Here is a 42,397-nt window from a genome sequence, read left to right as displayed (position 1 = left end):
CGGCGGCAGCCTCGCCGGCCGCCCCCGCCTGGCCGGTCTGGCTCGCCGAGCCCTCCGCCGCCGTACGCGTCCGCCGTGCCGGACGTTCGCCGGCCGCGGCGCGCTCCCCGGCCGCGCGCACCGGCCGCTCCCCCGCCGCGCGGGCCGGTCGGGCCGGGCGGGCCGGGGCAGGGGGCAGCTGGCCCTTCAGCGGGCCCCATTCGTTCGGGTCCGGGACGCCCGGCGGGAGCATCTGGCGGCGCTTGGGGCCACCGTGCGCAGCACCCGCCGCAGGCTCCCCCGGCTCCTTGGCGCCGGGCCAGGCCTTGGCCACGCGGGCGGCGAGGACGAAGTCCTTGCGCAGGGGGTGGCCTTCGAAGGTCTCCGGGAGGAGGAGGTGCTCCAGGCCCGGGTGGCCCTCGAAGTCGACCCCGAACATCTCGTGGGTCTCGCGCTCGTGCCAGGCCGCGCCCGCGTAGACGCCGACGGCCGAGGGCAGCTTCGGCGCCTCGTGCGGGACCGTCGTCCGCAGGAGCAGGCGGCGGACCGGCGCGAGGGCGACGACGTGGGCGGAGACACGGAAGCCCGTGCCCGGTTCGTCGACGGCGCTCAGCCAGTCGAAGTAGGTGCAGGACAGGGTCGTACGAGCCGTCTCCAGGGCGGTGAGCCAGGAGGACGGCGGGACGTCCACCGTCAGGAGCTCGTACGACTCCTCGGCGGTGGCCTCCGGACCGAAGAGTTCCTCGGCGGGGGCGGGCAGCCAGCCGACCGTGCTCATCGCGCGCCCCCCTCAGCCTCAACCTCAACCGAAGCGGAAGCGGAAGCCGAAGCAGGCGCCGGGGGCTTCACCAGGCCGCTCTGCAGGGCGGCGGCGGACGGCCGGTGGGAGGCGTACCGCTCCTCCAGCGACTCGCGGGCGATCTTCTCCTGGAGCTTGAGGATGCCCTGGAGCAGCGCCTCGGGCCGCGGCGGGCAGCCGGGGACGTACACGTCGACCGGGATGATCTGGTCGACGCCCTTGGTGACGGAGTAGGAGTCCCAGTACGGGCCGCCGCAGTTGGAGCAGGCGCCGAAGGAGATGACGTACTTGGGTTCCGGCATCTGCTCGTACAGGCGCTTCACGGCCGGGGCCATCTTGTCCGTGACCGTGCCGGAGACGACCATCAGGTCGGCCTGGCGGGGGCCCGGCGCGAAGGGGATGACGCCGAGGCGGATGAAGTCGTGGCGGGCCATCGACGCGGCGATGAACTCGATCGCGCAGCAGGCGAGGCCGAAGTTGAACACCCACAGCGAGTAGCGACGGCCCCAGTTCAGGACCACCTTCATCGGCTCGGGCGCAAGCCGGGCGAGGGCGCCCAGCCGTTTCGGCTCGGGAAGCAGGAGAGGCTCCGCGCCGGACGGGTTCACGTCACCGGACGGGTTCACGCCCATGTCAGGACCCCCTTCTTGTAGGCGTACAGCAGGCCCACGGCGAGGAAGCCGAGGAAGATGAACATCTCCACCAGGGTCGTCGCGCCGTAGCCGGGGGCGGCGAAGACCGTCGCCCACGGGAACAGGAAGACCGAGTCGACCGCGAAGATCACGTAGAGGAAGGCGTAGACGTAGTAGCGGACCTGGGTGTGGGCCCAGCCCTCGCCGACCGGGTCGACGCCGCACTCGTAGGTCAGGAGTTTCTCGGGGGTGGGCACGACCGGGCGCAGCAGCCGGCCGGCGCCGAACGCGACCGCGACGAAGAGCACGCCGATGAGGGCGAGCAGTCCCACGACCGAGTACGACCGGAAGTAGCCGGCCGCGACGTCCGCCGCGGCGATCGTCGAGTGCCCCAACGTCTCCCGCACCGTCCGCCCTCGCTCCCTGACCTCGTGACTTGGTGAATCCTGTGATGCAACCTGATTCGAGGATCTGTACGCACGGGAGTCTAGGCCCTGATAAAGACGTGGTAAGCAGCCCGTCACACCGTGAGACGTGGGGACCGTGCTGAGGGTGGGGTTTTCCCCCGGGAACAGGGGCGGTGGACCGCATGGCGCAAGGGGTGCCGGGCACGGCAGGCTGGCCGGTATGACCGCTCCCGCCTCCGCCGCCGACCGGACCGACGGCCCCGACCGGCTGCCTCCGGCCCGGTTCGCCCTCGACGCGCACACCTGGAAGGAGACCGCGTATCTCCTGCTGAACCTGCCGGTGGCGCTGCTCGGCTTCACCTACGTGTTCACCGTGGTGCTCGTCAGCGCAATCCTCACCCTCACGGTGATCGGGCTCCCGCTGCTGGCCGTCTGTCTGCTGGGCGCACGGCAGCTGGGCAAGCTGGAGCGGATCCGGTCCCGGGCGCTGCTCGGGGTGCGGGTCGAGGAGCCGACGCCGCTGCCGATCGCCAGGGGCGGGGGGCCGGTGCAGCGGTTGTGGCTGGCGTTGAAGGACCCGGTGGGCTGGCGGACGCTGCTGTACGACTTCATCCGGCTGCCCTGGGGGATCCTCACCTTCACCCTCGTGCTGACCTCGCTGTTCGTGCTGTGGCCGGTGCTGCCGTTCATCACGCGGGGACTGGCCAACGTGGACCGGGCGATGGTGCGCGGGCTGCTGTCGCCCTCGGACGAGCTGGAACGCCGTATCGCCGAGCTGGAGTCGGACCGCGGGATCGTGGTCGACACGGCGGCCGCCGATCTGCGCCGCATCGAGCGGGACCTGCACGACGGGGCGCAGGCCCGGCTGGTGAACCTGGCCATGGGCCTCGGCCTGGCGAAGGAGAAGCTGCGGGAGGGCCAGGCCGACGAGCACGTCGCCGCGATGGTGGCGGAGGCGCACGGCGAGGTGAAGCTCGCGCTGCAGGAGCTGCGGGATCTCGCCCGGGGCATCCATCCGGCCGTGCTGACCGACCGGGGCCTGGACGCGGCCCTCTCCTCGGTCGCCTCCCGCTGCACGGTCCCGGTGACGGTGACGGCGGACCTCCCGGCCCGGCCCGCCCCCGCCATCGAGGGCATCGCCTACTTCACCGTCTCCGAGCTGCTGCAGAACATCAGCAAGCACAGCGGGGCGCGCTCGGCCTCGGTGGAGGTGTGGCGCTCGGACGACCGGCTGCTCGTCCAGGTCCGGGACGACGGCCGCGGCGGCGCCGGCCTGGAGGGCGGCAGCGGGATGCGGGGTCTGGCGGAGCGGCTGGGCGCGGTGGACGGCCTGTTCGTGGTCGACTCGCCGGTCGGCGGCCCGACGGTGGTCACGGCGGAGCTGCCCTGGCGGGACCGCACGGAGTAGCCGCCCCCCGGCGCACCCCCGCGTGCCCTCGAAGGGTGGGGAAAACCCCCCGCCCGAGAGGCCGACGGCCTCCATGGCCCGGGAAGTCGCCGCGCACCAGGCTGGGAGACACGGCAGCACGCCGCCAGGACGAGGAGAACGGGACGACACCGATGGCCACGGAGTACGGACAGGAGTACGGGCGGGGACACGGGCACCCGGCCGGATCCGGCTTCCCCGCCCCCGACGGGGAACGGCGCCACCTGCTGCCCGCCGCGCTGCGGGCGCCGTTCGAGGCGCGCAGCTGGCGCGAGTTCGGCTACGTGCTGCTGAGCCTGCCGATCGCGGTCGTGCTGTTCAGCTGGACGGTCACCATGGTGGCGCTCGGCGCGGGCCTGCTGGTGACCTTCCTCGGGATCCCCGTGCTGGCGGCGGCGCTCGCGAGCTGCCGCGGCTTCGGCGCGCTGGAGCGCAGGCGCGCGCGTGCCCTGCTGCGCCTGGAGGTGGCCGCCCCGGAGCCGCTGCGGACGGGCCGGGCGGGCATGTTCGCGTGGATGGGCGCGGTGCTGAAGAGCGGCACGTCGTGGCGGCATCTGCTCTACGCGCTGCTGCAGTTCCCCTGGGCGCTTTTCTCGTTCGTCGTGGCGGTGAACTTCTGGGCGTACGGCTGGGCGCTGCTGACGTACCCGCTGTGGTTCTGGGTGTTCCCGATGTACGGCGGCCAGGGCGGCCTGCAGCTGTACGGCGACGCGCAGCACAGCGTCTATCTCGACAACCCGTTCGAGATCACCGTGACCGCGCTGGTCGGCCTGCTGTTCACGCTGGCCACGCCCTGGGTCGTACGGGGTCTGACCACGGTGGACAGGCTGCTGGTGCGCGGGCTGCTCGGGCCGTCGCGGCTGTCGGCGCGGGTCGTGGAGCTGGAGTCGGACCGCGGGGTCGTGGTGGACACCGCGGCCGCCGATCTGCGCCGCATCGAGCGGGACCTGCACGACGGGGCGCAGGCCCGGCTGGTGAACCTGGCCATGGATCTGGGCCTGGCCAAGGAGAAGCTGCGGGAGGACCCGCAGGAGGCGGCCCGGATGGTGGAGGAGGCCCACGGCGAGGTGAAGACGGCCCTGCAGGAGCTGCGCGACCTCGCGCGCGGGATCCATCCGGCCGTGCTGACCGACCGGGGCCTGGACGCGGCCCTCTCCTCGGTCGCCTCCCGATGCACGGTCCCGGTGCGGGTGGAGGTCGACCTGCCGGCCCGCCCGGCCCCGGCCATCGAGGGCATCGCCTACTTCACCGTCTCCGAGCTGCTGCAGAACATCAGCAAGCACAGCCGGGCGCGCTCCGCCTCGGTCGACGTGTGGCACGCGGAGGACCGGCTGATGCTCCAGGTCATGGACGACGGGGTGGGCGGCGCGGACGCGACCCGGGGCTCGGGCCTGGCGGGCCTGGCCGGCCGCCTGGGCGCGGTGGACGGAGTCCTGGTGGTGGACTCACCGCCCGGCGGCCCCACCCGGGTGATCGCCGAGCTGCCCTGGCGGGCCTGAGGGCGCACATCGATCGCGGCACGGCCTCCCGCGACACCCCCTGTGATTCCCCGGCTCCTGCGCACGACGGCCCGAATACTGGAATGCTGGACCTTCGTACAGGACGCCGTCGGAAGGTCGGGCTGTGGGGGGCCGGGAGATCGTGGAGGACAGGGTGCGGGTCGTCATCGCCGAGGACTCGGTGCTGCTCAGGGAGGGCCTGACCCGGTTGCTGACCGACCGCGGGCACGATGTCGTGGCGGGCGTCGGGGACGCGGAGGCACTGATCAAGACCATCGCCGACCTGGACGCGCAGGGCACGCTGCCCGACGTGGTGGTGGCGGACGTACGGATGCCGCCGACGCACACCGACGAGGGCGTGCGGGCGGCCGTACGGCTGCGCAAGGCGCACCCCGGGCTCGGGGTGCTGGTGCTGTCGCAGTACGTGGAGGAGCGCTACGCCACCGAGCTGCTGGCCGGTTCCAGCCGGGGCGTGGGCTATCTGCTCAAGGACCGGGTCGCCGAGGTCCGGGAGTTCGTGGACGCGGTGGTGCGGGTGGCCGAGGGCGGTACGGCGCTGGACCCGGAGGTGGTCGCGCAGCTGCTCGGGCGCAGCCGCAAGCAGGACGTGCTGGCGGGGCTCACCCCGCGTGAGCGCGAGGTGCTGGGGCTGATGGCGGAGGGGCGGACGAACTCGGCCATCGCCCGGCAGCTGGTGGTCAGCGACGGGGCCGTGGAAAAGCACGTCAGCAACATCTTCCTGAAGCTCGGGCTCTCCCAGAGTGACGGCGATCACCGGCGTGTTCTGGCCGTTCTCACTTACCTGAACTCGTAACGGCCTGACACTGTGTCAGCAGCGTGTCAGTCCGTCCGGCTTCTGTGGAGACCGGACATCCGGGCAGGAGGCCGCGGGAGAGAACCGGGAAATACGCGGGAAGCGTCGTGATCGATGCTCCGGCGATGCGGGAAATCATGAGAAGTCAGCGCGACCAGCCGTCCCGAAGAGCCACCCGTCCGCGGATGGCCACGGGAAGGCGACCCTAACCGACGTAGGGTTGATACCGGGATGGTCCCTGGGACGACCATCCCCGGACAGCCGCCTCGAAGGAGGTCCAGTTCAGTGACCAGCCAGGTCAGCAGCCCAGCGGAGCAGGCCGACGGAACCGTCGTGGGAGAGCAGCGCAAACCGGGCGGAGCCAAGGACGTGCGGCGCCTGGATCGGGTGATCATCCGGTTCGCGGGGGACTCGGGTGACGGCATGCAGCTCACCGGTGACCGCTTCACCTCGGAGACCGCGTCCTTCGGCAACGACCTCTCCACCCTGCCGAACTTCCCCGCCGAGATCCGCGCCCCCGCCGGCACCCTGCCCGGCGTCTCCTCGTTCCAGCTCCACTTCGCCGACCACGACATCCTGACCCCGGGCGACGCGCCGAACGTGCTGGTCGCGATGAACCCGGCCGCCCTGAAGGCCAACATCGGCGACCTGCCGCGCGGCGCCGAGATCATCGTCAACACGGACGAGTTCACCAAGCGTGCCCTGCAGAAGGTCGGCTACACCGCCTCCCCGCTGGAGGACGGCTCGCTGGACGGCTACAGCCTGCACCCCGTGCCGCTGACCACCCTCACCGTCGAGGCGCTGAAGGAGTTCGACCTCTCCCGCAAGGAGGCCGAGCGCAGCAAGAACATGTTCGCCCTCGGCCTGCTGAGCTGGATGTACCACCGGCCCACCGAGGGCACCGAGAAGTTCCTGCGGGCCAAGTTCGCCAAGAAGCCCGACATCGCGGCCGCCAACATCGCCGCGTTCCGGGCGGGCGTGAACTTCGGCGAGACGACCGAGGACTTCGCGGTCTCCTACGAGGTCGCCCCGGCCACCGAGGCCTTCCCGGTCGGCACCTACCGCAACATCTCCGGGAACCTAGCCCTGGCCTACGGCCTGATCACCGCGTCGCAGCAGGCGGATCTGCCGCTGTTCCTGGGCTCGTACCCGATCACGCCGGCGTCGGACATCCTGCACGAGCTGAGCAAGCACAAGAACTTCGGCGTGCGGACCTTCCAGGCGGAGGACGAGATCGCCGGCATCGGCGCGTCGCTGGGGGCGGCTTTCGGCGGCTCGCTCGCGGTGACGACGACGAGCGGGCCCGGTGTGTCGCTCAAGAGCGAGACGATCGGTCTGGCGGTCTCCCTGGAGCTGCCGCTGCTGATCGTGGACATCCAGCGCGGTGGCCCCTCGACCGGTCTGCCGACCAAGACCGAGCAGGCGGACCTGCTGCAGGCGATGTTCGGCCGCAACGGCGAGGCCCCGGTCCCGGTCATCGCCCCGAAGACCCCGGGCGACTGCTTCGACGCGGCCCTGGAGGCGGCCCGGATCGCGCTGGCCTACCGCACCCCGGTGTTCCTGCTCTCGGACGGCTACCTGGCCAACGGCTCCGAGCCGTGGCGGATCCCGGACCTGGACGAGCTGCCGGACCTGCGCGTGCAGTTCGCGTCCGGCCCGAACCACGCACTGGAGGACGGCACCGAGGTCTTCTGGCCGTACAAGCGGGACCCGCAGACCCTGGCCCGCCCGTGGGCGATCCCGGGCACGCCGGGCCTGGAGCACCGCATCGGCGGCATCGAGAAGCAGGACGGCACGGGCAACATCTCCTACGACCCGGCCAACCACGACTTCATGGTCCGCACCCGCCGGGCCAAGATCGACGGCATCGAGGTCCCGGACATCGAGGTCGACGACCCGCACGGAGCGAGGACTCTGGTCCTGGGCTGGGGCTCTACGTACGGGCCGATCACGGCCGCGGTACGGCGGCTGCGCAAGGCCGGCGAGTCGATCGCACAGGCCCATCTGCGCCATCTCAACCCGTTCCCGCGCAATCTCGGAGCGGTGGTCACCTCGTACGACAAGGTGGTGATCCCCGAGATGAACCTCGGGCAGCTCGCCACCCTGATCCGGGCGAAGTACCTGGTCGACGCCCACTCGTACAACCAGGTCAACGGCATGCCGTTCAAGGCGGAACAGCTCGCCGCCGCGCTGAAGGAGGCCATCGATGACTGACGCCACCCACTCGCTGCTGCAGCTGGTCCCCAAGGCCGAGGCCAAGCAGTCCATGAAGGACTTCAAGTCCGACCAGGAAGTGCGCTGGTGCCCGGGCTGCGGTGACTACGCGATCCTGGCCGCCGTCCAGGGGTTCATGCCGGAGCTGGGCCTGGCGAAGGAGAACATCGTCTTCGTCTCGGGCATCGGCTGCTCCTCCCGCTTCCCGTACTACATGAACACCTACGGGATGCACTCCATCCACGGCCGCGCCCCGGCCATCGCGACGGGCCTGGCGTCCTCCCGCCGGGACCTGAGCGTGTGGGTGGTCACCGGCGACGGCGACGCCCTCTCCATCGGCGGCAACCATCTGATCCACGCCCTGCGCCGCAACGTCAACCTCAAGATCCTGCTGTTCAACAACCGGATCTACGGCCTGACCAAGGGCCAGTACAGCCCGACCTCCGAGGTCGGCAAGATCACCAAGTCGACCCCGATGGGCTCGCTGGACGCACCGTTCAACCCGGTGTCGCTGGCGATCGGCGCGGAGGCGTCCTTCGTCGCGCGCACGATCGACTCCGACCGCAAGCACCTGACCGAGGTGCTGCGCGCGGCCGCCGACCACCCGGGCACGGCCCTGATCGAGATCTACCAGAACTGCAACATCTTCAACGACGGCGCCTTCGACGCCCTGAAGGACAAGCAGCAGGCGGAGGAGGCACTGATCCGCCTGGAGCACGGGCAGCCGGTCCGGTTCGGCACCGACGGCACGCACGGTGTCGTACGGGACCGGCAGACCGGCGACCTGAAGGTGGTGACGGTGACCCCGGAGAACGAGGCGGACATCCTGGTGCACGACGCGAAGTCCGCGTCCCCCACCACCGCCTTCGCGCTCTCCCGGCTGGCCGACCCCGACACGCTGCACCACACCCCGATCGGTGTGTTCCGCTCCGTCGAGCGGCCGGTGTACGACGTCCAGATGTCCGAGCAGCTGGACACGGCCATCGAGCAGCACGGCAAGGGCGACCTGGCCGCGCTGCTGGCCGGCGGGGACACCTGGACGGTCGTCGGCTGATCTCGCCGCTCTGTGATCACGAGGCCCGGGAGCGGAGTTCCCGGGCCTCGTCGTAGGTCCGGCGGGCCTTCTCCACCTCGCCCATGCGGTCGTGCGTCCACTGCGCCAGGGACCGCACCTGCTCCGCCGCCTCCCGGCCGAGGCCGGTGAGCGAGTAGTCGACGCGGGGCGGGATGACCGGCTTGGCGTCCCGGTGGACCAGGCCGTCGCGCTCCAGGGTCTGCAGGGTCTGGGTGAGCATCTTCTCGCTGACGCGGCTCACCTGGTCGATCGCCCTCCGCAGCTCGCTGAACCGCCGCGAGCCCTCCATCAACTCGATCAGGACGAGCACGCCCCAGCGGCTGGTGACGTGCTCCAGGACGAGCCGGTAGGGGCACATGGCCTCGGCTTCGGCTCCGGTGCGCGCACGCGTGTTACTTACTGCCATGCCAGTACCTTACTTCAAAGTGGGTACTTTCGTTTGGTTAGTGCACCTCCTAGGGTGACTGCCATAGCCACCCCACAAGGAGTTTCCGAATCATGAGCATCGTCGTCACCGGAGCCACCGGACACCTCGGCCGTCACGTCGTGGAGCAGCTGCTGGAGAAGGTTTCGGCGGAGCAGATCACCGCCGTCGTCCGCGACCGGGCGAAGGCCGCCGACTTCGCGGCCCGCGGAGTGAAGCTCGCGGTCGCCGACTACAACACGCCCGGGACCTTCGACGGCCTGTTCGCGGCCGGTGACAAGGTCCTGCTGATCTCCGGCAACGAGTTCGACAAGGGCCGGGTCCAGCAGCACCAGGTCGTCATCGACGCCGCCAAGGCGGCCGGTGTGGCGCTGCTGGCGTACACCAGCGCGCCGGGCAGCCTCAAGGCCGCGCTCGCCGACGACCACCGGGCCACCGAGGAGGCGCTGCTCGCCTCCGGTCTGCCCTACAGCCTGCTGCGCAACGGCTGGTACCACGAGAACTACACCGAGAACCTGGCCCCGGTGCTGGAGCACGACGCGGTCGTCTCGGCGGCCGGCGAGGGCCGGGTCTCCTCGGCCTCCCGCGCCGACTACGCGGCCGCCGCGGTCGCCGTGCTGACCGGCGAGGGCCACGAGAACACGACGTACGAGCTGGGCGGCGACGTCGCGTGGAGCTTCGCCGAGTACGCGGCCGAGCTGAGCCGGCAGACCGGCAAGGAGATCGCCTACAACGCCGTCACCGGGGAGGTCCTGAAGGGCATCCTGGCGGGCGCCGGGGTTCCCGCACCGTTCGCCGAGATCCTCGTCGGCGTCGACGCGTCCATCGAGAAGGGCGAACTCGTCGTCTCCACCGGCGACCTGTCCCGCCTGGCCGGCCGCCCGAGCACCCCGCTCGCCGAGGCGGTCGCCGCAGCACTCGAGGACTGACACGCCCCGGGCACACCCCCACCCCCGCCTGTCATGACCGTATGCCGATACGGGCATGACAGGCGGGGGTGCTCGGCGCTACCTTCGTTCTCGCGTGCGTGAGTGAGGCGAGAAGGAGGGGCCCGTGGCCGGAACGACCAAGGGTGAGCACCGGGCAGGCCTGTTGAACGGCTTCGCCGCGTACGGCATGTGGGGACTGGTCCCCCTGTTCTGGCCGCTGCTGAAGCCCGCCGGAGCGCTGGAGATCCTGGCCCACCGGATGGTGTGGTCCCTCGCCTTCGTCGCCGTCGCCCTGCTCGTCATACGGCGCTGGGCCTGGGCCGGGGAGCTGCTGCGGCAGCCGCGCCGGCTCGGCCTCATCGCGCTCGCCGCGGCCGTCATCACCGTGAACTGGGGCGTCTACATCTGGGCCGTGAACGCGGGCCATGTGGTCGAGACGTCCCTCGGGTACTTCATCAACCCGCTGGTGACCATAGCGATGGGCGTGCTGATCCTGAAGGAGCGGCTGCGGCCCGTGCAGTGGGCCGCGGTCGGGGTCGGCGTCGCCGCCGTGGTCGTCCTGACCGTCGGCTACGGCCGTCCGCCGTGGATCTCCCTCTGCCTCGCCTTCTCGTTCGCCACCTACGGGCTGGTGAAGAAGAAGGTCGCCCTCGGCGGCATCGAGTCGCTGGCCGCCGAGACCGCGATCCAGTTCCTGCCCGCGCTCGGCTATCTGCTCTGGCTCACCGCGCACGGCCGGTCCACCTTGGCGAGCGAGGGAGCGGGGCACACGGCCCTGCTCGCCTCGACCGGCATCGTCACCGCACTGCCGCTGGTCTGCTTCGGCGCAGCGGCGATCCGCGTGCCCCTGTCCACGCTGGGGCTGCTGCAGTACCTGGCCCCCGTCTTCCAGTTCCTGCTCGGTGTCGTCTACTTCCACGAGGAGATGCCCGCCGCGCGCTGGGCCGGCTTCGCGCTGGTCTGGCTGGCGCTGGTCCTGCTCACCACGGACGCGCTGCGTGCCGCGAGGAGGCCGCGGGCGATGGTGGTGCCGCCCCGCGCCGAGACGCCCAGCTCCGCCGCGGTGGAGGCCTGACGGAGGGGCCGGTTGTCAGTGGCGAGCGCTATATGTGGTGCCCATGTCGACGCAGACGCCCGCACCACTGCACTGGAAGCTCGTCATCGACGCGGCCGACCCGCACGCACAGGCCGACTTCTGGGCCGCCGCGCTGCACTATCCGGCCGAGGACAACAGCGCCCTCGTCGAACGGCTGCTGTCGCTCGGCGCGCTGCCCGAGGAAGCCACCGTCGAGTACCACGGCCGCCCCGCCTTCCGTGACCTGATCGCCGTACGGCACCCCGACGACCCCTACGACCCGGACTCCGGCACCGGGCTGGGGCGGCGGCTGCTGTTCCAGCGCGTCCCGGAGGCGAAGACCGGAAAGAACCGGCTCCACCTCGATCTGCACCCCGGCGCCGGGCGGCGAGCCGACGAGGTGGCGCGGCTGGCGGCCCTCGGCGCGCGGGTCCTGCGCGAGGTGGAGGAGCCCGCCGGCGAGTGGACGGTGATGGCGGACCCGGAGGGCAACGAGTTCTGCGTGCATTGACTTGCTCCCTCCTGAAGGGGGGAGCTTCCTTCCTCGGCTTCCTGCTTCGTCACGGTCGTGGACAGTGCCGCAGGCCGTGCAGGTCCGCTCCCGCACGTGCAGGGGTTTGGGGCCGTCGCATCGATTTCGGTGCCGTCGGCACCCCGCGGGCCGGTTACGCCTGCGCCGCCTTGGCCGCACGGTCGGTCAGGCGGACCATGCGGGCGCGGGCCGACGCCAGGGGCTGCGGGTCCTCGGCCGCGGGTCCCGGCTCCGCCGTGAGGTCCGTCCACAGGTCGATCAGGTCGCGGCCCATCCGCAGGCCCTCCTCCGGGTCGCGCACCGCCCGCCAGGCGGTGGCAGCGCTCCGCACGTTGCCGTAGGCGCCCTCGGCGTCCGCGGCCTGCCGGCGCATCCGGGCGAGGTCCAGGGAGAGGTGGAAGGAGCGGACCGGGTCACCCGCCAGGTAGGCGATGTAGGCGGTCAGTTCGCGCAGGTGCAGCACCTCGGGGTGGCGGGGGCCCAGCACCCCGGAGGCCTCGACGACCGTGCGGTCGGCCAGTTCCGCCGCGACCTCGATACGGCCGCCCCGGACCGCCTCGTTGATCCGCGCCATCGGCTCGGTCAGCAACTCGGCCCCCTCCGCGGTCTCGGTCACGGGCTCGTCCCCGAGCACCTCTTCGGCCACGGCGTCGAAGCCGCGGGCGGGGGTGGGGGTCGGGGACACGGCCGGGACGGGCTCGGGGTCGAGCAGGAGGGTGACGGCCGGGGTGCGCGCGGGTGCGGGCACGGAGTCGGCCTTCGGGGCGGGGGCGGGCACGAGGTCGAGCTTCGGGGCGGGGGCGGGCATAAGGTCGGACTTCGGGGTGGAGGCGGGCACGAGGTCGGCCTGCGGGGCGGAGGCAGACACGAGGTCGGCCTGCGGGGCGGAGGCAGACACGAGGTCGGCCTGCGGGGCGGAGGCGCTCTCGGGTACGGCGACCGAGGCGGGGGGTGCGTCCACGGTGGCCGGTACGGCAGCGCGGGCCGGGGGCGCGTCCACGGCGTCGGACACGGCAGCCCGGACCGAGGGGGCGTCCACGGCATCCGGAACAGCAGCCCGGACCGAGGGCGCCTCCATGACCGGTGGCGGGCCGAACTGCCCGCTAGGTGCCTGGACCGCACCCGGCGTCACCGGGGATACCGGCTTCGGGGAAACCGGCTGCGTGCCCCGCGGAGCGACCCGGACCGGGTCTCCCGCCACCCTGCTGGAGCCGTCCGCCGAGACTTCGAGGGGGACCACGCAGCCGGCGCGGTCGTCGTGGATCGTGGCTCGTATCGGGGTACCCAGGCTGATGGCCAGGCGCTGGAGGTGGTTCAGCACGGCGTGCTGGATCTCCTCGCCCGGAGCCGCGACGACCGCCGTCCCGCCCACCGAGGCACTGCCCGCGCCGGACACCTGGACCTGCACCACCGCAGGGTGTGCCACGGGCTGCTGCGCCCGCTTCTTCTCGAAGCTGAGTCGAGACATCGCTTCCCTCACTCCCCCGGCGTCGCACCCCGGTCGCACGCGTCCTACCAACCAGTCTGTCGGCTCAGCTCGGCTCCCGCGTCACCACGACGTCACAGCCTCGCACCAGCCGCGCCCTGACGCCTCTTGAACCGAGCTTGTTGCGTGTGCATAAAATGCATACGCTGGTATTCGCGGAATGACATCGCTCGCTTTGGGGGACCCATGAGCCGCCGCTTCCTGTTCGTCCTGGGCAGTGCCCGCCTCGACGGCAACACCGAACTGCTGGCCCGCGAGGCCGCCGCGCAGCTGCCCGGAGACGTCGAGCAGCGGTGGATCCGCCTCGCCGAGCAGCCGCTGCCCGACTTCGTGGACCTGCGGCACGGCAGCGACCACGTACGAGCACCCTCGGACACCGCGACCGGCCTGCTGCTGGACGCCACGCTCGCGGCCACGGACATCGTGATCGCCTCGCCGCTGTACTGGTACTCGGTCTCCGGCCTCACCAAGCGCTACCTGGACTACTGGGCGGGCTGGCTGCGCACCCCGGGCATCGACTTCAGGACGGCCATGGCCGGGCGCACGCTGTGGGGTGTCGCGGCGTTCGCCGACCGGGAGCCTTCGGTCGCCGAACCCCTGGTCGGCGCCCTCAACAACTCGGCCGCTTATCTGAAGATGCGCTTCGGTGGGGTGCTGCTCGGCAACGGCAGCGCGCCCGGGGACGTACGCAAGGACACCGACGCGCTGGCGCGTGCCAAGACGTTCTTCGCGCGGGAGGCGCCCCTCGCCCGCTTCCCGCACCAGGACGCCTGAGCCGTCCCGCGCTCGACGCGCCCTACGTGTTGATGTCCTTCGTCGTGAACCGGGCCCAGGCCGCCGAGCCGAACACGGCCGCGTACAGCGCCTGGAGGCCGAGGTTCCTGACCAGGTCGTCCCAGTAGACGGGGTCGCGCATCAGGTCGGCGAAGGACAGCCAGTAGTGGGAGAAGAAGTACGGCTGCAGCGCGTGCAGCTGGGGTATCTGGTCGAGGATCTGGACGGTGATGAGCAGGCCCACGGTGGTCGCCATCGCCGCGATGCCGCTGTTGGTCAGCGTCGACACGAACAGGCCGAGGGCCGCGACGCCGACCAGTGAGGCGGCGACGACCAGGGCTATCAGCAGCGCCCGGCCGAGGCCTTCGGCGAAGCTGATCCGGGTGCCGGAGATGGTGGTGAGGTCACCGAGCGGGAACAGCAGCGCACCGACGATCAGTGCCGAGACGGCCACGACCAGGGTGGCCAGCACGCAGAAGGCCATGACGGTCGTGTACTTGGTGAGCAGCAGGCGGGTGCGGCCGGCCGGGGCGACCAGCAGATAGCGCAGGGTGCCACCGCCCGCCTCGCCGGCGATCGCGTCGCCCGCGACCACGCCGACCGCCATCGGCAGGAAGAACGGGAGGGTCGCGGCCAGTGCCGTGAACACCAGGAACAGGCCGTTGTTGGTGATCTGCGCGATGAACGCCGGCCCGCCGCCGCTCGGGCCCCCCGTCGAGCCGCCCCTCGTCTCGATCCGCACCGCGGTCCCGACCAGCACCGGCACCGCCGCCAGCACCCCGAGCAGCGCGAGGGTGCGCCAGCGGCGGACGGTGGTGACCAGCTCGCTGCGCAACAGCCCGAAGGTCCAAAGGGGGTTCGGACGGCCGGGGCCGGCTGCGGCGGCCGGTGCCCGGAGTGCCTCGGCCTCAGCCCGCGACATCGAATCCCTCTCCCGTCAGTGCCACGAACGCGTCCTCCAGCGAGGCCCGTTCGAGTGTGAGGCCCCGGACCCGGACGCCCGCCGTGACCAGTGCGGCGTTGACCTCGGCGAGGTCCCGCTCGGGCGGCTCGCCGGTCACCCGGTCGCCGTCCACGGTGACGTCCCCGACGCCCTGTTCCTTCAGCAGCCGGGCCGCCTCGCCCGCGTCCGGTGTGGTCACCACCAGCCGGCCGCGCGCCCCGGCCGCCAGGTCGGCGACCGCGCCCTGCGTGACCAGGCGGCCCTGGGCCATCACCGCCGCGTGCGTGCACACCTGCTCGATCTCGTCGAGGAGGTGGGAGGAGAGGAAGACGGTCGTGCCGTCGGAGGCCAACTCCCGGATCAGGGCGCGGATCTCCCGCATGCCCTGCGGGTCGAGGCCGTTGGTGGGCTCGTCCAGGACGAGCAGCTTGCGCGGCTGCAGCAGGGCCGCGGCCAGGCCCAGGCGCTGCTTCATGCCGAGCGAGTACGCCCTGGCCTTCTTGCCCGCGGCGGCCGTGAGGCCCACCCGGTCCAGGGCGGCCGCGACACGGGTCCGCCGGGTGCGCGGGTCGGCGGTCGGGTCGGCGGCGTCGTAGCGCAGCAGGTTGTCCCGGCCGGAGAGGAAGCCGTACAGGGCGGGGCCCTCGATCAGCGCGCCGACCTGCGGGAGGACGGCGCGGCCGGCCCGGGGCATGGGGCGGCCCAGGACGCGGGCCGTGCCCGAGGTCGGCTCGATCAGGCCCATCAGCATGCGGATGGTGGTGGTCTTGCCCGAGCCGTTGGGGCCGAGGAAGCCGAAGACGCTGCCCGCCGGGACGGTCAGGTCGAGACCGTCAACGGCGAGCTGTCCGCCGCGGTAGCGCTTGGTGAGGCCGCGCGTGGCGATGACGTGCGCCGGCGCGTCCCCTGACTCCTGCTCCGTGGCGGACGGTTCGTCCATCGGCTCCCTCGATTCGTCTTGTTCCGTACCCCGGAAGGGTTACTTCCCTTCGTTCGCCGCCTTCACCAGCGTGTCCTTGGTGACCGCTCCGGCGTACACCTTGCCGTCGTCGGTGATCAGGGCGTTGACCAGGCGGGTGGAGAAGACCGTGCCCTTGCCGAACTTCCCGGACACCTGGTCGCCGAGCGAGCCGAGGAAGCCGCCGAAGGCGCCGCCCTCGGAGCCGGACGGCATGCCGCCCTTGGCGCCGGTGTCGAAGGTGGCGATGGACGTCCAGCCCTTGCCGAGCACGTTGGCCCCCTCCAGGCCGTGGGCGAAGTCCTCGCCGGACTTCGGGGCGTGCTCGGGCGCCTTGGACCCCTTCTTCTCCTCGGTGACCTTCGCGCCCTTGGGCGGGGTGAAGTCGAAGGTGGAGGCGGCCGGCCTGGCGAAGGAGACCTGGGTGAAGCCCGCGTCGAGCACGGCGGCGCCGCCGCTCTTCGGGGTGAGCGTGAACTTGAGCGGCATGCCCGTCTTCGCGTCGACGGCGATGCTGATCGCGCCCACCGTGGTGCCGGACTGCTTGGGCTTGATCACCAGCTTGTAGGCGTCGCGTCCGGCGACCTGCGCGGTGCCGTCGACGGTCACGGACGTGGTGTCGTCGACCGACTTCAGGGCCTCGTCGGCGAAGTCCTTGGGCGTGGCCGGCGGCTCGGCCCGGTGCTCCTTGCCGGAGTCGGCGGTGGTGCCGTGGAAGACCTCGTTGCTCTTGCTGTCGTAGCCCCAGACGTCCTTGCCGTCGTGGATGAGGCTGTACTCGGCGCCGCTCTCCAGCAGCGACAGCTTCTGCCGGTCCGGGCCGTCGGTCGCCACACGCAGGGTGTGCGTGCCGGAGACCAGCTCGGTGAGCTTGGACGACGGGTCGGCGGAGGAGCCGTCCCCGCCCTGGGCCGCCCCGGACGCCAGGCTGCTCTCCAGGCCGCCGAGGTCCGGCAGGCCGAGGTCGGTGCTGACCTTCACCGTGCCGGACAGCTGCTGCACGTCCGACTTGGCGATCTTCTCGATGAGCTGCTGTGCGGTGATCTTCGGCAGATCGGGGGAACCGGAATCGGCAAGAGCCGGGACCAGCCCGATCGTGGCCGCGGCCACCCCCACCACCGCGACCGGGACCACGTACCGGGCGGCCTTGCGGCGTCCCGGGTGCAGGTCCTCGTCCTGCCCGGCGCCCGTTGCCTCGTCGGATTCGTACGGTGCCATCTGTGCCTTACCTCCGTCGTCGGCGGCGGCTGTCCCCACACTGGTCCACCTGAGCCGCCATTCTCACCCGAATCGGTGAGGAGTGGTGATTTCCGTGGTTTCCATCTGACCAAATCAGCCGTGAGGAAGCGTCAGACCACGGAGCCAACTCCGTGTACGCCTGCGGTATGACACGCGAGGGCGGCGCCTCCCCCGACCCGTAGGGGTCGTACGGGAGACACCGCCCTCGAGCCAGGTGTGCGGGCGACTAGCCGGCCCGGTGCACCACCGCGTCGCACAGTTCGAGCAGCGCCGCCTTTGCGTCGCACTCCGGCAGCGGGGCCAGCGCCGCCCGCGCCTCCTCCGCGTAGCGGACGGTGTCCCGGCGGGCCTGCTCAAGCGCGGGGTGCGCGCGCAGCGCGGCCAGCGCCTCGGCGTGCCGGGCGTCGTCGCTGAGGTCGGAGTCCAGCAGCTCGCACAGCGCGATGTCCTCGGCCAGGCCGAGGCGGGCGGCCCGCTCGCGCAGCCGGAGCACGGGCAGCGTCGGGATGCCCTCGCGCAGGTCGGTGCCCGGGGTCTTGCCGGACTCGTGCGAGTCCGAGGCGATGTCCAGGACGTCGTCCGCGAGCTGGAAGGCGACCCCGAGCCGTTCGCCGTACTGGGTGAGCACGTCGACGACCGTCTCGTCGGCGCCGGACATCATCGCGCCGAACCGGCACGAGACGGCCACCAGGGAGCCCGTCTTGCCGCCGAGCACGTCCAGGTAGTGGTCGACCGGGTCACGGCCGTCCGAGGGGCCCGCGGTCTCCAGGATCTGCCCGGTGACCAGCCGCTCGAACGCGAGGGCCTGCACCCGGACCGCCTCGGGGCCGAGGTCGGCGAGGATCTGGGAGGCGCGGGCGAAGAGGAAGTCGCCGGTGAGGACCGCGACCGAGTTGCCCCAGCGGGTGTTGGCGCTGTCCACGCCGCGCCGCACGGACGCCTCGTCCATGACGTCGTCGTGGTACAGCGTGGCCAGGTGGGTCAGCTCCACGACGACGGCCGACGGTACGACGCCCGGCGCGTACGGGTCGCCGAACTGCGCCGCGAGCATCACGAGCAGCGGCCTGAACCGCTTCCCGCCGGCCCGTACGAGGTGCTGCGCGGCCTCCGTGATGAACGGGACCTCGCTCTTGGTGGCTTCGAGCAAGCCTTCCTCGACAGCCGTCAATCCGGCCTGGACATCGGCTTCCAGAGCCTGGTCCCGCACGCTCAGCCCGAACGGCCCGACGACGGTCACGAGGGGTCTCCTGTCTGCTGGTGTCTGCTGGCGACTACACGGTTTGTCGATAGGTCGTTGCCATCACTCAAGTCAGCGTATCCGGTCCTGTTTCGATCACCGATAGCGCCCACCGGTCCAGCCCGGGCGGTATCGGATCACGGCCGGTATGTTTTTGATCATCTGATAAGTATGAGTACACAATGACTTAACAGGATCTCGCCCGATTTGTCGCGAACCGCACGGTGGGCGGAGTACTCCTTTCGCATCACACCCAGCAAATCTCCCGAATCCCCCATGTCTGATTTGACACTCTTTGCTATTTCGTGAATTGGGTCACGCGGGCCCGTGAATCGGCCAATCGGCACCACCCTCGTTCTCCCCTTGCCGCATCGGCCAGTTGAGGGTTGGCAACCGCAAAGGATCAAGTGCCCCATTCGGAACAGATCAAGGTCAACTGCCTCATTGGGTGAATCCAGTACTTGTTCCTGACATGTGCTGTCGCATAGCTTCCGGGCCAGTCAGGCGAACGCCGAATCCTGCCGCGTCTGACACCACCCATCGACGAACTCATTCGTACGGCAGGAGCGGGGGACCCAGGTAAGCCGCCGGACCGGACGACGCACGTCGCGCCGGGACGGCTAGGGGTGAAGTCGTGCCTCCCCCCAGGGGCACGGCCGGGCACCTCCCCGCCCGAACCCGACAGCTCACCTCGCAGGCGACGGAGAGGAACGCCCCCATGCCTGCAGCCGCTCAGCCCCGCCGCACCCGCGCCAACCGCCTCGTCCGCAAGTTCGCCGTCCTCGGCACCGGCGCCGCCGTGCTCGCCCTCCCGCTCATCGGCGCGACCGGCGCGTCCGCCGCCACCCCCACGGCCACCACGCCGTCCACCACGCTCGCCGGGTACCCGAACAACCTCGACGGCTGGATCCGCGAGTCACTCGCGATCATGGCTCAGAAGGGCATCCCGGGGACGTACAACGGCATCTACCGCAACGTCATGCGCGAGTCGTCGGGCAACCCGGCGGCCATCAACCTCTGGGACTCCAACGCGGCCAAGGGCATCCCGTCCAAGGGCCTGCTCCAGGTCATCGACCCGACGTTCAACGCGTACCACGTGGCCGGAACGTCCTTCAACATCTACGACCCGGTCGCGAACATCACGGCCGCCTGCAACTACGCGGCCGCGCGCTACGGGTCGATCGACAACGTCTTCGGCGCCTACTGACCGGCGCCCACGGCGGGCCCTACTGATATCCCGGTCAGTCGGTCGGGAACAGTCTTTCGAGGACGACGGCGATGCCGTCGTCCTCGTTCGACGTGGTGATCTCATCGGCGACGGCCTTGAGTTCGGGGTGGGCGTTGGCCATGGCGACACCGCGTCCGGCCCAGTCGAACATGGGGATGTCGTTGGGCATGTCGCCGAACGCGAGGGCCCGGTCGGCGGCGATCCCCAGGTACTCGGCGGCCAGTGCCAGCCCCGTCGCCTTGGTGACCCCGCACGGCTGCAGCTCCACGGTCCCGGGCCCCGACATCGTGACCGTGGCCAGCGAGCCCACCGCCGAGCGCGCGATCGCCGCCAACTCGTCGTCGGACAGCGTGTGGTGGCGCAGCAGCACCTTGCTGATGGGCTCGCACCACAGGTCGTCGCGGCGGCCGACCCGCATGGCGGGCAGGGTCGGGTGCGGCATCAGATACCCCGGCTCGATCAGGGTGAGCCCCTCCACGCCGTCCTGGTCGACGGCCGCGTAGACCTGCCCCACCTCGGCCTCGATCTTGCCGAGCGCGGTCTCGGCCAGTTCCCGGTCCAGCCGGACCGACCACAGCAGACGGTCGGCGCCGGCGTCGTAGACCTGCGCGCCCTGCCCGCACACCGCGAGCCCCGTGCTGCCGAGTCCCTCCAGGAGGGGCCGGACCCGGGGGGCCGGGCGGCCCGTCACCACCAGGTGCCGGGCGCCGGCCCGCGTCACCCGCTCGAGCGCGGCGCGCGACCGGTCGGAGACGGTGTCGTCGCCGCGCAGCAGCGTCCCGTCCAGGTCGGTGGCGATCAGTGAGTATGCGGGGGGTGCGACCATGATCAGAGAATACGGATCTCAGGCCCCGCCGACTCACCCTGAAGTTCCCGGACTTGTGTGCTCCTGAGCCCCAAGTGGCCTCTGCGGACCCCCTGATGGTGGTGGTCACGCGGTCGGACATGCCGGTGGGCGAGACGGCGCCTTCCGCGGCTCAGCCGTGTGCCGCCACCAGATGCCCGGCCAGGCGCGGCGACGCGAACTGCGTGCCGCAGACGAAGCGCATCACCGGGCCGTACGACGACGCCGCCGGGAGGCCGGTGAAGTACAGGCCGGGGACGGAGGAGACGTACCCGGGCCCGAGCCTGGGCGTGCCCCGGCTCACCGCCAGCCGGGTGCGCAGTTCATGACCGAGGAAGTCCATCGCCGCGATGTTCACCCGGTAGCCGGTGGCCGCGATGACGTGGTCGGCGGAGAGCCGCTCGGTGCGCCTGCCGTGGGTGCTGACGGTGATGACCGGGCTGCCGTCCGAAACCTCGGCGCCCACCACCCGCTCGACCTCCTGGACCTGCACCTTGCCCTCGAAGCGGTCGCGCAGCCACCAGGCGCCGAGCGGGCCGAGGACCCGGCGGACCAGGTAGTGGCGGGTGCGGGCGGGCAGGAAGCGGTACGGGTGGGGGTAGCGGCTGAGCGCCCACAGGGACCAGGCACGGCCGAAGGGGGACTCGGGACGCAGCCTCGGCTGGTCCCAGGGCGGGGCGCCGAAGGCGACCCGGCCGCGCCCGCGCGAGACCACGCGCACCCGGGCGCCGGCCTCGGCCGCGAGGGCCGCCGTCTCCAGCGCGGACTGGCCGGCGCCGACGACGATCAGCTCCCTGCCGGCCAAGCGGGTGAGGTCGTGGTGCTGGGAGCTGTGGGAGACCGGACCCGTGGGCGCCGGACCGTCGACCGCCGCTGCCGCCAGTTCCGCCGGGAGATGAGCGAGCCCGGACAGGCCGGTGGCCACCACGACCGCGCGGGCGGTGAACAGCTCCCCCGAGTCCAGCTTGAGTTCGAACCCACCGCTCTTGTCGCGGTCCACGGAGACGACCCGGACCTGCTCCAGGCCGGGCAGCAGCTTCTCCTGGAACCACTCGCCGTACGCGATGAAGGTCTCCACCGGGACGATGTCCTCGTCGGCCGCCAGCCGGCGGATGCCGGCCGCGTCGCAGTAGTCGGCGAGGGTGTGGCCGGGCTGCGGGCAGTCGAGGTTGGAGGCGGCGGGGGTCGACTTGAGGAGCATGCCCTCGGGCATGTGGTCGCGCCAGCTGACCATGGGGTCGCCGAAGACGCGGACGGGGATGCCGCGCGCCCGCAGATGGGCGGCGGTGGACAGGCCGTACGGCCCGGCCCCGATGACTGCAACCGGTCGAATCACGAAGTCCCTCCCCAGGACGCGGTGCGCCACCTTCGTGGCCTTGCCTACTTCGTGGTGGGGGTGGTGCTGCTGCCGCGGCGGTTGGTGCGCCACAGCTGGTACAGGTGCTTCGCGCCCGGGCGCACGAAGCGGGCGAGCATCGTGAGGAACGGCATCGGGTCGTCACCCGCGAACCAGGCCAGCTCCGTCCCGCTCGCCTTCACCGGCGCGTGCGGCGTCGTGTAGCCGCTGCGGCGGTAGGCGAGGAGCGCGGGCAGGTCGATGTTCTCCACGATGAAACGGTGACCGGCGCGCTGTTCCCCCTCCGGTACGGCACGGCCGGTCAGATTCAGGTGCATCGCGCGGACGACGTCCACGCCCGACTCGTTCTCGAAGAGCCGGAACTGGGCGCCCATGCGCGGGTTGAAGTCGAGGAGCTTGTACTGTCCGTCGCGCCGGTCGAAGCGCAGGTCGAGGTCGATGATGCCGGTGAAGCCGATCTGTTTGACGAAACGCGCGGCGAGGTCGGCGAGTTCCGGATTGTCGACGACGTACGCGTTCGCCGTCATACCCGCGTGCGGCGGCCAGGAGCGGACCTTGACACCGGTGAAGAGCGCGAGCGGGTGGGAGTCGGCGTCGAAGCAGGCGTGCACGATCCAGTCCTCGGCCTCCTCCCTCGGCAGGTACTCCTGGAGGATCACGCCGGGCTGCTCACCCCAGTCCCGGGCGAGGGTGAGCAGGCCCTCGCGGGTGGCGATCCTCGTGGTGCCGTTGACGGCTGGTCGGCTGCGCCGTACGAACGCCTCGCGGTTCTTGGCCACCACCGGGAAGCGGGCCGTGTCGGCGAAGGCGACGATCTCGTCGTACGACTCCGGGAAGGCGGCCGACGGGCTCGCGACGCCGTGTTCCGCGCACAGCTCGTGCAGGCCCTGCTTGCTGGCCAGCCGGCGCGGCATCGCGGGGTCGACACGCGGGAAGAGAAAAGGACCGGCCAGATCGTCCTGGTGCTCGGCGATCAGGACGGCGGCCTCCTCGTCCGTCGGGATCAGGACCGTCGGACGGCCGATCCGGCGGCCGATGCGCAGCAGGCCCTCGACCAGCCGGCCCGGGTCCTCGGCGCCGGTCGTCGGCCACACGAACGCCCGTTCGAGGTAGCGGGAGGCGGCCGCCGGTGTGTAGGCGTCCTCGGTGATCGCATACATGGGGACGCCGAGGCGCCCCAGGCTGCGGATCGCGCCGACACCGCCGTGGTGCAGCGGGTAGTCGCCGAACTTGACGATCAGTCCCGGCACGTCACGGTCCGCCTCGAAAGGCACGCTGACGGTGTCTCTGGCCACGGGTCCCCCCACGTGTCCCCCCCTACGGACCGGACCCACCCCGTCCGTGTCCCCCAAAGGACGCTAAGCCGGAATTGCCGCCTCCCACAAGGTCTATTCGGACATTGCGAACTCTTTAGACACTGTCCGAGCAACCTTTCGGGCAACCCCGGGGGCACTGCCCAAGGCGCGCGACTCAGCCGTAACGTGTGGCGCGCCGTAACGTGTGGCGCGACCACATGGAACGCACCGCCATGCATGGCCCGGATGAGAGCGAGGCAGTACCCCATGCCCCCCTTCGACGTCCCCGAGGGCGACCCCTTCGGTCCGCACAACCTTCCCTATGGCGTGTTCTCGCCCTCCGGCAGCACGGAGCGGAGGGTCGGCGTCCGGCTCGGTGACCACGTCCTCGACGCGGGCGCCGCGGCCGCCGCCCTCGGCTCGCCGTACGTCTCCCTGCTCGCGCAGCCCACCCTCACCCCCCTGCTGGCCGCCGGGCGCACGGCCTGGTCGGACGTGCGGCGCGCACTGACGGCGTGGGTGAGCGTGCCCTCGCACCGGTCGACGATCGAGCCGCTGTTCCACCCCCTGTCGTCGGTGACCCTCCACCTGCCCTTCGAGGTCGCGGACTACGTCGACTTCTACGCCTCCGAGAACCACGCCCGCAACGTCGGCCAGATGTTCCGTCCGGACGCCGAGGACTCCCTGACCCCCAACTGGAAGCACCTGCCGATCGGCTACCACGGCCGCTCCGGCACGGTGGTGGTGTCGGGCACGGACGTCGTACGGCCGTCCGGGCAGCGCAAGGGTCCCGGCGACGCGGCACCCGTCTTCGGCCCCTCGATCCGGCTGGACATCGAGGCCGAGGTCGGCTTCGTGGTGGGCGTGCCCTCCGAGCTCGGCAGGCCGGTCGCGCTCGGCGACTTCCGGGAGCACGTCTTCGGGCTGTGCCTGCTGAACGACTGGTCGGCGCGGGACGTCCAGGCCTGGGAGTACGTCCCGCTCGGCCCGTTCCTCGGCAAGTCCTTCGCGACCTCGGTGTCGGCGTGGATCACCCCGCTGGAGGCGCTGGAGCACGCGCGCGTGGCGCCTCCGGAGCGCACGCACCCGCTGCTGCCCTACCTGGACGACTCGGCGCCGGAGATCGAGCCCGGCGGCTACGACCTGCGGATCTCCGTCGCGATCAACGGCCATGTGGTGTCCGAGCCGCCGTTCTCCAGCATGTACTGGACCGCGGCCCAGCAGCTCGCGCACATGACGGTGAACGGGGCTTCCCTGCGCACCGGCGACCTGTACGGCTCGGGCACGGTGAGCGGCCCCGCGGAGAACCAGCGCGGCTCCCTGCTGGAGCTGACCTGGAACGGCCGCGACCCGCTCGAACTCCCGGACGGCAAGCGGACGTTCCTGGAGGACGGCGACGTCGTGACGCTGTCGGCGTGGGCGCCGGGGGCGGACGGGGGCCGGGTGGGACTGGGGGAGGTCAGCGGGCGGGTCGTGTCGGGGTGACCCTCGACTTGTAGCAAGGAGTTGACACAAGCCTTCCGGGGGCGCCATCTTGTACTCACCGCTTGATACAAGCGGTGAGTACAAGACATGTGCTTTCACGGGGGTTTCCTGATGTCCAAGCCCGACCTTGGTACGACCGCTCCGGCGTCCCGCGCGCCCGTCGACCGCTACGCCCGCCTGACGGGCCTGGCCACGGGCGCGCTCGCGGCCTTCTCGCTGTCCACACTCGACCACGGGGACGGGGCCCTGTACGCCATCCCGACGTTCGGCCTCTGCGGGGTGGCCGGCGTGCTGGTGGGCGACGCACTGACCCCACCGGCCCGGGGTGCCGTCCGCACGGCCGGGCTCGCGCCGCGCCGGATCCGGGACTACGTACCGCCCCGGATGACCTGGCTGTTGCTTGTCCTCGCGGGCGCGCTGGTGGTGCTGCTGACGGTCGCGGGCGTGGTGGCCTCGCCGGACGACCTGGGGCGGGCGGGCCGTTCACTCACCCTGACCTGCCGGGGCGTGACCCAGTCGCACAGCCCCTGGCCCGGGCTGTACTACGGCCTGCCGATGCTGGTCTCCCTCGCCGTCGCCACGGTCGCCTGCGGCTGGTCGCTGCGGCGGATCGCCACCCGGCCCGGCGACGAGCAGGCCCGCCGCGACCGCACGCTGGCGATCGTCGCGGCGTGGGGGCTCGTCGTCTCGGTCTCCCTGCTCGGCGCGGCCACGACCGCGTCGGCCTCGCTGCTGAGCGTGTCGTGCGACGGGACCGTGGGGACCATGGCCACCGTGGTGCTGTTGCCGCTGGTGCTGGTCTCGCTGGTGACCGGGCCGTGGCTGCTCTTCACCATCTGCTCGCCCCGGGCGGCGTGGTCACGCCCGGCCGACCGCGGGCTACGCCGGTGAGCGGCGCCGCCGTACGGGTCGACACGACGAGCCCCGTCCCGCCGTACGAACAGATCCGCGCCCAGCTCGCCGCCCTGATCACCACCGGCCGCCTGCCGGAGGGCGAACGGCTGCCGACCGTACGGCAGCTGGCGGCCGACCTGGGCCTGGCAGCGGGCACGGTCGCCCGGGCCTACCGCGAGCTGGAGGCGGCATCCCTGATCCTGACCCGGCGTGGCGCGGGGACGCGGGTGGCTCGGCTGCCGGCGGGGGCGCGCCGCCGCGAGGCGGCGGAACTCGCCGAGGTGACCAAGGATTTCGTGGCGTGGACGCGGGCTCTGGGGTTCGGGGAGGGAGAGGTGCTGGAGGCGGTGCGGCGGGCGTTGCGGGAGTAGGGAGAGGGAGGACTGCCGAACTCGGAGTCAAGGCAAGCCGGACGCGAACGAGGGCAGCCGGATCGCCGTCGACACCTGACTCGTGCCGTCTCTCACCGTCATACTGTCGGGGGACACGCACCACGCGACGCGCCCCCGGCGCATCACCCCGTACCACCTGACACCCGCACACCACTCCGACCAGGAACCGGAGCCCCGGCATGACCGTCTGCCTGCTCCTGCTGAGCGTCCTCGCCCTGACGGCCGCCGTACCGGCGCCGCGCGCGCTGACCCGGGCCGCCTGGCCCGAGCGGGAACCCGTGGTCGCGTTGTGGGTGTGGCAGTGCCTGGTTGCCACGGTCCTGCTGTGCTGTCTGACCGCACTCGTGCTGGGCGCGGCGGCCGTCTTCCACACCGTCCGCGACCATGTCTTCGCCCCCGCGCCGCCCGCCGTCACCGCCGCGTACGACCTGTCCACCGCCCCGGTCTGGGCCGTCGCCCTCACCCTGCTGCTGGCCTGCGGGGCCGCCTGGACGACCGCGATGCTCACCCGGGAGATCGCCGAGGCCCGCCGCCGCCGTGGCCAGACCCGGGCGCACCTGCGCGAACGCGCCCCCGACCTGCCCGCGGGGCTGCCCGCGGCACGCGGACCGATGCTGGTGCTGGAGGACGAGTACCCGGACGCCTGGTGGATGCCGGGCCACCCGCCCCAGCTGGTCGTGACCACCGGGGCGCTGCACCGCCTGACCGACCATCAGCTGGACGCGGTCCTCACCCACGAGCGCGGCCACGCCCGCGCCCACCACGACTGGCTGCTCCACCTGTCCACCGCGCTCGCCACGGGCTTCCCGCACATCCCGCTCTTCGCGCACTTCTGCGACCAGACGCACCGGCTCGTCGAACTGGCCGCCGACGACACGGCATCCCGCCGCTGCGGCCACCTCACCACCGCCCTGGCCCTGATCGAGCTGAACCAGCACCGCGGCGTCCTGTCCTGCGACTCCAGCCGCCGCCTCCTGGGCGAACGCGTGGACCGCCTCCTGGAGCCCCCACCGCGCCTGCTCCGCCGGCACCGGGCCCTGACGACGACGGTGGCGGCACTGGTCCCGCTGCTGCCGCTGCTGATCACGTTCGCACCGGGGCTCACGGCACTGCCCTGAACCCCCTGTCCTGACCCCACCGGCGGCTGCCTGCCGCCGCGGCCTTGGCGCCCTACATCCAGTCCTCCGGCTCCGGCTCCTCCCCCGGCTCCTCCCCCGGCTCGGGCCAGTAGTCCTCCGGGGAATCGCCGGGCGCGGGCGAAGTGCCGCTCGCAGGGGTGGCACCGGCCGCAGCGGTGGCACCGGCAGCCGCGCCCGGCATGTCCAGGGAGTTCAGCACCTCGAGCACCCCCTCCCCGTACGTCGCCAGCTTCTTCTCGCCGACCCCGCTCACCGTGCCCAACTCCCGCACCGAGCCGGGCCACCGGGTGACGATCTCCCGCAGGGTGGCGTTCTGGAAGATGACGTACGCCGGGACGCCCTGCTCCCGGGCCTGTTCGGCGCGCCAGGCGCGCAGGGCCTCGAAGGCGGGGAGCAGCGAGTCGGGCAGCTCGACCTCGGCGGCCTTGGCCTTGCGATCGCCCCGGCCGGAGGAGGCACCCGAACCCGTACCCGAACCCGACCGCGAGGTGGCCGGCTTCTTCGGCTCCTTGCGCAGCGGCACCTCCCGCTCCCGCCGCAGCACCGAACCGCTCGCCTCGGTGAGCACCAGCGTGCCGTACTCCCCCTCGACCGCGAGCAGCCCCTGGGCCAGCAGCTGCCGGATGACACCCCGCCACTCGGCCTCGGCGAGGTCCTGGCCGATGCCGAACACGGACAGCTGGTCGTGGTCGAACTGGATCACCTTGCCGGTGCGCTTGCCGAGCAGGATGTCGACGATCTGTACGGCGCCGAACTTCTGCCGGCGCTCCCGCTGCAGCCGTACCACCGTCGACAGCACCTTCTGCGCGGCGATGGTGCCGTCCCAGGTCTCCGGCGGGGTCAGGCAGGTGTCGCAGTTGCCGCACCCCGCGGCCGAGGGCTCCTGGCCGAAGTAGGCCAGCAGCTGGCCGCGCCGGCACTGGGCGGTCTCGCACAGGGCGAGCATGGCGTCGAGGTGGGCGGAGGCCCGGCGGCGGAACGCCTCGTCGCCCTCGCCGGACTGGATCAGCTTGCGCTGCTGTATGACGTCGTTGAGGCCGTAGGCCATCCAGGCGGTGGAGGACAGTCCGTCGCGGCCCGCGCGGCCCGTCTCCTGGTAGTAGCCCTCGATCGACTTGGGCAGGTCCAGGTGGGCGACGAAGCGCACGTCCGGTTTGTCGATGCCCATGCCGAAGGCGATGGTCGCGACCACGACCAGGCCCTCCTCGCGCAGGAACCGGGACTGGTGGGCCGCGCGCGTGCCCGCGTCCAGGCCCGCGTGGTAGGGCACCGCTTCGACGCCGTTGCTGCTCAGGAACTCGGCCGTCCGCTCCACCGAGTTGCGGGAGAGGCAGTACACGATGCCGGCGTCGCCCGCGTGCTCCTCCCGCAGGAAGGCGAGCAGCTGCTTCCTGGGGTCGGCCTTGGGCACGATCCGGTACTGGATGTTGGGCCGGTCGAAGCTCGCGACGAAATGGCGGGCCCTCGGCAGGTCCAGCCGCTGGGTGATCTCCTGGTGGGTGGCGCGCGTGGCCGTGGCCGTGAGGGCGATCCGCGGAACGTCCGGCCAGCGCTCGCCGAGCAGGGAGAGGGCCAGGTAGTCGGGGCGGAAGTCGTGGCCCCACTGGGACACGCAGTGCGCCTCGTCGATCGCGAAGACGGAGATCTTGCCGCGCGAGAGCAGGTCGAGCGTGGCCTGGACCCGCAGCCGCTCCGGGGCCAGGTACAGCAGGTCCAGCTCGCCGGCGAGGAACTCGGCCTCGACCACGCGCCGCTCGTCGAAGTCCTGCGTGGAGTTGATGAAGCCGGCCCGCACGCCGAGGGCACGCAGGGCGTCCACCTGGTCCTGCATCAGCGCGATCAGCGGCGAGATCACCACGCCCGTACCGGGTCTGACCAGGGCCGGGATCTGGTAGCACAGCGACTTGCCGCCGCCGGTCGGCATGAGGACGAGGGCGTCTTGGCCCGCCACCACATGCTCGATGATCGCTTCCTGCTCGCCTCGGAAGGCCTCGTATCCGAAGACCCGGTGCAGCGTGGCCAGCGCCTCGCTCGCGTCCGCGCCCGGCCCCTCGGTCGTCCTTGGCATCTCGCTGATCCCGCCCGTCGCGCCCATCGTCCTGTCCCCCGAGTCCGTCCCCCGTGCGTCGTCCCTCGACCGCTGCCTCCACGATAGGGGGCGGGACCGACAGTCCCGGAGTTATCCACAGGCTGCCCGGCACACTCCACGTCAAGGACACGAAGGTCGTTCACACGTTCGCGGGAGACCTGCCCGTTTCCCGCCGATAGTCTGAAAGGACCGGCGAGACTCCGTCCTATAGGAGCACTGATGAGCGTCGCACCGAAGGCGTCCACGTCCAGCTGGCCGACCCCGCCGGAGGGCGGCTGGACCGCCGTGCGGTTCCCGGCGGAGGCCGCAGTGACTCCGGACATACGCCGCTGCCCGGCACCCTTCCAGAACGAGGGCGCCGGGCAGCGGCGTGTAGGAGACGGCGAGCGTCAGCGCACGAACACTCCCGCCTGGCTCGCCAGGTTCAGGAAGTACTGCGGCGCCACACCGAGCACCACCGTGACCGCCACGCCCACCCCGATCGCCGCCATGGTCAGCGGCGACGGCACGGCCACGGTCGGGCCCTCGGGCCTCGGCTCGCTGAAGAACATCAGCACGATCACCCGGATGTAGAAGAACGCGGCGATCGCCGAGGAGATCACACCGATCACGACCAGCGGGGCCGCACCGCCGTCCGCCGCCGCCTTGAACACGGCGAACTTCCCGGCGAAACCGGAGGTCAGCGGGATACCGGCGAAGGCCAGCAGGAACACCGCGAACACGGCCGCCACCAGGGGCGACCGGCGGCCGAGCCCGGCCCACTTGGACAGGTGGGTCGCCTCGCCGCCCGCGTCGCGCACCAGCGTGACCACCGCGAAGGCACCGATCGTCACGAACGAGTACCCGGCCAGGTAGAACAGCACGGACGACACGCCGTCCTTCGAGGTCGCGATGACACCCGCGAGGATGAATCCGGCGTGCGCGATCGACGAGTACGCCAGCAGCCGCTTGATGTCGGTCTGCGTGATCGCGATGATCGCGCCGCCCAGCATGGTGACGACCGCCACCGCCCACATGACCGGCCGCCAGTCCCAGCGCATGCCGGGCAGGACGACGTACAGCAGGCGCAACAGCGCGCCGAACGCCGCCACCTTCGTCGCCGCCGCCATGAAGCCGGTCACCGGGGTCGGCGCGCCCTGGTAGACGTCGGGCGTCCACATGTGGAACGGCACCGCGCCCACCTTGAAGAGCAGGCCCATCACGATCAGGGCGCTGCCGAGCAGCAGCAGCGCATCGTTGCCCATGGTGCCCGCGAGCGCCGGGTCGACGTTGGTGACCGTGCCGTCGACGACCTGCGCGATGCGCGCGTACGACACCGAGCCCGCGTAGCCGTACAGCAGGGCGATGCCGAACAGCGTGAACGCCGAGGCGAACGCGCCGAGCAGGAAGTACTTGACCGCGGCCTCCTGCGACATCAGCCGCTTGCGGCGGGCCAGCGCGCACAGCAGGTACAGCGGCAGGGAGAAGACCTCCAGGGCCACGAAGAGTGTCAGCAGGTCGTTGGCCGAGGGGAAGATCAGCATGCCGGCGATCGCGAAGAGCAGCAGCGGGAAGACCTCGGTGGTGGTGAACCCGGCCTTCACGGCGGCCTTCTCGCTGTCGCTGCCCGGCACGGACGCGGCCTGCGCCGCGAACGAGTCGACCCGGTTGCCGTGCGCCGCCGGGTCCAGGCGCCGCTCGGCGAAGGTGAACAGGCCGACCAGACCGGCCAGCACGATCGTGCCCTGCAGGAACAGGGCCGGCCCGTCGACCGCGATCGCTCCCATGGCCGCGATGTGCGCCTTCGTGGTGCCGTACCCGTCGGCCGCCAGGGCGACCACCGCGGCGAACGCGGCACAGAGGGCCACGACGGACACGAACACCTGCGCGTAGTAGCGGGACCGGCGCGGGACGAACGCCTCGATCAACACCCCGACCAGCGCCGCGCCGAGGACGATCAAGGTCGGCGACAATTGCCCGTACTCGATCTTCGGCGTGGGGATCTTCGAGATCGGCTCGGCCGCGGTTGTCCACAGGCTGTGGACGGCTGTTGCGCTCACTTTGCCGCCTCCACCGAGGGCTTGGGATCGGTCTTGTGTACGTCGGACATGGTCTGCTTGACCGCCGGGTTGACGATGTCCGTGACGGGCTTCGGGTAGACGCCCAGGAAGATCAGCAGCACGATCAGCGGGGCGACGACCACCAGCTCGCGCGCGCGGAGGTCGGGCATCGCCGAGACCTCGGGCTTGACCGGGCCCGTCATCGTGCGCTGGTACAGCACGAGGGTGTAGAGCGCGGCGAGCACGATGCCGAAGGTGGCGATGATGCCGATCGCCGGGTAGCGCGTGAACGTGCCGACCAGGACCAGGAACTCACTCACGAACGGCGCGAGTCCGGGGAGCGAGAGGGTGGCGAGGCCGCCGATCAGGAAGGTGCCGGCGAGCACCGGGGCGACCTTCTGCACACCGCCGTAGTCGGCGATGAGGCGCGAGCCGCGCCGGGAGATAAGGAAGCCGGCGACCAGCATCAGCGCGGCCGTGGAGATGCCGTGGTTGACCATGTAGAGCGTGGCGCCGGACTGGCCCTGGGTGGTCATCGCGAAGATGCCCATGATGATGAAGCCGAAGTGCGAGATCGACGCGTAGGCAACCAGTCGCTTGATGTCCCGCTGCCCGACGGCGAGCAGGGCTCCGTAGACGATGCTGATGAGCGCCAGTACGAGGATGACGGGCGTCGCCCACTTGCTGGCTCCCGGGAACAGCTGGAGGCAGAAGCGGAGCATCGCGAAGGTGCCCACCTTGTCGACGACCGCGGTGATGAGGACGGCGACCGGGGCGGTGGCCTCCTGCATGGCGTTGGGCAGCCAGGTGTGCAGCGGCCACAGCGGCGCCTTCACCGCGAAGGCGAAGAAGAAGCCGAGGAACAGCCAGCGTTCGGTGTTCGTCGCCATGTGCAGCGAGCCGTTGGCGCGCGCCTGCACGATCTCCTGGAGGCTGAAGTTCCCGGCGACCACGTAGAGGCCGATCACCGCGGCCAGCATGATCAGGCCGCCGACCAGGTTGTAGAGCAGGAACTTCACCGCCGCGTACGACCGCTGGGTGGCGGCCGCCTTCTCGCCGTGCTCGTGGGCACGGTCCCCGAAGCCGCCGATGAGGAAGTACATCGGGATGAGCATGGCTTCGAAGAAGATGTAGAAGAGGAAGACGTCGGTGGCCTCGAAGGAGATGACCACCATCGCCTCGACGGCCAGGATCAGCGCGAAGAAGCCCTGGGTGGGCCGCCAGCGGCGGCTGCCGGTCTCCAGCGGGTCGGCGTCGTGCCAGCCGGCGAGGATCACGAACGGGATCAGCAGCGCGGTCAGCGCGACGAGCGCCACCGCGATGCCGTCGACGCCCAGCTCGTAGCGGACCCCGAAGTCCGCGATCCAGGCGTGCGATTCGGTGAGCTGGTAGCGGGCGCCGTCCGGGTCGAAGCGGACCAGGACGGTGATCGCCAGGGCGAGCGTGGCGAGCGAGACCAGCAGCGCCAGCCACTTCGCGGCGGTGCGCTGTGCGGCCGGTACGGCGGCCGTGGCGACGGCCCCGATGGCCGGGAGCGCCGCCGTCGCTGTCAGCAGAGGAAAGGACATCGGTATCAGACCGCCCTCATCAGCAGGGTCGCGGCGACCAGGAGTGCCGCACCGCCGAACATCGAGACCGCGTAGGAACGGACGAAGCCGTTCTGGACCCGGCGCAGCCGGCCCGACAGGCCGCCGAAGCCGGCCGCCGTGCCGTTGACGACGCCGTCGACCAGGGTGTGGTCGACGTACACCAGGGAGCGCGTGAGGTGCTCGCCGCCGCGCACCAGGACGACGTGGTTGAAGTCGTCCTGGAGCAGGTCGCGCCGGGCGGCCCGGGTGAGCAGCGATCCGCGCGGGGCGACGGCCGGGACGGGCTTGCGGCCGTACTGGGCCCAGGCGATGCCGACGCCGATGACCAGGCACACCATCGTCGCGCCCGTGACCGTGGCCGCGCTGACCGGCGAGTGGCCCTCACTGTGGCCGGTGACCGGCTCCAGCCAGTGCAGGAAGCGGTCACCGATGCTGAACAGCCCACCGGCGAAGACCGACCCGAACGCGAGCAGGACCATCGGGATCGTCATGACCTTGGGCGACTCGTGCGGGTGCGGCTCGTTGCCGTTCTCGTCCGGCTGCCAGCGCTTCTCGCCGAAGAACGTCATCAGCATCACGCGCGTCATGTAGAAGGCGGTGATGGCCGCGCCCAGCAGGGCCGCGCCGCCGAGGATCCAGCCCTGGGTGCCGCCCTTCGCGAAGGCCGCCTCGATGATCGCGTCCTTGGAGAAGAAGCCCGACAGGAACGGGAAGCCGATGATGGCCAGGTAGCCGAGACCGAAGGTGACGAAGGTGACCGGCATGTACTTCCGGAGGCCGCCGTACCTGCGCATGTCGACCTCGTCGTTCATGCCGTGCATGACGGAACCGGCGCCGAGGAACAGCCCGGCCTTGAAGAAGCCGTGCGTCACCAGGTGCATGATCGCGAAGACGTAGCCGATGGGGCCGAGGCCGGCGGCCAGGATCATGTAGCCGATCTGCGACATGGTCGAGCCGGCCAGCGCCTTCTTGATGTCGTCCTTCGCGCAACCGACGATCGCACCGAAGAGGAGCGTGACCGCGCCGACGACGGTGACGGCCAGCTGGGCGTCCGGAGCCAGGTTGAAGATGGCCGCGGAGCGGACGATCAGGTACACACCCGCGGTCACCATCGTCGCGGCGTGGATCAGGGCCGACACCGGGGTCGGGCCCTCCATCGCGTCCCCGAGCCAGGACTGCAGTGGCACCTGGGCCGACTTGCCGCAGGCGGCGAGCAGCAGCATCAGGCCGATCGCGGTGAGCTTGCCCTCGGAGGCGTCACCGGCGTGGCTGAAGACCGGGCCGAAGGCGAAGCTGCCGAAGGTGGTGAACATCAGCATGATCGCGATCGACAGGCCCATGTCGCCGACGCGGTTGACCAGGAAGGCCTTCTTCGCCGCCGTGGCCGCGCTGGGCTTGTGCTGCCAGAATCCGATCAGCAGGTAGGACGCGAGACCGACGCCCTCCCAGCCGACGTACAGCAACAGGTAGTTGTCGGCGAGGACGAGCAGCAGCATCGCCGCGAGGAACAGGTTCAGGTAGCCGAAGAAGCGGCGGCGCCGCTCGTCGTGCTCCATGTACCCGACCGAGTACAGGTGGATCAGCGAGCCGACGCCGGTGATCAGCAGGACGAACGTCATCGACAGCTGGTCGAGGCGGAAGGTGACGTCCGCCTGGAAGCTGCCGACCGAGATCCACGTCCACAGGTGCTGGGTCAGGGTGCGGTGTTCGGCGTCCTTGCCGAGCAGGTCGGCGAAGAGGATCAGGCCGAACACGAAGGAGGCGGCCGACAGGAGCGTGCCGATCCAGTGGCCGACGGCGTCCAGCCGCCGGCCGCCGACCAGGAGGACGGCCGCTCCGAGCAGGGGCGCCGCGATGAGCAGCGCGATCAGGTTCTCCACGATTCTTCCGACCCCTTACAGCTTCATCAGGCTGGCGTCGTCGACCGAGGCCGAGTGGCGGGTGCGGAACAGCGACACGATGATCGCGAGGCCCACCACGACCTCCGCGGCGGCGACGACCATCGTGAAGAAGGCGATGATCTGGCCGTCGAGGTTGTCGTGCATCCGGGAGAAGACGACGAACGCGAGGTTGCAGGCGTTGAGCATCAGCTCGATGCACATGAACACGACGATCGCGTTGCGCCGGATCAGCACCCCGGTCGCGCCGATGGTGAACAGAAGAGCGGCGAGGTAGAGGTAGTTGACGGGGTTCACTTCGACGCCTCCTCGGACCGCTTGAACGTCGTCGGCTCGATCTCGGTCCGTTCCAGGCGCTCCTCGGCGCGCTGTTCCAGGGCCCGCAGGTCGCCCAGCGCCTCCGCCGACACGTCACGGATCTGGCCGCGCTCGCGCAGCGTCTTGTTGACGGTCAGCTCGGAGGGGGTGCCGTCGGGCAGCAGGCCCGCGATGTCCACGGCGTTGTGCCGGGCGTAGACACCGGGGGCGGGCAGCGGCGGTACGTGCTTGCCCTCGCGGACGCGCTGCTCGGCCAGCTCGCGCTGCGTCCTGGCGCGCTCGGTGCGCTCGCGGTGGGTGAGCACCATGGCGCCGACGGCGGCCGTGATCAGCAGGGCACCGGTGATTTCGAAGGCGAAGACGTACTTGGTGAAGATGAGGGCGGCGAGGCCCTCCACGTTGCCGTGCGCGTTCGCCTGGCCGGTGCCGTCGAACTCCTTCAGGGAGGCGTTCCCGATACCGGCGAACAGCAGGACGCCGAAGCCGACCCCGCACAGAAGAGCCAGCCAGCGCTGGCCCTTGATGGTCTCCTTCAGCGAGTCCGCGGCCGTGACGCCGACGAGCATCACCACGAAGAGGAACAGCATCATGATCGCGCCGGTGTAGACGACGATCTGCACGATCCCGAGGAAGTAGGCGCCGTTGGCGAGGTAGAAGACCGCCAGGACGATCATGGTCCCGGCGAGGCTGAGCGCGCTGTGCACGGCCTTCTTCATGAAGACGGTGCCCAGGGCGCCGACCACCGCGATCGTGCCGAGGACCCAGAACTGGAAGGCCTCACCGGTGGAGGTGGTGTAGGCCGCGAGCTGCGGGCTCATGCGTCCACCTCCTGATCTTCCGCCGCGCCCGAAGGGCCTGCCGATTGAGGCTGTTCACCCTTGGAGACGGCCACCTGCCGTACGGTCCCCGGCGCGGCCTCCGTCACCAGTCCCCGGTAGTAGTCCTGTTCGTCGGTCCCCGGGAAGATCTCGTGAGGCGTGTCGACCATGCCCTCTTCGAGGCCGGCGAGCAGCTGCTCCTTGGTGTAGATGAGGTTGGCGCGGCTGGAGTCGGCCAGCTCGAACTCGTTGGTCATCGTCAACGCGCGCGTGGGGCACGCCTCGATGCACAGCCCGCACAGGATGCAGCGGGCGTAGTTGATCTGGTAGACGCGGCCGTACCGCTCGCCCGGGGAGTAGCGCTCCTCGTCGGTGTTGTCGGCGCCCTCCACGTAGATGGCGTCGGCGGGGCATGCCCAGGCGCACAGCTCACAGCCGACGCACTTCTCCAGGCCGTCCGGATGGCGGTTGAGCTGGTGCCGTCCGTGGAACCGCGGAGCCGTGGTCTTGTGCTGCTCCGGGTACTGCTCCGTCAGCCGCTTCTTGAACATGGCCTTGAAGGTCACGCCGAAGCCGGCCACGGGGTTCTGGAAGCCAGGCTTCGTCTGCCCGGGCTCCTTGGGCTCCTCAGCCATCGGACGCCTCCTTTCCATCCGAAGATCCGTCACTGACAGTGTCCGACCCGCCACTGACAATCAGCTCCCGGTCCCGGCGCGGGCTGCGCCTCGGCACCGGCGGCAGTTCCTGTCCGGGCAGCGGCGGTACGGGGAATCCGCCCGCCATCGCGTCGAACCCGGGCTGCTGGGCGGCGGGCTGCTCGGCCGTCTTCGCCTTCTCGCGGAACATGTCGGCGACGAAGGAGATCAGCAGCAGGGCCAGGACCCCTCCGCCGACGTAGAGGGCGATGTCGGCGAAGTCGTAGTTCTCGTTGCGCAGCGCCCGCACGGTCGCGACGAGCATCAGCCAGGTCACCGAGACCGGGATGAGGACCTTCCAGCCGAGCTTCATCAGCTGGTCGTAGCGCACGCGCGGGAGCGTGCCGCGCAGCCAGATGAAGAAGAACAGCAGCAGCTGGACCTTGATGACGAACCAGAGCAGCGGCCACCAGCCGTGGTTCGCGCCCTCCCAGAAGGCGGAGATCGGCCACGGGGCGCGCCAGCCGCCGAGGAACAGGGTGGTCGACACGGCCGAGACCGTCACCATGTTCACGTACTCGGCGAGCATGAACATCGCGAACTTGATCGAGGAGTACTCGGTGTTGAAACCGCCGACCAGGTCGCCCTCGGACTCCGGCATGTCGAAGGGGGCGCGGTTGGTCTCGCCGACCATCGTGACGATGTAGAGGATGAAGGAGACCGGCAGCAGCAGGATGTACCAGCGGTCCTGCTGCTGCTCGACGATCGTCGACGTCGACATGGACCCCGAGTAGAGGAACACGGAGGCGAACGCGGCACCCATGGCGATCTCGTAGGAGATCATCTGCGCGCAGGAGCGGAGGCCGCCGAGCAGCGGGTAGGTGGATCCGGAACTCCAACCCGCGAGGACGATGCCGTAGATGCCGACGGAGGCGACCGCGAGGATGTAGAGCATCGCGATCGGCAGGTCGGTCAGCTGCATCGTGGTGCGCGTACCGAAGATCGAGATCTCGTCGTCGGCCGGGCCGAAGGGGATCACCGCGATCGCCATGAAGGCCGGGATGGCCGCGACGATCGGCGCGAGGACGTAGACCACCTTGTCCGCGCGCTTGACGATGATGTCTTCCTTGAGCATCAGCTTCACGCCGTCGGCGAGCGACTGGAGCATGCCCCAGGGACCGTGCCGGTTGGGGCCGATGCGCAGCTGCATCCAGGCGACGACCTTGCGCTCCCAGACGATGGAGAACAGCACGGTCACCATCAGGAAGGCGAAGCAGAACACCGCCTTGATGACGACCAGCCACCAGGGGTCGCGGCCGAACATCGAGAGGTCTTCAGCGGAGAGGTACGGGCTCATGCCTCCACCTCCTTGGGGGCCGCGTCGGCGGGTGCCGCCGGGCCGATGCGGACGAGGGTGCCGGGCTGCGCGCCGGTGTCGGAGGCGACGCCCGAGCCGACGGAGTTCAGTGGGAGCCAGACCACCCGGTCGGGCATCTCGGTGACCTGGAGGGGGAGTTCGACCGTGCCGGCCGATCCGGTGACGGCGAGGAGCTCGCCGTCACCGACGCCGGCCTCGGCGGCGGTCGCCGCGGACACGCGCGCGCGTGCGGCGTGCCGGGTGCCGGCGAGCGCCTCGTCGCCCTCCTGCAGGACACCGTGGTCGAGCAGCAGCCGGTGTCCGGCGAGTACGGCCTCACCCGCGGCGGGGCGGGGCAGCGCGGCCGCGGTCTCCATGGGCTCGGAGGCGCGGGAACCGTCCCAGGCGCCGAGCCGGTCGATCTCCGCGCGCGCGGTGCGCAGGTCCGGCAGGCCCAGGTGGACGTCCATGGCGTCGGCCAGCATCTGCAGCACGCGCCCGTCGGTGGGGGCGGGGCGGCGGGTCATCTGGTCGGGCTTGAGCGCGGCCTCGAAGAAGCGGACCCTGCCTTCCCAGTTGAGGAAGGTGCCGGCCTTCTCGGCGACCGCGGCGACCGGCAGGACGACGTCGGCGCGCTCGGTGACCTCGCTGGGCCGCAGCTCCAGCGACACCAGGAAGCCGACGCTGTCGAGGGCCTCACGCGCGCGTGCCGGGTCGGGCAGGTCGGCGGCCTCGACACCGGCGACCACCAGGGCCGACAGTTCGCCGGTGGCGGCTGCCTCGATGATCTGGTCGGTGTCGCGGCCGTAGCGCAAGGGCAGTTCGGAGAGCCCCCAGGCGGCGGCGACCTCCTCTCGCGCGCGCGGGTCGGTCGCCGGGCGGCCGCCCGGCAGCAGCGACGGCAGCGCGCCCACCTCGACGGCGCCGCGCTCACCCGCCCGCCGCGGGATCCACGCCAGCTGCGCGCCGGTCGCGGCGGCGGCGCGTACGGCTGCGGTGAGTCCGCCGGCCACCGCGGCGAGCCGCTCTCCCACGACGATCACCGCGCCCTCGGCGCGCAGGGCCTCGGCGGCCTCCGTGCCGGGCTCCTCCAGGCCGACACCGCTCGCGAGGGCGTCCAGCCACTCGGTCTCGGTGCCGGGAGCGGCCGGCAGCAGCGTGCCGCCCGCCTTCTCCAGGCCGCGGGTGGCGTGTGTGGCCAGCGAGAACACCCGCTGCTTGTGCTTGCGCCAGGCCTTGCGCAGCCGCAGGAAGACGCCGGGCGCCTCCTCCTCCGACTCGAACCCGACGAGCAGGACGGCGGGCGCCTTCTCCAGGGAGGTGTACGTGACGCCCGTGCCGTCGAGGTCACGGCCGCGGCCGGCCACCCGGGCAGCCAGGAAGTCGGCCTCCTCGCCGCTGTGCACGCGCGCGCGGAAGTCGATGTCGTTCGTGTCCAGCGCCACGCGTGCGAACTTGCTGTACGCGTAGGTGTCCTCGACGGTCAGGCGGCCGCCGACGAGGACACCGGCCCGGGAACGGGCGGCGGTCAGCCCGCGCGCGGCCGCTTCCAGCGCCTCCGGCCAGGAGGCGGGCTCCAGGACACCTTCGGCGTTGCGCACGAGCGGGGTGTCGAGGCGGTCCTTGAGCTGCGCGTACCGGAACGCGAAGCGTCCCTTGTCGCAGATCCACTCCTCGTTGACCGCGGGGTCGTTGGCGGCGAGCCGCCGCATGACCTTGCCGCGCCGGTGGTCGGTGCGGGTGGCGCAGCCGCCGGAGCAGTGCTCGCACACCGACGGCGAGGAGACGAGGTCGAAGGGGCGGGAGCGGAATCGATAGGCCGCGGAGGTGAGCGCGCCGACCGGGCAGATCTGGATGGTGTTCCCGGAGAAGTACGACTCGAAGGGGTCGCCCTCGCCGATGCCGACCTGCTGGAGCGCGCCCCGCTCCAGCAGCTCGATCATCGGGTCGCCCGCGACCTGGTTGGAGAAGCGGGTGCAGCGGGCGCACAGCACGCACCGCTCACGGTCGAGCAGCACCTGTGTGGAGATCGGGACGGGCTTCTCGTACGTCCGCTTGCGGCCCTCGAAGCGGGACTCCGCGTTGCCGTGCGACATGGCCTGGTTCTGCAGCGGGCACTCGCCGCCCTTGTCGCAGACCGGGCAGTCCAGCGGGTGGTTGATGAGCAGCAGCTCCATCACACCGTGCTGGGCCTTCTCGGCGACCGGGGAGGTGAGGTGGGTCTTCACGACCATCCCGTCCGTACACGTGATCGTGCAGGACGCCATCGGCTTGCGCTGGCCCTCGACCTCGACGATGCACTGGCGGCAGGCACCGGCCGGATCCAGGAGGGGGTGGTCGCAGAAGCGGGGGATCTCGATGCCGAGCTGCTCGGCGGCCCGGATGACCAGGGTGCCCTTGGGCACGCTGATCTCCGCGCCGTCGATCGTCAGCGTGACGAGGTCCTCCGGCGGGACCGCCGCCTGCCCCCCTCCGGAGGGAGCACTGGTGGTCACGGTCATGCGTTCACCTCCGGGCGGTCCGCCCAGGCCGTCGACTTGGCCGGGTCGAAGGGGCAGCCCCGGCCCGTGATGTGCTGCTCGTACTCCTCGCGGAAGTACTTCAGTGAGGAGAAGATCGGTGAGGCCGCGCCGTCGCCGAGGGCGCAGAAGGACTTGCCGTTGATGTTGTCGGCGATGTCGTTCAGCTTGTCGAGGTCGGACATGACGCCCTTGCCGGCCTCGATGTCCCGCAGCAACTGCACCAGCCAGTACGTCCCTTCACGGCACGGTGTGCACTTGCCGCAGGACTCGTGGGCGTAGAACTCGGTCCAGCGGGTCACCGCCCGCACCACGCAGGTCGTCTCGTCGAAGCACTGCAGGGCCTTCGTGCCGAGCATGGAACCCGCGGCGCCCACTCCTTCGTAGTCGAGAGGGACGTCGAGGTGCTCGTCGGTGAACATCGGCGTCGAGGAGCCGCCCGGCGTCCAGAACTTGAGGCGATGCCCGGGCCGCATGCCGCCGCTCATGTCGAGGAGCTGGCGGAGCGTGATGCCGAGCGGCGCCTCGTACTGGCCGGGGCTCGCGACGTGACCGCTGAGCGAGTAGAGCGTGAAGCCGGGCGACTTCTCGCTCCCCATCGACCTGAACCATTCCTTGCCGTTTTTCAGGATGGCGGGAACCGACGCGATCGACTCGACGTTGTTCACAACAGTCGGGCAGGCATAGAGCCCTTCGACCGCAGGGAAAGGGGGACGGAGCCGCGGTTGACCACGGCGGCCTTCGAGCGAGTCGAGCAGTGCGGTCTCCTCACCGCAGATGTACGCGCCGGCGCCGGCGTGCACGGTGAGTTCGAGGTCGAGTCCGCTGCCCAGGATGTTCTCGCCGAGGTAGCCCGCCGCGTAGGCCTCGCGCACGGCCTCGTGCAACCGCCGCAGAACGGGGACGACTTCACCACGCAGATAGATGAAGGCATGCGACGACCTGATGGCATAGCACGCGATCACAATGCCCTCGATGAGGCTGTGCGGGTTCGCGAAGAGGAGCGGGATGTCCTTGCAGGTCCCGGGCTCCGACTCGTCGGCGTTGACAACTAGATAGTGCGGTTTTCCATCACCCTGGGGAATGAACTGCCACTTCATTCCGGTCGGGAATCCCGCGCCGCCGCGCCCGCGCAGACCTGAGTCCTTGACGTACGCGATCAGGTCGTCCGGCGACATGGCGAGCGCCTTGCGGAGCCCCTCGTACCCCTCGTGCCTCCGGTAGACGTCCAGAGTCCAGGACCGGTCCTCGTCCCAGAAGGCCGACAGCACGGGTGCGAGCAGCTTCTCGGGGCTGGTGTCCTTGAGTTCGGTCACGGTCATCACTCCCCCTCCTCCTCGGCCTGGCCCGCGGACGGAGTGTCCTGTGATTCCTGGCCGCGCGGATGGACCACGCGCGCGGGTGCGGCCTCTCCCCTTGCCAGGCGAAGGCCCACCAGCGAAGCGGGTCCCGCACTGCCGCTCTCCTCGACGGCCCCTGGCCGCTCGTCGGGGAAACCGGCCAGCATCCGCGCGGTCTCCTTGAAGGTGCACAGCCGCGCCCCGCGCGTGGGCTGCACGGGCCGTCCGGCACGCAGGTCGTCGACCAGGCGCTTGGCGCTGCCGGGGTTCTGGTTGTCGAAGAACTCCCAGTTGACCATCACGACCGGCGCGAAGTCGCAGGCCGCGTTGCACTCGATGTGCTCCAGGGTGACCTTGCCGTCGTCGGTGGTCTCGCCGTTGCCGACGCCCAGGTGCTCCTGAAGGGTCTCGAAGATCGCGTCGCCGCCCATCACCGCGCACAGCGTGTTGGTGCACACGCCCACCTGGTAGTCACCGGACGGCCTGCGCCGGTACATGGTGTAGAAGGTGGCGACGGCGGTGACCTCGGCGGTGGTGAGGTCCAGCATGTCCGCGCAGAACCGCATTCCGGTGCGCGTGACATGGCCCTCCTCCGACTGCACGAGGTGGAGCAGCGGCAACAGGGCGGACCGGGAGTCGGGATAGCGCGCGATCACCTCGCGCGCGTCCGCCTCCAGCCGGGCCCGGACGTCGTCCGGATACGCGGGTGCGGGCAGTTC

At 71.0% G+C, this 42,397-nt stretch carries 37 protein-coding genes and 1 riboswitch (1 of these 38 running past the window's edge); of the genes, 14 read left to right on the top strand and 23 right to left on the bottom strand.

What is annotated here, in order from left to right; genetic code table 11:
* From ACWC5O_RS23815 to ACWC5O_RS23805, 3 genes are all read right to left on the bottom strand, one after another.
* Nucleotides 1-757 (bottom strand): NADH-quinone oxidoreductase subunit C (locus tag ACWC5O_RS23815; RefSeq protein ID WP_450781059.1); only part of this gene is annotated, 757 nt, incomplete at its 3' end.
* Nucleotides 754-1,410: an NADH-quinone oxidoreductase subunit B gene (locus ACWC5O_RS23810; protein ID WP_450585222.1), complete on the bottom strand. Its 657-nt coding sequence runs from the start codon at nucleotides 1,408-1,410 to the stop codon at nucleotides 754-756. The genes ACWC5O_RS23810 and ACWC5O_RS23815, both read right to left, overlap by 4 nt.
* On the bottom strand, nucleotides 1,401-1,817 hold the full coding sequence (locus ACWC5O_RS23805; protein WP_450585224.1) for an NADH-quinone oxidoreductase subunit A: 417 nt from the start codon (nucleotides 1,815-1,817) through the stop codon (nucleotides 1,401-1,403). Before ACWC5O_RS23805 ends, ACWC5O_RS23810 begins: the two co-directional genes overlap by 10 nt.
* Nucleotides 1,818-2,037: 220 nt before the next feature.
* Between ACWC5O_RS23805 and ACWC5O_RS23800 the strand changes: the two genes are divergently transcribed.
* The 5 genes from ACWC5O_RS23800 (at nucleotide 2,038) to ACWC5O_RS23780 (ending at nucleotide 8,824) form a co-directional block, all read left to right on the top strand.
* The gene (locus ACWC5O_RS23800; protein WP_450585225.1) at nucleotides 2,038-3,225 is read left to right on the top strand and encodes a sensor histidine kinase; all 1,188 of its coding nucleotides are present in this window, start codon (nucleotides 2,038-2,040) and stop codon (nucleotides 3,223-3,225) included.
* 152 nt (nucleotides 3,226-3,377) lie between these two features.
* Nucleotides 3,378-4,742, top strand: coding sequence for a sensor histidine kinase (locus tag ACWC5O_RS23795; protein ID WP_450585227.1), 1,365 nt, complete (start codon nucleotides 3,378-3,380; stop codon nucleotides 4,740-4,742).
* 154 nt (nucleotides 4,743-4,896) lie between these two features.
* Nucleotides 4,897-5,556, top strand: coding sequence for a response regulator transcription factor (locus tag ACWC5O_RS23790; RefSeq protein WP_315903872.1), 660 nt, complete (start codon nucleotides 4,897-4,899; stop codon nucleotides 5,554-5,556).
* 285 nt (nucleotides 5,557-5,841) lie between these two features.
* Complete coding sequence (locus ACWC5O_RS23785) at nucleotides 5,842-7,770, top strand: 2-oxoacid:acceptor oxidoreductase subunit alpha (RefSeq protein WP_450585228.1); 1,929 nt, start codon at nucleotides 5,842-5,844, stop codon at nucleotides 7,768-7,770.
* Nucleotides 7,763-8,824: a 2-oxoacid:ferredoxin oxidoreductase subunit beta gene (locus ACWC5O_RS23780; RefSeq protein WP_450585230.1), complete on the top strand. Its 1,062-nt coding sequence runs from the start codon at nucleotides 7,763-7,765 to the stop codon at nucleotides 8,822-8,824. Before ACWC5O_RS23785 ends, ACWC5O_RS23780 begins: the two co-directional genes overlap by 8 nt.
* Before the next feature lie 16 nt (nucleotides 8,825-8,840).
* Here ACWC5O_RS23780 and ACWC5O_RS23775 read toward each other — a convergent pair whose 3' ends face one another.
* The gene (locus ACWC5O_RS23775) at nucleotides 8,841-9,251 is read right to left on the bottom strand and encodes a winged helix-turn-helix transcriptional regulator (RefSeq protein WP_450585231.1); all 411 of its coding nucleotides are present in this window, start codon (nucleotides 9,249-9,251) and stop codon (nucleotides 8,841-8,843) included.
* 92 nt (nucleotides 9,252-9,343) lie between these two features.
* Here ACWC5O_RS23775 and ACWC5O_RS23770 point away from each other — a divergent pair, with 92 nt between their 5' ends.
* From ACWC5O_RS23770 to ACWC5O_RS23760, 3 genes are all read left to right on the top strand, one after another.
* Nucleotides 9,344-10,198 carry an SDR family oxidoreductase gene (locus tag ACWC5O_RS23770; protein ID WP_450585232.1) on the top strand — a complete coding sequence of 285 codons (855 nt, stop codon included), beginning with the start codon at nucleotides 9,344-9,346 and terminating at the stop codon, nucleotides 10,196-10,198.
* 124 nt (nucleotides 10,199-10,322) lie between these two features.
* Entirely contained in the window at nucleotides 10,323-11,273 is a 951-nt protein-coding gene (rarD, locus tag ACWC5O_RS23765) for an EamA family transporter RarD (protein ID WP_450585234.1), read from the top strand.
* Between the two features lie 43 nt (nucleotides 11,274-11,316).
* Entirely contained in the window at nucleotides 11,317-11,784 is a 468-nt protein-coding gene (locus ACWC5O_RS23760) for a VOC family protein (RefSeq protein WP_450585236.1), read from the top strand.
* Nucleotides 11,785-11,938: 154 nt separating this feature from the next.
* On the opposite strand, the gene ACWC5O_RS23755 is transcribed toward ACWC5O_RS23760, so the two are convergent.
* The gene (locus ACWC5O_RS23755) at nucleotides 11,939-13,273 is read right to left on the bottom strand and encodes a tetratricopeptide repeat protein (RefSeq protein WP_450781057.1); all 1,335 of its coding nucleotides are present in this window, start codon (nucleotides 13,271-13,273) and stop codon (nucleotides 11,939-11,941) included.
* A gap of 204 nt (nucleotides 13,274-13,477) precedes the next feature.
* Here ACWC5O_RS23755 and ACWC5O_RS23750 point away from each other — a divergent pair, with 204 nt between their 5' ends.
* Nucleotides 13,478-14,065, top strand: coding sequence for a flavodoxin family protein (locus tag ACWC5O_RS23750; protein ID WP_450585239.1), 588 nt, complete (start codon nucleotides 13,478-13,480; stop codon nucleotides 14,063-14,065).
* Nucleotides 14,066-14,087: 22 nt separating this feature from the next.
* On the opposite strand, the gene ACWC5O_RS23745 is transcribed toward ACWC5O_RS23750, so the two are convergent.
* The 4 genes from ACWC5O_RS23745 to ACWC5O_RS23730 form a co-directional block, all read right to left on the bottom strand.
* Nucleotides 14,088-14,987, bottom strand: coding sequence for an ABC transporter permease (locus ACWC5O_RS23745; RefSeq protein WP_450585241.1), 900 nt, complete (start codon nucleotides 14,985-14,987; stop codon nucleotides 14,088-14,090).
* Entirely contained in the window at nucleotides 14,974-15,948 is a 975-nt protein-coding gene (locus tag ACWC5O_RS23740; protein WP_450585243.1) for an ABC transporter ATP-binding protein, read from the bottom strand. Before ACWC5O_RS23740 ends, ACWC5O_RS23745 begins: the two co-directional genes overlap by 14 nt.
* Before the next feature lie 39 nt (nucleotides 15,949-15,987).
* Complete coding sequence (locus tag ACWC5O_RS23735) at nucleotides 15,988-17,184, bottom strand: LolA family protein (RefSeq protein ID WP_450585245.1); 1,197 nt, start codon at nucleotides 17,182-17,184, stop codon at nucleotides 15,988-15,990.
* Between the two features lie 247 nt (nucleotides 17,185-17,431).
* On the bottom strand, nucleotides 17,432-18,442 hold the full coding sequence (locus ACWC5O_RS23730) for a polyprenyl synthetase family protein (RefSeq protein WP_450585247.1): 1,011 nt from the start codon (nucleotides 18,440-18,442) through the stop codon (nucleotides 17,432-17,434).
* Nucleotides 18,443-18,973: 531 nt separating this feature from the next.
* Nucleotides 18,974-19,155, top strand: a riboswitch (cyclic di-AMP (ydaO/yuaA leader).
* 5 nt (nucleotides 19,156-19,160) lie between these two features.
* Between ACWC5O_RS23730 and ACWC5O_RS23725 the strand changes: the two genes are divergently transcribed.
* Nucleotides 19,161-19,649 carry a transglycosylase SLT domain-containing protein gene (locus tag ACWC5O_RS23725; RefSeq protein WP_450585248.1) on the top strand — a complete coding sequence of 163 codons (489 nt, stop codon included), beginning with the start codon at nucleotides 19,161-19,163 and terminating at the stop codon, nucleotides 19,647-19,649.
* Nucleotides 19,650-19,683: 34 nt separating this feature from the next.
* On the opposite strand, the gene ACWC5O_RS23720 is transcribed toward ACWC5O_RS23725, so the two are convergent.
* The 3 genes from ACWC5O_RS23720 to ACWC5O_RS23710 all read right to left on the bottom strand — a co-directional run bounded on the left by ACWC5O_RS23720 (nucleotide 19,684) and on the right by ACWC5O_RS23710 (nucleotide 23,145).
* The gene (locus ACWC5O_RS23720) at nucleotides 19,684-20,496 is read right to left on the bottom strand and encodes an HAD family hydrolase (RefSeq protein WP_450585250.1); all 813 of its coding nucleotides are present in this window, start codon (nucleotides 20,494-20,496) and stop codon (nucleotides 19,684-19,686) included.
* Nucleotides 20,497-20,647: 151 nt separating this feature from the next.
* A complete protein-coding gene (locus ACWC5O_RS23715) occupies nucleotides 20,648-21,850 on the bottom strand; it encodes an FAD-dependent oxidoreductase (RefSeq protein ID WP_450585251.1) in 1,203 nt (400 codons plus the stop codon).
* Between the two features lie 44 nt (nucleotides 21,851-21,894).
* Nucleotides 21,895-23,145, bottom strand: a complete 1,251-nt coding sequence (locus ACWC5O_RS23710; RefSeq protein ID WP_450585533.1) for a carboxylate--amine ligase — start codon at nucleotides 23,143-23,145, stop codon at nucleotides 21,895-21,897.
* Nucleotides 23,146-23,433: 288 nt separating this feature from the next.
* On the opposite strand from ACWC5O_RS23710, the gene fahA reads away from it, so the two are divergent.
* The 4 genes from fahA (at nucleotide 23,434) to ACWC5O_RS23690 (ending at nucleotide 27,055) form a co-directional block, all read left to right on the top strand.
* Nucleotides 23,434-24,651, top strand: coding sequence for a fumarylacetoacetase (fahA, locus tag ACWC5O_RS23705; protein ID WP_450585253.1), 1,218 nt, complete (start codon nucleotides 23,434-23,436; stop codon nucleotides 24,649-24,651).
* A gap of 111 nt (nucleotides 24,652-24,762) precedes the next feature.
* Nucleotides 24,763-25,542 (top strand): hypothetical protein, encoded by a 780-nt coding sequence (locus ACWC5O_RS23700; protein WP_450585254.1) that lies wholly within the window; start codon nucleotides 24,763-24,765, stop codon nucleotides 25,540-25,542.
* Nucleotides 25,539-25,916 (top strand): GntR family transcriptional regulator, encoded by a 378-nt coding sequence (locus ACWC5O_RS23695; protein WP_450585255.1) that lies wholly within the window; start codon nucleotides 25,539-25,541, stop codon nucleotides 25,914-25,916. The genes ACWC5O_RS23700 and ACWC5O_RS23695 overlap by 4 nt, the downstream gene beginning before the upstream one ends.
* 200 nt (nucleotides 25,917-26,116) lie before the next feature.
* On the top strand, nucleotides 26,117-27,055 hold the full coding sequence (locus ACWC5O_RS23690; RefSeq protein WP_450585257.1) for a M56 family metallopeptidase: 939 nt from the start codon (nucleotides 26,117-26,119) through the stop codon (nucleotides 27,053-27,055).
* 52 nt (nucleotides 27,056-27,107) lie between these two features.
* Here ACWC5O_RS23690 and recQ read toward each other — a convergent pair whose 3' ends face one another.
* The 11 genes from recQ to nuoE all read right to left on the bottom strand — a co-directional run.
* Nucleotides 27,108-29,171 (bottom strand): DNA helicase RecQ, encoded by a 2,064-nt coding sequence (recQ, locus tag ACWC5O_RS23685; RefSeq protein WP_450585259.1) that lies wholly within the window; start codon nucleotides 29,169-29,171, stop codon nucleotides 27,108-27,110.
* Nucleotides 29,172-29,554: 383 nt separating this feature from the next.
* A complete protein-coding gene (gene nuoN, locus ACWC5O_RS23680) occupies nucleotides 29,555-31,204 on the bottom strand; it encodes an NADH-quinone oxidoreductase subunit NuoN (RefSeq protein ID WP_450585261.1) in 1,650 nt (549 codons plus the stop codon).
* Nucleotides 31,201-32,772 carry an NADH-quinone oxidoreductase subunit M gene (locus ACWC5O_RS23675; RefSeq protein ID WP_450585263.1) on the bottom strand — a complete coding sequence of 524 codons (1,572 nt, stop codon included), beginning with the start codon at nucleotides 32,770-32,772 and terminating at the stop codon, nucleotides 31,201-31,203. The genes nuoN and ACWC5O_RS23675 overlap by 4 nt, the downstream gene beginning before the upstream one ends.
* A 5-nt stretch (nucleotides 32,773-32,777) precedes the next feature.
* The gene (nuoL, locus tag ACWC5O_RS23670; RefSeq protein WP_450585264.1) at nucleotides 32,778-34,673 is read right to left on the bottom strand and encodes an NADH-quinone oxidoreductase subunit L; all 1,896 of its coding nucleotides are present in this window, start codon (nucleotides 34,671-34,673) and stop codon (nucleotides 32,778-32,780) included.
* Between the two features lie 15 nt (nucleotides 34,674-34,688).
* Complete coding sequence (nuoK, locus tag ACWC5O_RS23665; RefSeq protein WP_386577119.1) at nucleotides 34,689-34,988, bottom strand: NADH-quinone oxidoreductase subunit NuoK; 300 nt, start codon at nucleotides 34,986-34,988, stop codon at nucleotides 34,689-34,691.
* Nucleotides 34,985-35,827, bottom strand: a complete 843-nt coding sequence (locus ACWC5O_RS23660; protein WP_450585266.1) for an NADH-quinone oxidoreductase subunit J — start codon at nucleotides 35,825-35,827, stop codon at nucleotides 34,985-34,987. Before ACWC5O_RS23660 ends, nuoK begins: the two co-directional genes overlap by 4 nt.
* Entirely contained in the window at nucleotides 35,824-36,462 is a 639-nt protein-coding gene (nuoI, locus tag ACWC5O_RS23655) for an NADH-quinone oxidoreductase subunit NuoI (RefSeq protein ID WP_450585268.1), read from the bottom strand. The genes ACWC5O_RS23660 and nuoI overlap by 4 nt, the downstream gene beginning before the upstream one ends.
* Nucleotides 36,455-37,819 carry an NADH-quinone oxidoreductase subunit NuoH gene (nuoH, locus tag ACWC5O_RS23650; protein ID WP_450585270.1) on the bottom strand — a complete coding sequence of 455 codons (1,365 nt, stop codon included), beginning with the start codon at nucleotides 37,817-37,819 and terminating at the stop codon, nucleotides 36,455-36,457. The genes nuoI and nuoH overlap by 8 nt, the downstream gene beginning before the upstream one ends.
* Nucleotides 37,816-40,320: an NADH-quinone oxidoreductase subunit G gene (locus ACWC5O_RS23645; RefSeq protein ID WP_450585272.1), complete on the bottom strand. Its 2,505-nt coding sequence runs from the start codon at nucleotides 40,318-40,320 to the stop codon at nucleotides 37,816-37,818. The genes nuoH and ACWC5O_RS23645 overlap by 4 nt, the downstream gene beginning before the upstream one ends.
* Entirely contained in the window at nucleotides 40,317-41,660 is a 1,344-nt protein-coding gene (gene nuoF, locus ACWC5O_RS23640; protein WP_393467403.1) for an NADH-quinone oxidoreductase subunit NuoF, read from the bottom strand. Before nuoF ends, ACWC5O_RS23645 begins: the two co-directional genes overlap by 4 nt.
* Nucleotides 41,660-42,397 carry the 3' portion of an NADH-quinone oxidoreductase subunit NuoE gene (gene nuoE, locus ACWC5O_RS23635; RefSeq protein WP_450585274.1) on the bottom strand. It continues 45 nt past the right edge of the window, so only the last 738 of its 783 coding nucleotides appear in the window; its start codon lies off the right edge, out of view; its stop codon occupies nucleotides 41,660-41,662. The genes nuoF and nuoE overlap by 1 nt, the downstream gene beginning before the upstream one ends.

Source organism: Streptomyces sp. NPDC001450, assembly GCF_053597295.1.
This window is presented reverse-complemented; position numbering and strand designations above follow the sequence as displayed.

What these genes read in the sequence shown, in the direction of transcription:
- recQ (WP_450585259.1), bottom strand. Translation starts at nt 29,171, where the DNA reads ATGGGCGCGACGGGCGGGATCAGCGAGATGCCAAGGACGACCGAGGGG.
- ACWC5O_RS23660 (WP_450585266.1), bottom strand. Translation starts at nt 35,827, where the DNA reads ATGAGCCCGCAGCTCGCGGCCTACACCACCTCCACCGGTGAGGCCTTC.
- nuoH (WP_450585270.1), bottom strand. Translation starts at nt 37,819, where the DNA reads ATGAGCCCGTACCTCTCCGCTGAAGACCTCTCGATGTTCGGCCGCGAC.
- ACWC5O_RS23725 (WP_450585248.1), top strand. Translation starts at nt 19,161, where the DNA reads ATGCCTGCAGCCGCTCAGCCCCGCCGCACCCGCGCCAACCGCCTCGTC.
- ACWC5O_RS23720 (WP_450585250.1), bottom strand. Translation starts at nt 20,496, where the DNA reads ATGGTCGCACCCCCCGCATACTCACTGATCGCCACCGACCTGGACGGG.
- ACWC5O_RS23750 (WP_450585239.1), top strand. Translation starts at nt 13,478, where the DNA reads ATGAGCCGCCGCTTCCTGTTCGTCCTGGGCAGTGCCCGCCTCGACGGC.
- ACWC5O_RS23770 (WP_450585232.1), top strand. Translation starts at nt 9,344, where the DNA reads ATGAGCATCGTCGTCACCGGAGCCACCGGACACCTCGGCCGTCACGTC.
- ACWC5O_RS23675 (WP_450585263.1), bottom strand. Translation starts at nt 32,772, where the DNA reads ATGTCCTTTCCTCTGCTGACAGCGACGGCGGCGCTCCCGGCCATCGGG.
- ACWC5O_RS23735 (WP_450585245.1), bottom strand. Translation starts at nt 17,184, where the DNA reads ATGGCACCGTACGAATCCGACGAGGCAACGGGCGCCGGGCAGGACGAG.
- nuoF (WP_393467403.1), bottom strand. Translation starts at nt 41,660, where the DNA reads ATGACCGTGACCGAACTCAAGGACACCAGCCCCGAGAAGCTGCTCGCA.
- fahA (WP_450585253.1), top strand. Translation starts at nt 23,434, where the DNA reads ATGCCCCCCTTCGACGTCCCCGAGGGCGACCCCTTCGGTCCGCACAAC.
- ACWC5O_RS23645 (WP_450585272.1), bottom strand. Translation starts at nt 40,320, where the DNA reads ATGACCGTGACCACCAGTGCTCCCTCCGGAGGGGGGCAGGCGGCGGTC.
- ACWC5O_RS23740 (WP_450585243.1), bottom strand. Translation starts at nt 15,948, where the DNA reads ATGGACGAACCGTCCGCCACGGAGCAGGAGTCAGGGGACGCGCCGGCG.
- ACWC5O_RS23700 (WP_450585254.1), top strand. Translation starts at nt 24,763, where the DNA reads ATGTCCAAGCCCGACCTTGGTACGACCGCTCCGGCGTCCCGCGCGCCC.
- ACWC5O_RS23810 (WP_450585222.1), bottom strand. Translation starts at nt 1,410, where the DNA reads ATGGGCGTGAACCCGTCCGGTGACGTGAACCCGTCCGGCGCGGAGCCT.
- ACWC5O_RS23760 (WP_450585236.1), top strand. Translation starts at nt 11,317, where the DNA reads ATGTCGACGCAGACGCCCGCACCACTGCACTGGAAGCTCGTCATCGAC.
- ACWC5O_RS23800 (WP_450585225.1), top strand. Translation starts at nt 2,038, where the DNA reads ATGACCGCTCCCGCCTCCGCCGCCGACCGGACCGACGGCCCCGACCGG.
- ACWC5O_RS23775 (WP_450585231.1), bottom strand. Translation starts at nt 9,251, where the DNA reads ATGGCAGTAAGTAACACGCGTGCGCGCACCGGAGCCGAAGCCGAGGCC.
- ACWC5O_RS23690 (WP_450585257.1), top strand. Translation starts at nt 26,117, where the DNA reads ATGACCGTCTGCCTGCTCCTGCTGAGCGTCCTCGCCCTGACGGCCGCC.
- ACWC5O_RS23780 (WP_450585230.1), top strand. Translation starts at nt 7,763, where the DNA reads ATGACTGACGCCACCCACTCGCTGCTGCAGCTGGTCCCCAAGGCCGAG.
- ACWC5O_RS23745 (WP_450585241.1), bottom strand. Translation starts at nt 14,987, where the DNA reads ATGTCGCGGGCTGAGGCCGAGGCACTCCGGGCACCGGCCGCCGCAGCC.
- nuoI (WP_450585268.1), bottom strand. Translation starts at nt 36,462, where the DNA reads ATGGCTGAGGAGCCCAAGGAGCCCGGGCAGACGAAGCCTGGCTTCCAG.
- ACWC5O_RS23795 (WP_450585227.1), top strand. Translation starts at nt 3,378, where the DNA reads ATGGCCACGGAGTACGGACAGGAGTACGGGCGGGGACACGGGCACCCG.
- ACWC5O_RS23755 (WP_450781057.1), bottom strand. Translation starts at nt 13,273, where the DNA reads ATGTCTCGACTCAGCTTCGAGAAGAAGCGGGCGCAGCAGCCCGTGGCA.